Here is a 57,671-nt window from a genome sequence, read left to right as displayed (position 1 = left end):
GTGTTTGTCGTCGCGATGTTTTTAACGCCTCCCGATGTGCTATCGCAAACACTACTCGCCGTTCCGATGGCACTGCTGTTTGAATTGGGGTTATTGTTGGCCAGGCTGTACAGCAAAAAGCCCGTCGCAGAGGAAGAAAGCCATGAATAAAATCACATTTTTGCTGATCGGTGCAGTGATACTTACCGCTGTGCTTGGCATACAACCAGCTCAGGCCAAAGGTAAATTACCGCATAAATTGCAAGCATGTAGTCAGCAGCAACCCGACGACAAGCGCTTAGCCTGTTACGATCAACTGGCCGCTGACTATGCCAGTAAGCCACACCCGGTACGCTCTAAGCCGCCAGCAACGAATGCCAAGTCTTTTGGCCTGGAGCACAAACAGGACAGCGAACAGACAGTCAACGCAACTGTGGTGGAGGTGAGCAAATCCGCCAATGGATTACGCCGGTTTACGCTCGATAACCAGCAACGCTGGCAGCAGATCGGCACACAAGCCTTCTTTGCAAAAGAAGGGGACACAGTGACCATTCGTCGTGGCTCATTCAATTCTTTCATCATGCAAAAAGATGGCTCTAACCGCTCAATAAAAGTGAGAAGGGTAGATTAAATGGCGACCTTTATTGATGCTGGCGTCAACCTGACCAGTACACAATTTGATACCGATCGCACAGCCATCCTGACCCGGGCGGCGGATCAGGGCGTAGAATCTATGTTGCTGATTGGATGTGACTTACTCACCAGTGAGCAAAGTCTGGCGCTGGCACAAGAATATAACCAGTATGCGACCGCAGGTGTGCACCCTCATGATGCCAAAGACGTGCCGGACGATTTCATCGCCCAGTTGCGCCACCTGGCAGCCCAAGATCACGTGGTCGCTATTGGCGAGTGTGGGCTCGACTTCAATCGTGACTACTCACCGCGCCCGGTGCAGCAACTGATCTGCGGTGTGCAACTGGAGCTGGCTCAGACACTCGACATGCCGGTGTATCTGCATGAACGCGAGGCATTTGATACGCTCAGTGCCATGCTGGACGAATTTTCCCTGCGCGGTGTACTACATTGCTTTACTGGTGATAGGCACGCTTTGCGCCATTACCTAGATTATGGCCTGATGATTGGCCTGACTGGCTGGCTGTGCGATGAGCGCCGGGGTGAAACCTTACGGGAGTTAGTGCGTTATATTCCAGAAGATCGGATCCTGCTGGAGACGGATGCGCCCTTCTTACTTCCCAGAACACTCAAACCGAAACCGAAATCCCGCCGTAATGAGCCGGCTTACCTGCCAGAGATTGCACATCATGTTGCGGCGCTCAAAGGCATTTCCCTGACGCAACTGGCCCAGCAAACCACGGAGAATTTCAAAACCTTGTTCCAGATATCAGGGAACAATGCCTGATGGTGTGGCGCTGGCTGCTACTTTTGCTGTGCTTATCCGGTGCTGCTCAGGCACTGGAGGTATCTGCTGAATTTAAGCAACACCAGGCACTGTCCTATCAGTATGCTTTCAGCCAGGCGGACACCATTCAAACATTACTGGCCAGTGATCCACACTGGCAACCAGGTCAGCGCCAGCCGTTAAAACCGCCCGCAAATACCCAAGCCTGGATCCGCGTATCTTTGCACAACCCGGGCCCCATTGAGGTGCCCCTGCTACTGAGTATAGATAACAACTTACTGGATAAAATCACCGCCTACATCCGCCATGATGATGCCTCTTTTCTGACTCTGGCGTTGGGTGACGCGCTGCCACTAATGCAGCGCCCCATTAAACACGAAGCCCAGCTCATTCCGTTAGAGCTGCCGGCACAGAGTCACAGTCAGGTCTACTTGCAGCTCAGCCATCATGGTACGCTGAATGTCCCCTTGAGCCTCTGGCACCCAATAGAGTACCTCAAGTACAAGAGCAAGTTTAATCTGGTCTACGGGATACTGGCCGGATTTATACTGGCCATGATCGCCATTAACTTTACCCTGTATAGTTTTACTCGCCGGCGCTATTTTTTACATGGCACACTCATTATCGGCCTCTTCTGGCTGCTCATAGTGCACCTATATGGTTTTGGCTACCGTTATCTGTATGGTTCACACGTCTGGTTGCAGCAATATGGTCAAAGCCTGCTGGTGATGTTCTCCACACTGGCCCTGATCCCCATTCAACGCAGCAAAGCACTGCCCAACCTGCTGCCAATAAAATATGACCGCAAGCTCACGCAACTGCTGATACTGGGTCTGATCTTAACCTTACTAAGCCAGCTCCTGCCGCTGACACAAGCCACCTTTGCAGCCTATGGCATGGCACTCACACTCGTATTAGGATATATCGCCTGCACCCTGCGCAGCCGTTACCGTCGCACCACCAAAATCACGGCCCTACTGATCTACATTATTATGTTAATCACCCTCAGCTATCAGTTTGGTTTTGAATTGGGTTTATTTGGTGGCGCTCAATTGGACCGCCCGGTGACTTATATCTGTTACTTGATCCTGAGCCTCTATATCAGCTTTGTGCTGACTCGGCAGTTCATACTTGAACGTGAAAAGCACATCAAGACACAGCAACATAAGCTCGCCCGTACTCAGGCAGAAGACGCCCTGCTCAAAGAAAAACTGAAACTCCAGGAACAGGCACAGGAAGAGCTGGAAAACAGCATTGATGAACGCACTTTTGAACTTCAGGTGACGCTGAGAGAGCTGGAAGAGAAAAACCATGAGCTGGAAAAGCTCAACATGGAAGACCCCATGACCAAAGTAAAGAACCGTCGTTACTTTGATAAGCGTCTGATGATGGAAGTCCGCCGTTCACGTCGGGAACAAACGACGTTGAGTCTGATCATTCTGGATATTGATTTCTTCAAAAAAGTAAACGATAACTACGGTCATCTTGCCGGGGATCACACCATTTGTGCGTTCGCGCGGCTCATAGAGAAACACCTGAAAAGACCCCATGATGAAGTATTTCGCTATGGCGGTGAAGAATTTGTGATCCTGCTGCCCAACACCTCACAGGAGGGCGCGTTGGAGCTGGCCGAGCAGATCCGCCAGGCCACTGAAGCCCATGAGCTGAAAGTCGCCGGTCACCATATTAAATTTACCACCAGTGCCGGGGTTTACAGTGCCATCGCACAGAACACCAACAACCCCACACTATTTACCGATTTGGCTGATAAAGGCTTGTACATGGCCAAACAACAAGGCCGCAATCGGATCTGTATTTACCAACCTAAGCAGGAGACTTAACGTGGCTCAGTCAGGACTGGATCTTTTTCCCTATACGCGTATGCGCCGTATGCGCAAAGACGACTTTTCCCGCCGTATGATGTGTGAAAACACGCTCACGGTAAACGATCTGATCTATCCGGTGTTCGTCCTGGAAGGCAAGAACCGCAAAGAAGCGATCCCTTCTATGCCCGGCATTGAGCGTCTGTCGATCGACCTACTGGTAGAAGAAGCCAAAGAACTGGTGGCGCTGGGTGTACCGGCTGTCGCCATTTTCCCGGTTACCCCTGGCGACAAAAAATCCTTACATGCGGAAGAAGCTTATAATCCGGAAGGGCTGGCACAACGCACCGTACGCGCACTTAAGAGCGAGTGTCCGGAGCTGGGAGTGATCACCGATGTAGCACTGGACCCATTCACTACACATGGCCAGGACGGCATCATAGACGAAGCGGGTTACGTGATAAACGATATCACCACTGAGGTACTCGTCAAGCAGGCATTGTCTCATGCAGAGGCTGGTGCTGATATTGTCGCCCCCTCAGATATGATGGATGGTCGTATTGGTGCTATCCGTGATGCGCTCGAGGAAGTCGGACACATTCATACCCGCATCATGGCCTATTCTGCTAAGTATGCATCCAGCTATTACGGCCCGTTCCGCGATGCAGTTGGCTCAGCAGGCAACCTCAAAGGGGCGGATAAGAAGACCTATCAGATGGATCCGGCTAATTCTGATGAGGCGTTACGTGAAGTCGCATTAGACCTTCAGGAAGGTGCTGACATGGTGATGGTTAAGCCAGGCATGCCATATCTGGATGTGGTACGCCGAGTAAAAGACGAATTCGGTGTCCCAACATTTGCTTATCAGGTGAGTGGTGAATATGCCATGCACAAAGCGGCTATCGACAATGGCTGGCTGGCAGAAAAACCAACCATTATGGAGTCATTACTCGCTTTTAAACGTGCCGGTGCCGATGGCATTCTCACCTACTTTGCAAAGCAAGCCGCTATCTGGTTGAATGATAAATAAATAATAGGTAATTATTAAAAAAGGAGCAATAAATTGCTCCTTTTTTGCATTTTTACGATTAACATTGTGTCATTTTTGTGTAACATAGCCCCCGTAAGCTTATGTACCCATTTGGGTTTAAACTACACACGGGAAAAACCATGATAAAAACAAAATTCACTCCACTGGCACTTCTTGTGGCCGCAGCAACTGCCCCTGTGCAGGCTCAGGTCATCATGTCAGAGTACATTGAAGGTAGCTCGAACAATAAAGCAGTAGAGCTTTTCAATACTTCAGAAAACGCAATATCCCTGGACGGATATACGCTCAGCTATTATTCAAATGGCAACACAGATCCATCAAATACCATTGAGCTTAGCGGTGAAATCGCAGCAGGTGGTACTTATGTCATTGCAAACAGTAGCGCCGTTGATGCAGTACTAAGTGCTGCACAGCTAACAATAGGTGGCAGCTGGTACAATGGTGACGATGCGATTGTATTACGTAACGGTGATACGGTACTGGACAGCTTTGGCCAGGTTGGCTTTGACCCAGGCAGTAACTGGGAAAATAATGGTGTTGCAACAAAAGACAAAACACTACGTCGCAACCTGGAAGTGACAACCGGTCGCACAACCTTTGACGCGGCATTCGATCCAAGTGCCGAGTGGATACAGTTCGATAAAGATGATTTTTCTGGCCTAGGTAGCCATAGCGGCGATACCGGCGGTGGTGATGACGGTGGCGACGATGGTGACACGCCAGAGCCATTAGTGTGTGGAGAAGCCGCCACAGCCATTAATGCTATTCAGGGTAATGCAGACGAAAGCCCGCTTAAAGATCAAATTGTGACCATTGAAGCTGTGGTCACAGCAGACCTGCAAGAAGACAACCAGCTGAAAGGCTTCTTTGTTCAGTCACTGGCTAATGACATGGACGAAGACAGCATGACCTCAGAAGGTCTATTTGTATACTATAAAGATGTCGACGTAAACGTTGGTGACCAGGTACGTGTTAAGGGTACGGTTCAAGAGTTTTACAATGCCACTCAGCTGGGCAATGTCACTCAACTAGAAATCTGTGGCAGCGCAGAAGTTCAGGCGCAGGTGCTAACCCTGCCCGTCTCTGAGGTAAGCGACCTGGAGGCCGTAGAAGGCATGTTAGTTAACCTGTCCAATGACATGGTTGTGGCAGATACTTATAACTTAGGTCGTTATGGTGAAGTTGGCTTGGCAACAGAACGCCTTTACCAGGGTACACAATTAGCGATGCCTGGTGATGAAGCCAATGCACTGGAAGCAGAAAACAAGAAGAAGTTCCTGCTGATGGATGATGGTTCGACCGTTCAGAACCCAGAAGTGATCCCATATCCAAGTACCGGCCTGGATGCTTACAAAACCATCCGTCTGGGTGACACGGTGTCTAATGTGCAAGGGGTTATTGCTTACAGCTTTGGCCAATACCGCCTAAACCCAACCACAGCCCCGACTTTCAACAACACCAATGAACGTGCTGAAGCTCCAGAGCTTGAAGGTGAAGGTGATCTGCGTATCGCCAGCTTCAACGTCCTGAACTATTTCAATGGCGACGGCCAGGGTGCAGGATTCCCAACACCACGTGGTGCAGACACAGCAGAAGAGCTGGTCCGTCAGGAAGCAAAACTGGTATCCGCTATCACTGCGCTGGATGCCGATGTTATTGGTCTGATGGAGATCGAAAACGACGGATTTGGTGAGCACAGTGCCATTGCTGATTTAGTGAGAGCGATTAATGCTGAGTCTAGTTACACCTATGCATTTGTCGACTTCAACACCGACACGATTGGTGGTGACGATATCACAACAGGCATTATCTACCGCACCGACACAGTAGAAGAAGCGGGTACTGCTAGCTTCACAACTGCTGTGCCGTTTGATTACAGCAACCGTCCACCTACGGCGCAAAGCTTCCGTAAGCTGGACAATAATGAAGAGTTTACCGTTGCCGTTGCTCACCTCAAATCGAAAGGTTGTGGCAGCGCAGAAGGTGATAACGCTGATCAGGGCGATGGTCAGGGCTGTTGGAATGTCATCCGTACTGAAGGCGCAAACGCGTTCGCAGACTGGCTGGCGACCAACCCAACGGGTAACGACGATGAAGACGTTATCCTGGTAGGTGATATGAACGCCTATGCAATGGAAGACCCGATGCGTGCCTTCGCGGATAAAGGTCTGAGCAATGTTATGACTCATGTGGACGGTAACACACAGAGCTACTCTTATACCTTCTCAGGACGCCTGGGTAGCCTGGACCATGCCGTGGCATCACCTTCACTGCTAGCTAAGGTCACAGATGCAACAGACTGGCACATCAATGCTGATGAACCACGTATGCTGGATTACAACACTGAATATAGAACGGATGCACAAATTGCCGCGCTATACGCACCACATGCCTACCGTGCATCTGACCACGATCCAGTGATTGTAGAGATTAAAACAGAAGCCGCCGCGCCGCCCGTTGATCCACGCCCAGTGATTGCAGCTGGTCAAAGCTTCGACGTAGCAGAAAACACACCGATAAACACTGCTATTGGTATGCTTGAATTCTCAGATGCAGATGCTGACGAGACGCCGGTAGAGCGCTTTATTGTAACTGGTACAAACGTCATTTCGGTCAATGAATCTGGTCAGGTTGTTGTTGCCGGCGAACTGGATTATGAATTCGATAACCGAATCGAGTTCATGGTTCAGGCACAAGACAGTGCTGGTAACCTGTCAGAGCAAGTACAGGTTGTTGTCAACGTTAAAGATATCAAACAAGGTGATGACAATGACGGCGATGATGACTCAGGCAGCCTGGGCTGGTTAGCCCTGTTTGCGGCACCTCTGGCGCTGCTGCGTCGTCGCACAAAATAAATGTGAGTGTGATGGCTGAAGCATGTAAAAGTGCTTGAGCCATACCTGCATTAAAGAAGATATAAAAAAATGCGCCTTACGGCGCATTTTTATTTACTCTCAGTTTTTAAATCAATTCACTTGGTGAAGCGAAGTGAATTGATAGCTCATCAAGCCTTCACTTGATGTTTTCTCCCCGATATAGGTACCGACAGTACCTGAGCTGCTTTTTGCAGATCAGCATCATCAATAGACCAATAAGGAAAGGACAATCTTCGGTTGTTATGAAGGACAACCTTTAAACATTGCAATGGACCCAGCTTTTGTAGCTCCAGTGACGCTATTTCGTCTGCGTGCACATATCGTGTTTTCACCCATGTGCGATAACAAATTCCTGCTTTATCAATATGTACAAAGCGCTTGTCGGTCAGTGTCATCAGCACAATCAAAGCGACACCCGACAGGGATACAACCACCAGTGACGATGCTACGCCGTGAAGCGCCACCAAGTTCATCATCACATAACACAGCGAAATACCACACACTGTGGCTAAAATGGCAAACCAGCTGATATCCAAATCTATGGTTCTCATGAGTACCTCCCAATTTTACTCAATCACAAACAGAATCGACTGACTCTGGACACTAATGATAAAGTTGCAAAGTCCCTAAATCAAGTCCGTTTATGTGATTTTTAGCAATAGTTGGTCTACCCTGACTGGCGGGAAAAAGTGGCATGATTTTATTTATATTTTTGTTTCATAGGATGAATGAACTACCGAATTGTGCAACATAGCAGAAAATTCAGGCATTAAAAAAGGCCGCGAATGCGGCCTTTTTTCAGAAATCAGTCAACTAATTACTTAGCTGCTTTTTTCTCTTTCTCAGCTGCGATTACTGCGTCAGCAACGTTTGCCGGGCAAGGTGCATAGTGAGAGAATTCCATTGAGAACTGACCACGACCAGACGTGATAGTACGCAGGTGACCGATGTATCCGAACATTTCAGATAGCGGTACTTCACCTTTGATACGAACGCCAGTTGCGCCAGCTTCTTGGTCTTTGATCATACCACGACGGCGGTTAAGGTCACCGATTACGTCACCTACGTTGTCTTCTGGTGTGAACACGTCAACCTTCATCACAGGCTCAAGAAGTTGAGGACCTGCTTTAGGGATTGACTGACGGAATGCGCCTTTAGCTGCGATTTCGAAAGCGATAGCTGATGAGTCAACTGCGTGGAAACCACCGTCGAACAGCTCAACTTCAACGTCTAGTACTGGGAAGCCAGCTAGAACACCTTCGTCCATCATCATCTTGAAGCCTTTCTCAACTGCTGGCCAGAATTCCTTAGGAACGTTACCACCAACAACTGAAGATGAGAAAGTGTAGCCAGAGTTAGGCTCACCAGGCTTGATACGGTAGTCGATCTTACCGAATTGACCAGAACCACCAGACTGTTTCTTGTGCGTGTAGCTATCTTCAACTTCTTGCGTGATAGTTTCACGGTAAGCAACCTGAGGCTGACCAACAACAAGTTCAACACCGTAAGTACGCTTAAGGATGTCAACTTTGATGTCCAGGTGAAGTTCACCCATACCTTTAAGGATGGTTTCGCCTGAATCTTCGTCAGTTTCAACCTGGAATGAAGGATCTTCTGCAACCATCTTACCGATCGCGATACCCATCTTCTCGTTACCACCTTTATCTTTAGGTGCTACCGCGATAGAGATTACCGGCTCAGGGAAGATCATCGCTTCAAGTGTACATTCGTGCTTAGGATCACATAGTGTGTGACCAGTCTGAACGTTCTTCATACCAACAACCGCGATGATGTCACCCGCTTGTGCTTCAGTCAGTTCGTTACGCTCGTCTGCTTGCATCTCAACCATACGGCCGATACGCTCTGTTTTACCAGTTGCAGAGTTAAGTACTGTGTCACCTTTTTTCATGCGACCAGAGTAGATACGGATAAAGGTCAGGGCACCGAAACGGTCATCCATGATCTTAAACGCAAGCGCTTTAAGCGGCTGCTCAGCGTCAACAGTTGCAACTTCACCAGTAGGCTCACCAGTGTCTTTGTCTGTAAGCGGCTGAGGATCAACTTCTGTAGGTGCAGGTAGGTAGTCTACAACTGCATCTAGTACTAGTTGCATACCTTTGTTTTTGAATGCAGAACCACAGTAAGTTGGGAAGAAAGCAAGGTCACGTGTACCTTTACGGATACATGCTTTGATTTGCTCAAGAGAAGGCATTTCACCTTCCATGTATGCTTCCATCAGGTCGTCGTCTTGCTCAACCGCAGTTTCGATCAGCATTTCATGGTATTCTTCAACTTTGTCAACCATGTCTGCAGGAACGTCTTGGATCTCGTAGTTTTCAGGAAGACCAGTCTCATCCCAAACGTACGCTTTCTTCTCAAGTACGTCTACAACACCACAGAACTCGTCTTCGATACCGATAGGCAGCGTCATAACAAGTGGGTTAGCAGCAAGTACGTTTTGAACCTGATCTACTACGCGGTAGAAGTCAGCACCCATACGGTCAAGCTTGTTTACGAAGATACAACGTGCAACTTCTGATTCGTTCGCGTAACGCCAGTTAGTTTCTGACTGAGGCTCAACACCGCCAGATCCACAGAATACACCGATACCACCGTCAAGTACTTTCAGTGAACGATATACTTCAACTGTGAAGTCAACGTGTCCAGGAGTGTCGATAACGTTTAAGCGGTGGCCTTTCCACTCACAAGTTACCGCAGCTGACTGGATTGTAATACCACGCTCAGCTTCCTGCTCCATGAAGTCAGTTGTAGACTCACCGTCGTGTACTTCACCGGTTTTATGAATTTTACCAGTAAGCTTTAGTATACGCTCAGTGGTGGTAGTTTTACCCGCATCAACGTGCGCGAAAATACCAATGTTTCTGTACTTTGATAAATCTGCCATTGTTTTGCTCTATTTAAAGTAGAAAAATTATTCGGCGGGAGTATATCACCTCTTTAGGCGAACATCATCCTTCAAGTCGTCTAAAATGCAATCAATTTGAGAAAAAAGTGGTTTCCAATGGAATGTATTTTGCTTATATGGCTTTTATGCGTTCTAAAACACCGTCAGATAAAGGCTGTCCCCATTTTGTTCAATGACCAAAGTGTCATGAACAGGCCAAATAAGCGGTCATTTTAATGATCTAAATGACCACTTATTACTACTCAGACTTACCTAAAACAGGGGCTTTGACGATGATCTCGCCCCTGAGCATAACGCCTCCTTTAAGCCCGTTAAAACCAGATAAACAAACCCAGGATCAGCCCAACCCCCAATAAAGGCACTAAGACAGTCAACACTGCCAACGGCCAGTACGCATCCTGATGCTTCTCGCCACAGATCGCCCGCACTGTGGTCACGACATAACCATTGTGCGGCAAAGTGTCGAGCGCGCCTGAGCTGATCGCCACCACCCGGTGAAGCTGACTGGCATCCACGCCTAAGTCGAGATAATGTGGCGCCACCAATGGCAGGGCAATGGCCTGTCCACCCGATGCCGACCCTGTCAGTGCAGCAATCACGCTGACCGCAATCGCGGCGCCGAGCAGTTCGTTGCCGGGAATACTGGTCATCAGGGCAACGGCCTCATTAAAGGCCGGCGTGCCTTTGGCAACCGCACCAAAACCAACCACCGCAGCCGTGTTTCCGATCGCCACCAATGCCCCTGTGGTGCCTAAGTTCACCGCCTGAGATAAATTATGAAAGTGCTTGAAGTTAATCGCTAATATCGTCAGCACTCCACCCAGTAATGCGACGATCAGCGCGTTTTGCTGGAGTGTGCTATGCAGAGTAAATGACAAAATCAACACGACCAGCAAGGGCAATAAACCCGTGATCGGGTGCGGTAAGTTGCGCTGGATCTGTTCCGGGTCATTGTCCCGCGCGACAAAACATTCGCCATTGGCCACCGCCCGGCGGATCATCCAGCTTAAGAGTACATACCCTAATCCCGCCATAAAAATAGCTACCACGAGGCTTTCCTGCCAGGCAGCATAAGGCGAAGTCCCCAGATATTTGATTGGGATCCAGTTCTGAATTTCGGGCGACCCCGCAGAGGTCATGGTAAAGGTCACGGAACCAAATGCCAGCACCGCCGGGATAAAGCGTCGGGGTAAATTGGCATCCTTAAACAGACTGAGCGCCATCGGATAGACAGAAAAGGCCACAATAAACACGCTGACGCCGCCATAGGTCAATAAGGCACAGGCCAATACCACAGCTAACACCGCGTATTTCATGCCGATTTTGCCAATCACATAATGGGCAATGGCATCCGCAGCCCCGCTGTCTTCCATAAATTTGCCAAACAGGGAGCCCAGCAAGAACATTAAAAACCAGGCTTGCAAAAACCCGGCAAATCCGGCCATATAGAGAGACACAAAGGGTTGGCCTGCGGTGGCATTAAAAATAGCAATGTCACTGGTCAGGGCCACGATTAATGCGCACAGAGGCGCAGCGATAAACAAATTGACCCCTCGCAGGGTCAGGCCAATCAGTAACGCCAATGCGCCGATTAAGCCAAGTAAACTCAGCATACATGTCCTGTTGATTTTTTGTTATTTAAGGTTAGTTATACGGCAATTTGGCACTGGGATCGAGCACCCCAAGCAGATCCTCACTGAGGGGCATCACCGACTATCGAATAAGTATAAAGGGAGCACACTATGGCTAAAAAGATCACTTCTCTGGGAACACTCTTTGCTCTGGCGCTGACCACCAGTGCCTGTGCACAAGCGACGGAACGCGCAACCTGGCTGTGGAAAAAAGGCGGAGATCCGCTGGGGGCATCCGCCATGATCACCAGCCAGTCGACGCAGCAGACGCTGATCGATTTGCTGCAACAGCAACATATCACTGCCGTCTATGGCTCCTACGGACAATATACACAAACGCAGCCTCAGGCCGTCGCACAGTGGAACCAGGCACTGGCTGCGCATGGAATTCAGTCACATTACCTGATGGCGCAAAATACCTGGGTTTTCGCGCAAAATCACAGCAAAATGCTCAACAAATTACAAGCTCGTCTTATCGATTATCAGCGCAATGCTGCGCCTGATGCTGAATTTACTGCACTGCATCTGGATATTGAGCCTCATGCACTGGCTGAATGGAAGCAAGGCACACCCCAGTCTCGTCAGGCGTTGTTGTGGCAGCTCATTGATACATTCAGAGCCATCAGAGCTTTGCTGGATGATCAGGGTATGGCGCAATTAAAGCTGTATGCCGATATTCCCACCTGGTATGACAGCTCGGCTAAAATTGGCTGGGCCGATCAGGGGACGGCCTTTTTCGCAGCACTGGAGGAGGTGCTGGATGGGGTTTCGATCATGGCTTACGAGCGGGATAACAGCGCGTCCATTTTAAATGCCACTGTTGATGAACGGGCACTGGTCTCCCCCACGTTTTCGGTGAGACTCGGCGTAGATGTCAGCAATACCTGGCAGGATCCTGCCCATTTACACCGGGTCATTGGCGAACTGGAAGCCACGCAGCAGCGCGTCGATATTCACGATGCGACCGACTACTATTACTGGCTGCAAGCACACTAAGCACGCGTCTTTACTCACCCTGATGCTCGCATGTCAGTGTTACCCGCACGTGCGACGTCATGGTGTGTGCCTGCTCTTTGCAATGATAACCCTGTCTTTGAGTAAAGCGGTGCAGCTCCTGCTCATCATCGCGCTGATCCGCATCATTCCAGTTCGCCTCGTAGGTTACCGAAAATGACGTTGGGCTGAGCGTGGTAAACTGAAAGTTATCGTTCACCAAACAAAGGCCCGGTCGCGCCTCACGAGTGCAGGCCTGTATAGGGATCACCGAGCCGGATTCTGGGGTCGTAGAAACGATTAACAATTCAAAAATGTTCAGGTCAAATGAAGTCAACTCCTGAAATGTCACATCCGTTTCCAGCAGCATACGAGTTGTATTGAAACTCGGCCAGCACCCCTCAAGCACATTTTGACAGGGCAGAACATCCGCTTTGTCTGACACGCCGACCGCCTCTCGTGGCATCGCCCATTCCAGATCACGGACCATTTGCCGCACAAAGCGTGAGTCATCACATTGCTGATCCTTGCACTGTGCCCAAAAGCGAAGACGTATCATTTGCCCTGAATGTGGTACAGGCAATGTCTCCAGATAAATTGTGTGGCCCTGAGAGGCAAATGAAAATAACTGGGTGTTGATATCAAAAGAGTCCAGAGCATATGCAGGCAGGCTGAGTGCGGCTACTGCTGCAACTGGCAAAAAACAGGGGGTCATCATAAATTCCTTTTTGCAATTCAAGCAAACCCAGAATAACAACTTACTTGTTTACAGAATAGATACTCCCCATGCATAAATTCATAAAATAGCACCGTACTACAATACACAACACACCAAAAGCATAAATGAGAATTATTTTCAAAAAGCAATTGACAGGCACAGAGATCTAATTGATAATCACTCTCAACAAAGTGACTTGACGGTTCATTTTGTTACTCTAATTGTTTCTCGACCCTGAAACGCGTGTCGCGCACGATAACAGCATTGGTTGTTAATGAGTTACATTGACGCCCCTTGGTGTAACTCAACAACCACCTTCTATTTTACTTGCTACATTGCTCATATCGGTGACGGTAGATATGATCCCAAAAAGCCCTCCTCAGGGCTTTTTTCATTTCTGAACGAAGGCAGACTCCCTTTCGTATTCTCCCTGACAACTAAGTGCCAGCCACATCATCAAAAACGCCTGTGTAATGCCCAGCACAACATCAACGGATACAACTGCAGGAAGGAAGAGAAAAGCCAAATGAGAACTATTTTCAAAAATGCATTGACAGGCACAAAGATCTAATTGATAATCACTCTCAACAAAGCGAGATTGACGGCTCACTTTGTCGAAGTACGTAATTTGTTTCTCGACCCTGAAACACGTGATGCGCACGTAAACAGCACAGGTTGCAGGTGCTATGTATTAACGCCCCTTAATGCAGGATGCTTGCAACCAACTTACTATTTTACTTGCTACATTGCTCATATCGGTGACGGTAGATATGAACATAAAAAGCCCTGCTCGGGGCTTTTTTTATGCCTAAAATTTACTGCCTGATGATCCAATCACAAAAACGCAAATGAGAATTAATTTCAAATAGGTGTTGACTCCTGGAAAGATCTAATTGATAATCATTATCAACAAGGCGAGATTGACGGCTCAATTTGTTGATGTTTTAACTTGTTTTCGACCCAGAATAAGTACGTGTTGCTCACGCAAAAAAGCTTAGGTTGCAGGTGTAAAGTACCGACGCCCCTCGGTGTGGCTCACAGGCAACCAACTTACTATTTTACTTGCTACATTGCTCATATCGGTGACGGTAGATATGAAATCAAAAAGCCCTCCTCAGGGCTTTTTTTATATCCGGAATTTACCTGCCTAACACAGAAAAACCTAAATGAGAATTAATTTCAAACAGGTGTTGACACTGAGTTAAATCCAACTGATAATCATTATCAACAAAGCGAGATTGACGGCTCAATTTGTTGTAGTACTCAGTTTGTTTCTCGACTCAGAAGTACGTGTTGCTTACGCAAAAAGCTCTGGTTGCAGGTGAAAAACATTAACGCCCCTTGATGTGGCTCACAGGCAACCAACTCACATTTTACTTGCTACATTGCTCATATCGGTGACGGTAGATATGAAATCAAAAAGCCCTGCCCCGGGCTTTTTTTATACCTGATTTTTGCTTCAAGCCCACAGATTAACGACGGTTTTTACGTGCACGAGCGCGGCGCTGACGTTTTTCTTCTTCTTTGGCTGCTTTCTTCGCCTCTGCGGCCAAACGCAACTGGGCCACCATTTCTTCTTCCTCATCCCGCATTTGTGGTGTTTCCATGGTGATACGGCCAATGACGGCATCGCGCAGTTCGTTGATCAGGATCTCCGACATTTTGTGCGTATCGACCTGATTGCCACCGCGAATACAGCCACGCTTACGTCCGGCCATTTCAATAAAAGTCCAGTCGCACTCGGGCAGCTCGTCAATTTTATAGCGTGCCTGCAACAGTTGAGGGTAGGCCTGTAACAGATACTCAGCGGTATAACTGGCCACTTCCTCATAATTGATTGCAGTATCACGAATGGCGCCGGTGGCAGCCAGACGATATCCCGAGTTTTCGTTTTCTACTTTAGGCCACAACATGCCCGGGGTGTCATACAACATAATGCCGTCTTCCAGCTTAATACGCTGTTGGGCCTTAGTGACCGCCGGTTCGTTACCCGTTTTAGCCACAATTCGTCCGGCCAAAATGTTAATTAAGGTAGATTTACCGACATTGGGGATCCCCATAATCATGGCCTTTAGCTGCTTATCCTGACCCACTTTTTGCGGTGCCAGCTTCTTACACAAGGCATTGATCCGCTGTACCTCGTTGCCCTTGTCATGGCCAAATGCGAGGGTTTTGACGCCATCTTCGCGCTCAAAGTAGTCCATCCAGGCCTGAGTCTGCTCAGGGTCGGCCAGGTCAGCCTTGTTCAGAATTTTGATGACCGGCTTGTCGCCGCGCAACTGCGCCACCATGGGGTTTTCACTGCTGTAGGGTATACGGGCATCCAGCACTTCAATAATCACATCCATCTGCGGCATGATCTCTTTGATCTCATTGCGCGCCTTGTTCATATGTCCCGGAAACCACTGGATACCTGTTCTGCTCATCGTTTTCTACCTTATTAAATCTGGCTGTGTCAGACTGTAGACGCACAGAAAACATACTTTCTGCAACCCGGCCACGCGACACATGAATAACGCATAGTGTACTATAAACGTGGATATTGGGGGATCAAAGATACAGCAACAGGTTACACCAAACAGGGAGCATGTGTTTTGAAAGGAAACTGGGACAGTGCCGCGGTCAAAAGTGTCTTTTACACCGGCCTGCTGCTATTACTGGGTATTGCGGCCTTGATGTTTGGTGACTTCCCCGGTCCAATGGAAACGGTGCGCCTGTTTACCACCATCGCGCTCCTCTCATCATTTTACCTTGCTTTCTCTGTGATAGGCTGGCTCGCTATCGGGTTGCCGGTTCACTGGCTGTGTGGCCGCTATACCAATGGTCATCTTGTTTTCTACGCAACCCTGCCTGCTATACTGCTGATACTCTCGCTGACTTATAACGGACCCTGGTTACTGCCTGGCTGTGCGCTTTTGCAGGCGTGTCTGTTCCGTTACTACCTGCACCGTGGCTAGTGCAGATCAGCCTCACTTTCCCCGCACAAATTGTGTATTTACCGATATAATGTCGTTTTTGCTAAATTGGACAGGCAATGGCACTCAAATCAACTATTTTAAAGGCCAACCTCTCGCTCAGCGATATGGACCGTCATGTGTATCAGGACATCAGTGTCACGCTGGCACAACATCCATCAGAAAACGCCCAACGCGTGATGGTCAGGCTACTGGCGTTTGCACTGGAATATCAGGATGGACTCAGTTTCAGTAAAGGCTTATGTGTCGAAGATGAGCCGGATATCTGGCTAAAAAACTACAGTGACGAAATTGAGCTATGGCTCAGTGTTGGCTTACCGGAAGAAAAATGGCTGAAAAAAGCCAGCAATCGAGCCAAACAAGTGGTACTTTATACGTATGGTGAGAACAATCAGGGCCCATGGTGGCAAAAGAACCAAAACACCCTGCGCCAGTATAGCAACCTAAAAATCATCAGCCTGCCATATAGCGCCACCAGCGTGATGGCTGAAATGCTAACGCGTACAATGGCGTTAACCGTCACAGTGCAGGATGGCGAGATTTGGTTCAGTGATGAGCAACACAGCGTGCACCTGATCCCCGAAACACTACAAGGATAAGCTCACCCGGGTGCAAAAGAGGTAAAAACAATGGCAGTAACCAAAGTGGTCGTCTTACATGGATTGTATATGTCTGGATTTGTCATGCGCCCGCTGTGCGAGCGCCTGGAAAAACTTGGCTTTGACATCCTCAATCTCAGCTACAACACGCTGACACCCGACAGACACGCTATCTTTGAACAAATCGATGCTTTTGTTGCGGGCCATGATGCCGCGTTGGTCTGCCACTCTATGGGTGGTCTGGTGGCCCGGGATTACCTCACTCACAATTCGGCCGCCAGTGCGGCCATCAGCAAAGTAATCACCCTGGGGACACCACACAAAGGCAGCTATATCGCCAAACACATGCATGATCACGGCTTCGATATGCTGCTCAAAAACAGTGTCGAATACCTGCTCAGCCAACAGCAAAACTGGCCGTTTAAAGCCAAGCTCTATAGTATCGCCGGAGACTTGCCAATTGGTCTGATGCCGCTGTTGAAAAAAGGCAGCCGTTCCGATGGCACCGTGCTGCTGGACGAGACCAAATTGCAGGGCATGGCCGAGCACAAAATCTTTCGTCTCAGCCATACCACCTTAATTTATTCCCGGACGGTGCTAATTTCTTATTTAGAACAACTAAATAGCAAAATTTTTGCCTTGTTATCGACCCTATTTTCTCGCCTCAAAATAGACCACTTAATTAAGCAAATTGGTATAATCAATGATCGCCGTTGGCTGCAATTTTATAAGCCACCAATGCGATGATCCCCACAATCAGAGGAATGGGCGCAGCAATATATCCAAACGCATCTGAATTTGCATAGCTGGCACCTGCCAGGTGGCCAACCAGGCCCACAACAAAGGTCAACAGTGCTATCACCACGACAGCGATTTCGGATTTATGTTGAGAAGGGGTTTTACCTTGCATGATACGCTCCTTGGGTGCTGCACAGTATTTGTGCTCTGACACACCGAAATAATAACCTAACGGGATGGCTCAGATGCGCACTTAAATTACCCTGAAAAAATACACGCTCTGTGCCTGTTAAGTTCATTATGCGCCTCTGAATCGTGGAAATTTTGACCTGAATCAAAACGCTGCTGTAGCAAAAATACAACCCATTTTACGTTTGAGATAGATCAACTTAGCTGTCATTGTTGGGGCGCGGCGTGTCAAATTGGCAAACTTTAAGCATCCTTAACACCCGCGCTAAGCGCTTGCTGTACCTTCTTTTTTCTAACAAGGAGACACGCGTGTGGCAGCACTGTCTTCAATAATCTCGATACCGGCAATCGACTTTTCCCATTTGGCATCTGCCGCCTTTTTAGTCACACTAAGCATCAATCAGACGCATCATGTCGCGTCCTCTTTTTTAACCACAGTACAGGAGTAAACAATGAGCAACAGCATTGGATTAGACAGTCAGAAAAGTCAGGCACTGGTAGGCAGCCTCAATACCCTGTTAAGTAGTTACCAGATCCAATATATGAATGCCCGCAGTGTTCACTGGAACATCAAAGGCCGTAACTTCTTCGAGTTACACGTTAAGTTTGAAGAAATTTATAACCAGTTACTGCTTCAGGTCGATGAAATCGCAGAGCGTATCCTGACCATTGAAGGCACCCCTTTGCACGCCTTCAGCGATTATCTGGAGCACAGTCAAATCAGTGAAGCGAAAGGGATCAGTGATGGTCAGGAAGCGGTAAAACGCTTACTGGATGGCTTTACCACCTTGATTAAAATGCAGCGCAATATTCTGGAGCAGGCAGGTGATGCCAGCGATGAAGGCACCGCAGCAATGATGAGTGATTACATCAAAGAGCAGGAAAAACTGGTGTGGATGCTTAAAGCGTATCTTGCCTAACAGCCAATGATAAGTGGAGGGCACGCCCTCCATCTTAAACAAGGCGGCTCAGCTCAGCCAGGGCGTCGCATCACGATAATGCGGGTGCTGGACCAGGTAAGCGTCCGCATCCAGGTAAAATAACACTTTCACCGGCTGTGTCTGCCACAATTGTGTCAATAATTGGCGCGATACCGCATTCACCCCGATAAAATCAATTTCCTGATAACCGCGCTGGGCCACATCCGCAAAATACACCTGTAATGCAGCCAGACTGTCCGCGGTTGCCAGTTCACACTGGGTCAGATTAATCACCACACGCTGAAGCGCACCAGCAGTATAAGGCGCGATCTCAGTCAGCGCTTGTTGCTCAAACGCCCGTACTCCTTCACGATTAAATGCGCCAATCAGATTCACAAATATCACTGGCGGCACAATGTCGATCTGCCATTTTCCATGTGCTGCAAACATACCTTGCTCTCCAAACGTGTGTGTCAACATTGCGTGGTAAACCGGCTGGCAGATGCCAACCGGCGGTTGCACCAGTTAGTGCTCTAACAAGCCAATAAAGAAGGCCATTTCCAGAGCTTTTTCACGCAAACTCTTAAAGCGACCTGAAGCACCGCCGTGCCCGGCATCCATATCGGTTTTAAACAACAGTTGATTGTCATCAGTTTTTAACTCACGCAGCTTAGCCACCCACTTCATCGGCTCCCAATACTGCACCTGAGAATCATGCAGGCCAGTTGTTACCAGAATATTAGGATAGTCCCCTGCGCACAGGTTGTCATAGGGTGAGTAGGCTAAAATGGTGCGATAATCCGCCTCATCATTGGGGTTTCCCCACTCGTCATATTCATTGGTGGTCAGCGGGATGCTTTCGTCCAGCATGGTTGTCAATACATCCAAAAACGGCACATGGCATCCGATACCACGATAGAGCGCTGGCGCCTGATTCACCACGGCTCCCATCAGCAGGCCACCGGCACTGCCACCAGAGGCAAATACTTTATCCGCAGCACCGTACCCTTGTTCAACCAACGCCCGGGTTACATCTTCAAAGTCGTTAAAGCTGTTTTGTTTATGCGCTTTTTTACCTTGCTCATACCAGTGACGACCCAGCATTTCTGAACCACGAATATGCGCAATGGCATACACAAAACCACGGTTCAGCAGACTCAGCGTATTACTGGAGAAGTTCGGATCTATGGTGATCCCATAGGCACCATAGCCGTACTGCAACAAGGGGTTGGTACCATCTTTATTGAATTTGTCTTTGCGGTAGACCAGAGACACCGGCACCTCAACACCATCGCGCACAGGAATATGTAATCGCTCGGACGCATAGTGATCCGGGTTAAACTCACCCAATACACGTTGCTGCTTCTTCAGGGTCTTTTTGCCCCCTTCCAATGCAAAATCATAAATACTGCTTGGGGTAGTCAGGCTTGAATAATAGATCCGAACCACCTGAGCGTCGGGCTCAGGGTTATAGCCCAGGCCAGCGTAGAAGCAGGCATCATCAAATTTCAGCTGATAACTGTGCCCGGCATAATCGTGCACCACAAAGCGGATCTGGCCACGCTCGCGCTCTGTCACCACATAGTGGCTGTTGAACAACTCCATGCCCTCAAGCAGCACATGTTCTCGGTGTGCAATTAGCTCTTCCCACTGTTCCGGCTCTGCCAGCGTATCTTTGGTAGCACGCAACAGGCGAAAGTTTTTCGCTGCCCGGTTCGACACCAGGTAGTAATACTCGCCCAGCTTATCCAGCCCATATTCATGACCCGGCGTGCGTGCCAGCAAAGGCTCAAACTTACCCAGAGGCTCATCAGCCGACAACGCCAGAATGTCTGTGGTTTCCGTTGCCGCCAGATGAATGTAGATTTCGCTTTCATCTCGGCTCTTGCCCAGGCCCATATAGAACTGACGATCCTGTTCTTCATACACCAGCTGGTCGTCACTTTGCGGCGTACCCAGGACATGGCGGTAAACCTGATAACCCAGCAGGGTTTGCAAATCTTTACGGACATAAAACACGGTTTTACTGTCGTTGGCCCAGACCACTTCCCCTTCGGTTTCGGTCAGTACGTCACTCAGCATCTCGCCGCTTTGTAAGTCTTTAAAGCGCACAGTATAAATACGTCGGCCGTCCGTATCTTCACTGTAGGCCAGCAAATTGTCATTAGGGCTGACGGCAATATCACCCAGCTCAAAAAACTCGTAAGCCTGCGCCAGCTGATTGACATCCAGTAGTAACTGCTTGTCTGTCATGGCTTCATCGCTGCCACGATAATGACGCGAGTATTCATCGTCGCCTCTGACTTCGCTCATATACCAAAAACGCCCATCCTTAACCGGCACCGTGCTGTCATCTTTGACAATGCGACCTTTCATTTCTTCAAACAACTGGTCCTGTAGCCCTTTATGCGCCGCCATCATCGCCTCACAATAGGCGTTCTCAGCATGTAAATGGTCTAATATCTCGACGTCCTGACGTTTATCGTCACGCATCCAGTAGTAGTTGTCTGTCCTTTGATGTTGGTGATGTGTCATGGTGTGTGGCACTTTTTTAGCCACTGGCGGGGTCAGGGTTTTGGTCACTCACTTGTTCCTAATTTGTTAAAAACCGTTGTGATCCTAACATAGCAAATAAACGCCTGAGATGTCATTTAATTCACTGTGAGCCGCTGAGATTCTATCTGAAAACGAAAAAGGCCAGCGAATGCTGGCCTCTGAATAGTGAACGCGGCTTTATTTCATTACACAGACCATTTGCAACACCCTGCCCCCGCCTGTATCTGTATAAGCTGGGATACATTCGTACTCTAGATGGTGCAGATAGTCTCGAATATCCTTCTCCCGCTGCCAGTATTTTTCACTGTCGCCTCCACCAGAGCCATCACTCACGGGAACAGATACCGCGATCTTGCCACGGTTTAAGTCACGAATTGTCACATCGATCTGTTCTTCGCAATCTCCGGGGACTATCTTACATATTGAAAAGGGGATTTTCTGACCTCGCTTATTATAGGAGCTAAAGCGGTATGTCTTAAATTTACCATTCTCGTCTGCACTATCTGCCTTTAAAAAATCAGCCATAGCACCAATCGATTGTGAGCCTGTTGCCTGAGCCATTGAATGTAGGAACGTCTGCAAATAACTAGGGTGACTGGATTGTGGTTCTGGACGATATCCACCTCGCCTTTGAATATCATCATTGCCAGCTTTCAACTCTCCTTCAGAAGGTTCAATTCCCATTGGTATACACCCAGGTGTAACATCACAAGGATCAAAAGGTACATAAACATATTTATAGAATTTTTTGTATTTTAATGCTGCAACAAAATCATCCATCATTTGCATACTGAATGCATTTGAATGGCACCGAGTATGGTTGCGATCACATACAGTTGAAAAAATAATGCGCTCAAAGGGTGAGTATATATTATCTCTTTTGAGATCAACTTTGACCTCAATTCCCTGAGATTCAAAGTACAACCCTCTAAATTCCGGGTCCATCGGCATAGATGCCAATGCCGACAAAGATGAAAGCAAGGTCAGTAACGCCAGGCCAGACCTAAAAAATGTTGATTTCATAACTATCTCCTTATTTAAAACCAACGCAAATTTAACACCAAAAAAAACACCTATTCAACAATAATTAACCAAAATAGAAACACCCCCTGATTCACCACTGAGTTGCGCACATAGAAAAGGCCAGCGAATGCTGGCCTCTAAAGATTGTAACTCTGGCAGATAGTTAGCCTTGCGGCTGACTTGCCCTGCTGTTAGTAACACGACGTGCGGCTTTACCAAACGCACCGAATACCCCGCCAAATACCTTGCTGATATCAATTAAAATGATATACAGACACGGTACCAGCACTAAGGTGATTAAGGTCGCAAACAGCACCGCAAAGCCCAGTGATACCGCCATGGGGATCACAAACTTAGCCTGCAGGCTGGTCTCAAAGATGATGGGCATAACACCGGCAAAGGTCGTGATAGACGTCAGGGTAATTGCCCTGAAACGCGCACACCCGGCTTCAACCACGGCATCTTTCAGCTTCACGCCTTCTTTTCTGACCTGGTTCACATAATCGGTCATGACCAGCGAGTCATTGATCACAACCCCCGCCGCCGCAATCAGACCATAGGTCGACATCATGCTCATATCCAGACCAAAGAACCAGTGCCCCCAGATGGCACCGACCAGGCTGAACGGGATCACCGACATAATGATTAACGGCTGACCATAACTCTTCAGCGGCACCGCCAACAGAATATAGACAATAAACATACCAGCAATGAAGAACATCATTTGCTCATTGGCCTGTGCCTGATCTTCTTCGATATCACCGCCCAGTTCGGTCTTCACCTCAGGGAACTGTTCAAGCAGCTTAGGCAACAGGTTATCTTTGATGTTCTCAACCACCTGATTAGGTTCAATCACCTGCTCATCAATATTGCCGTAGATATACACAGTGCGGTAGCCATTTTCACGACGAATATAGCTCACACCCGGGCGCTCCACGAACTCAACCACATCGCCCAACATCACATCTTTGCCCTCAGGCGTTGTGATGACTGTATGCTTCAGTGATGAGAAAGCTTCCCTGTCCAGGCGCGGGTAACGCACCATCACTTTGATTTCTTCACCATCGCGGATCACGCGCTGCGCTTCACCACCATAGAAACTCATGCCTACCTGGTTAGCAATGTCTGACAGACTCAGGTTCAGGTCATATGCCACCTGCTTGAGCACCAGCTGCACTTCTTTACTTTCCGGGTCGATACTGGAACTCACATCAAACAGACCCTTTTCTTGTTGCAGCATAGAAATAAACTGGCGACCCGCAGCATTGAGCATATCGATGTCCGGACCATACAGCAGGTAACCAAATTCCCCTTGTCCTTGACCTTCATCGTTAACGTCATCAATCACGAGCAAAGACTTCACACCAGCAATGTCCGGCATGTTTTCACGCCAGCGGCGCGACAGCTCAAAGGCATCAAACGGACGGTCGTCTTCTTCTACCAATACCGCCAGCACGTTGCCTTCTGTGCGACCCTCATTCCAGACCATGATGTCTTTGATCATGCCCTGTCCATACTCCTGCTCGATCTCGTCTTCCACCTTCAACATCATGTTTTCGATGGTGGTCAGCGCTTCCAGCGTTTGCGAGTCCGAGGCGTTGTCGTTCAGGGTCAGTTTTACCATTGGGTAGTCGTGCGGTACTTTGGGCATCGCCACAAACCTGACCTGATTCGAGGTGATCAGTGATACGCTCAGTATTAGCATACCAACAAAGCCACACAGCACCGTCCAGCGCCACTGTACACAAGTTTCGATGAGGTTGCGGTAAGGCCCATTCACAAAGGCGAAGAAACGCGTATTGAACTTCGCACGCCAGCTGCCCTCACGCATCGGTGAAAACTTGGTATGGCCAATGTGTGCAGGCAGGATCCACTTAGACTCAATCAGACTGAAGGCCAGACACAGCATGACCACAACCGCAATCGATTTAAAGAATGCCGCTTCCGGGCCACTCGACAACACCATAGGGGCAAACACCGCCATGGTCGTCAACACCCCAAATGTGGCCGGAGTAGCGACCCGTTTCGCGCCAACAACCACGTTATTCACGCCAGGTCCTTTGCGCTCAATTTCGGTATAGGCGGCTTCACCGATGACAATGGCGTCATCCACCACGATCCCCAGCACCATGATAAAGGCAAACAGAGACACAATGTTCATGCTGATCCCAAATACCGGCATCATCATAATAGCGCCCAGGAAACACACAGGCAGACCCACCATAACCCAGAACGCGAGCTTAAAGCGTAAGAAAATGCTCAGCATAATGGCGACCAAAATCGCCCCCTGGAACATGTTCTTTTTCATCATGGCCAGACGGGCTTCAAGGTAGTAAGTCATGTCCACGAAGGCCGTTAACTCAACTCCTTCCGGTAGCGTTTCATTCTTCGCTTCAATGTAGGAATGGATCGTATTGGCGATCGGCACCATGTTTTGGTCATTGGTTGCTTTAACCGACAGGTAAGCCGCATTCACGCCGTTAAGTTGAAAGTAGAATTCGCCTTCAATAAAGGCGTCTTTAATGTCTGCAATATCCTGCAGCAGCACTTTAGCGCCATTTTCGCCCACTTTAACCGGGATACGGCGGAACTCGTTACCACGGTATTTCTGATTTTCGACCCGTACTGAGATCAGGCCTGAATTGGTGCGGATCTGACCGGCTGAGACATTGGTTGAATAACGACTGATCGCCATGGCCACTTCTTCCATCGACATGTTGTAACGGCGCAGCGCATCGGGGTCAACTTCAATGGCGATTTCATATTCCGGCATATTACGATCGACCAAAGAAATATTAGACAGCTGCAACAGCTCGTCTTCGACTTCTTTCGCCAACGGCTTCAGTTGTGTCAGAGGCAGATCAGCCACCAGAGCCATCTGTACAACATCCTGAGTAAACTCTATTTGTTGCACACGGATCGGTTCCATCGAGGCCGGGAAGGTTGCGATACCATCGACCCGGGATCGTACTTTGTCGGCGACGTCGGCCAGCTCTGCACTGGTGTCAATCTCCAGTTGTACACTACCGCCGTTACGGTAGGCACGATACACCGCCTTATCTATTTCCGTTACGTCCTTAAGTGCTTCTTCTACCTTTATCAGGATACTTTCTTCAATTTCCTGTGGCGAAGCGCCCGGGTAGGTCGCGTTAACCGAGATGAGATTAAGCTCAATACTCGGAAACATCTGGCGCTGGATCGTAAAGTAGCTGATGATCCCCATGATCAGGATAAATATCATCATCAGGTTCGCAGCGACCGGGTTATGGGCAAAGTAGGCTATCAGCCCCGTTTGCTTTGGTGTAGGTTGTTCACTCATTATCCGTCCCTGCCGTTATAGCTTTTCCAGGCCAGAGCCCTGTGCATTGGATTCGTCTGCACCCGCAACTTTCACCGCCATACCACGTTGTGGATACTCAGGTAAGGTGACAACCACCTTGTCGCTGTTGTTCAGTCCGGCACCCACCAGGAAGTATTCACCTTCCTCTCGGACCACCTGTACCTCACGAGGCTCAAGCTCAGCATTGTCATTGATCAACCAGACCGTCTGATTATTGACCAGCTCTTGCGGCAAACGATAAATTTGTTTGAGCGTTTTACCTAAAAAGCTCACCTGCACATAAGTACCAAACTTCACTTTCGGCTTGTCACTGTTCAGGCCATATGGATCTTCGATACGCACGACCAGATTGCTCATGCGTGTTTGCGTATCAACCGTGCCCAGGTCACGATGGATCTGCGCTTCGCGGGTAAAGCTGTTCACGCCTTTGTTAAACACAGTCGCTTTGGTACCACCCACGGTTTCAGGTAAAAACACTGAATCGAACCCAGCGATGGGGATCACCACTTCAGCCTGCTCAATGTTATTAAGCTGGGCAACGACACTGCCCGTTGACACAAACTGACCCAGGCCCACGTCACGAGACACAATCAAACCGTTGAATGGCGCAACCACATCACAATTATCCAGATCACGCTGAGCACGCATTAATGCAGCCTTAGCGGATTTAACCGCAGCCTTGGCACTCATCACCTGAGGTTTACGCAAAAACAGGTCGGTGTGTTTTTTGTTTGGAAAACGTTTGGCTTCATCTGCTGCCACGTCTGCTTGTGCCTGCTCTTCGATCAAGGCTGCTTCAGCACTGGCCAGCTGAGCTTCGGCCTGTAAAACCGCCGCTTCGTAATTGTCTTTTTCTATGCTGAGCAAAATATCGCCCTTCGCAACCACGCCGCCGGCCAAAAAGCTGGGATGCCAGTAAACGACTTCGCCAGCTACCTGAACAGACAACTGAGTTGTTTCAAGCGGTGTGACTTCACCATAGCTCTGAATAAGAACCTGATGATCCTGTGCCTGAACGGATTCGACCTGTACCACAGGACGTGTGTCCACGACCTGTTTATCTTCCTCACCCTTTGCGACCGCGTTGATGGCTGAAAAGCCTGCCACCCCAAGGCCCAACGCCACAACGGGAAAGATCCATTTTAGTGCTTGTGCTTTCATGACTTTACCTATTGATATTTTCCTACCGCCTATCTTACCAATATAGAGACGTTCAATAACGTGACATTTGTAAGAATCTGTTACTGATTTAGCAAAAATCTTTCAGCCGGCTTTTAGTATGGTAATAGTCCAGCAATAAAACCATTAAAAACATAAAGGTAACAGCCATTAAAAAGCTGATTACCAGGCCCAGCAACGCCGTTTTAAACACCCAGCACAGCACAGTAAGTAACAACAATGCCACAAAAGCAACTGGTAAGACCTGACAAAACCGTTTGATCAATTGCTCTTTTAGCAACGTGTCCGCCTTGGCACCCACCTGCCACTTGATGTGCCACACAGGTGCAGACAACAGCGCCAGGTAGCCCAACACCCCATATAAGCCTGCACCGACCAGCAGCAACATCAACAGACTCAGGGTGATACCCGTATAGGCACTGAGCCGGGCTGATTTACTCAGCGCAGCAGCACGCGCCGTCATACTGGTTAACTGAAATACACTTTGCGTAGTATCTTGTACGCGCAGCAGGGCATTCAGATCAGATTTTGCGAGCGACTGCCCCGGCTGCAGCCGGATAATCAGATTACTGACAAAAAAGTTGTGTGGCAGATACACTATGTCCGGCGTCCCCAGTGTCGGTGAATAAATATCTTCAACAATGGCTTGTAATCTGACCGGACGCTGATTACGAGAATACAAAGTGGTGCCGACATCTTGCAGCGTCAAACCTAGCTTACCTGCCAGACTTTGGTTAATAATCACCACCTCAGCTGGAGCATCCAGCGTCAGTTGTTCCGCACTAAACGCCTGACCTGCCAGCACACGTTGGCCAACGGTGGCAAAGTAACCCACGCCACTCCATTGCCCAAAAGCGGTCAGTTGCCGGGCACTGTCTGGCACTGTGCTGATTGGCTCGACCCACGACATTTCCAGAGGATCATTGGCAGCCAGACTGACCGCGGCTATCTGGGGCTGAGCCAGCAAGGTTGCAATATTGGCTTCACTGAGCTGACGTCGTGCCCGGGCTTTTTGTTCACCGCGCTCAAAGTCCAGTTGCTGCATCTGCACCTGAATTAAGCCCTTGTCATCAAACCCCTGTGCTTTACCTAATTGTGCACCGTAATGACTTAACAGCCAGATGCTAAAACACAGCACCACGATGCCTATCGTCAATTGTGCATTGATCAGTAATTGACTGAGCCAGCCCGGTAATTGCTTTACCTGACCTTTACCTGAGCCACTGAGTTGCTGCCTGAGCCCACGTAAGTCAACAAAGGTAAAGACACTGCGAGCAAACCCCCAGGCCAGTAATAACGCCACAAACCACATCCCCAGGTAAGCAGGCCAGGACAATTGCAGCCAGGTAATGCTGCCCAGAATATCCTCCCCCCAATATTGCACCAGCGCCATCAAGCCCGGTGCCAGCCCCGTTGCTACCAGAGCCGCCAGTGCAAACAGCGCAACGGCATGGCACAACACCTGACGAAACAATCGGGACTGACGCGCCCCCAGTGCCAGATGTAACGCCAGCTGAGACTGGCGGCTTTTAAAATCCAATAAATAAAGTGCAAACAAATTGCACAGGGTCACCACGATTACGCCCAATGCAGCGCCAACCAGCCATTGCCCCATATCCTGTAGCGCCCCTTTGAGTTTAGTGTCGAGCGGGCGCAGTGTCAGATGGAGGGTTGTTTCACCAAATCCATATTGCTGTGTCAATGCATTGATGCGGGCACTCAGCTGCATGGTTTCTGAATGTAATACCCTGGAGGCCTGAGGTAAGGTCCTGCCGACCAACAGTACATTATTACGGATCGCCATATCGGCAAACGGGGTCATGTCGGTCGCGGTGTGACTAAAAAAGGGTAAAAAGACATCACTATACTGTGCAGCCCGAAACAGCTCCGGCTCCCGGCTGTCCTCGGCCAGAATGCCCACCACCTGAAAACGCCGATCATCGAGCTGGATCACCTGCCCGCTGGCCTCCTGGCCCGGCAAATAACGGTGGGCAAAACGCGCACTGACAACGGCCTGAGCAGCACTTTGCGCTTGCTGCCCTTGTAAAGACGACGCAGCAAAATAATCGCCACTTTGCAGTGACATATTAAACAAGGAAAAATAACCGGGCTCGACCAGTGCCGTCGCAATTTTAGGCTGTTCGGGATGATCCACATACAACATATCCGTGTAATAAAGTGGTGTGGCCAGCTCGAATAACCCAGGCGTTTGATGCAAATGCCAGGCAGCGGGAACAGACAGCGATTCGCTGAGGGTCACTTCACCCTGCTCATTGCGCAACTCACCATCTACCCAGGCAAGCTGCTCTGGTGCGTCATAAGGCAATGGACCATGTGCCTGCCAGGCAATCACGCCGGCGACCAACAAGGCCGCCATGGCGCTGGACAACAACACAATAAAAAACACCGTCATACGCCAACGGGTATGCAACGCCTTCAGCGCGTCCTGAATATCTAACCACATTTTATAGCATTCCTTCAGGCAATCGCACTGCGTGCAGTGCGATGAGTGTGGCTGCCGCCAACAATTTCACCATCGAGAAGACGGATCTGCCTCGCTGCCATGTCGGCATACCTGGGGTCATGCGTCACCATACAAATGGTCGTCCCTTGTTGATGCAGCTGCGCGATCAATTGCATCACCGCGTCACCACTTTTAGAGTCGAGGTTACCTGTGGGTTCATCCACCAGTAAAATGCTGGGGTGTGCCACCAAGGCCCGGGCAATGGCAACCCGTTGCTGCTGCCCACCAGAGAGCTGATCTGGCTTGTGCCCGGCACGATGCGACAACCCTACCTTGTCGAGACAGCTTTGTACGCGACTGTGCACCTCTGCACGTGATAATCGGGTCTCGCTATAACGCAGCGGCAATGCCACATTATTAAATACCGACAACTCATCAATCAGATTAAAAGACTGGAAAATAAACCCGATGTGGCGGTTTCTTAATTCTGCTCGCTGATCGGCGGTCAGGCTGCCAACTTCAATCCCCTGAATAAGGTATTGCCCACTGCTAGCTTCATCCAGCAAGCCCATAATAGACAACAAAGTGGATTTACCACATCCGGACGGGCCAGAGATGGAAACAAACTCGCCTTGCTCTATGGTCAGGCTCACCTGACGCAAAGCATGTGTTTGCAGTGCTTCGGTTTCGAATACCTTGCTGATGTCCTGCATTGTTATTATCTGTGTCATACTATCCCCGCTGACAAACCGACACCCCATTGTGCCATAGTTGTCCTTTAAACCTTTAATTCAGTGCAACCTGCACGCCCTGTTGTGCCAGGTTACTCAAATCAGAAATAATCCAGCGTTGGTTTTTTTCGGCGCCCTGCTCTATCACCACATAGCGACCAGCCAGCGCGCCAAATTGCACCGTCTTCAACTCAGTGGTGCCGTCTTCACGCAGACGATACAACTGCACTGTCTGCTGTTCACGCACATTGGCCGGACGACGAATATATAAAGCCTGATCCAGCTCAGCCACGGTGATACTGGCGTCAATACTGAGCATAGGTCGGGCCGCTTTGGGAAGCGTCTGAGGGAGCGCAACTTCCACTTTCACGCTGTTTTCTGCCACCACAGGATCAATCCGCCCCACGGTGCCTGTGACCTGTTGCTCACGGATCCGCACGGTCACCGTCTGCCCCGGCAGCACTTTTTGCACCTGCGACTGCGGCACGCGCAGCTCAGCCAACAGCTGCGTCTGGCTGCCGATCAATGCGGTTTCGTCGCCCACTGTCAGGCGTTGGCCCACCGCCAGTGGCATACGCTCCAAAATACCCGCAACGGGGGCCGTGATAGTCAATGCAGCTAACCTAGCACGGCTGCGCGCCAGCTCCTGGCGCCGGATAACAATACGCTGCGATGCCAGCTGCTGCGCACTGGCATGGAGCTTTTTTAGCTGTTCCAGACGCTGTCGTGCGCTCTGCATTTGACGGACCAGATTGGCAACACGGGACTGAGTCTGAGCAAATGCCAGGTGTGAAATGATCCCTTTTTCAGCCAGCCCCTGCTCAGCCTGCTGCCGTAATTGGGCAGTTGCCAGATCTCCGGTTAATTTATCCAGTGCCGTTTGCTCACTAAGAAACTCCCGCTGCTGATTCAGTGTAAGCTGTTGCAGTGCCATCTCACTGCTTTGCAAAGCCTGTTGTGCCTGCGCAACCGCCAGTGACAGGTCCGGATTATCGAGCGTCGCAATGACCTCTCCGACGGATACAGACGCGCCTGCTTTAAGGTGGATCTGTTTCACCACCGCATCACTGTCGGCAGTGATCAAGTGTTGCTCCGCACTGCGCAGCACGCCAAAGCTGTCCACACCAATCAATAGAGGCCCATTTTCGACAGTTGCAATCAGCACTTCATGCCGTCCCAGCCGGGTGATCTGATCGCTGGGGCCAGCCAGCCAGACACTCACACCAAAAGCACAGGCGACCAGCCCCCACATCCAGCGACGCCAGCGCTTGGTGGGTTCAGGCGGTTTAATTACATCCATTCTCAGCTCCGTAAACATTATCTCTGTCACCCTCAGAGCCAGTTTCGTGCCAAACTTTTATAACTTAAAAATCATACAGTTAGATAAATCACACTGCCAATTTCGGCGAAAGCGGACGCGTTGTCCGGAATTGGAACGGGGGTAAAGAGGGTCATGACAGACGGCAAAAGCGGTTGCTTCATTTCGCTGCCACAGTCGGGCAAGAAAAAGGGGGAAGTCGCAGACTTCCCCCTTACTCGGGACGGATCCTATTACGGACCTCAAGTAATTAATATGTGCTTTGTAAAAGCACTGTCAGTGTTATTGCAAGTCGTACACGCTCTTACTGCGGTTGTTCAGCCAGGCTTCAAAGGTGTCTTCGTCAACCAGATCAGCAATACGACCTTTAAACTCACTGTAGCCTTTCTCATTGTAGAACTGCTTCAGTCTCAGCACTTCTTCGTGACGTGATGACATGCCACTGCCCGCTTTACGGACTGCGCGATCAAAGTAGCCTGATCTATGCTTGGCACTGCTCACGTAGCCACTGATATCACGGTCATTCCACTCGTTATAGATTAAGTCGTTACCACTGCCACCGGTACCTGACGGGATCTCATCACCGCGTACGAAGAGAATATCGCCGCCACCGCCGCCATACAGACCAATATCTGAGTGAGTCGAAATTGCCGCTAAGAAGTCTTTGCTGCCGCCGCCGCTGAGTTCACAATGGCCGCGTTCACAGACCAGAATGTCCTGACCACTACCACCCCAGGATTTGGCACGATTGCCCCATGAGCCGCCACCGGAATCGACAATAATATCAGCGCCTGAGTTGCCAGACAGGCGGTCTCTGTTACCATCATTACCAAAGATGATGTCTTCACCGTCACCACCTGAGATGTCATCGCCATCCCGGTTGCCGAACAGCACATCGTTACCGTTCTCGCCTTTGATGTCGTCTGCGCCGTCATTATTGTAGCCACTGATGCGCACGCGATGTACCACACCGTCGTGATCAGTCTCTATCTCAGAGCCACCGGCCACCCAGTCGTTACCATCGCCTGCGCGGATCTTGTCTTTACCGTCACCGCCAAAGATCAGGTCATTACCCCGACCCGTCTGGATGGTGTCATTACCATTGAGGCCATACACTGTCATATCACGACCCACACCGCTTGCCGCCAGGACATCGTTGCCATTCGATAGCTGCACCTCAACTTCTTCTACGGCGTTGCTGAAGGCACAGTGTTGATAGCCAGCTGAGTAAGCAAACACATATTCATCGTGCTCTTCAACAAACAGAGTCAGATTGCTGTCCAGCGCACGCAGTTTCCACACCCCATTGCTCAGCTCGCTGTCAAAGCTACCAGTCTGAATATGACAACGCTCATAGGCTGTCGTCAGGCTGGCTGGTACATCGCCCACTGGCGTACAGGTGTATTGCTCAATACCACTGATATTGCTCTGGATACTGCCAGTTGACCCTTCGGTCAGACAGTCCATGCCCGTGCCACCATCTACTTTCTCATAATCGCCATAAGTGTAAATGATGTCGTCGCCTTTACCGGCATACACGTAATCCACTTTATTACCGGTTAGGATGGTGTCATTACCATCACCGCCGTACACCAGTTGATGCCAGTTCAGCGCCGTACCGTCGTATTCTTCACCGCTATCGGCCAGGTTTACCTGAAAGCCGTTGTGGTTGCTCACATCAAAGGTTTCACAGCTGCCTGCGTAATACACAGTGACCAAGGCATCGTCCCCTTCGGCCGTCAGCTTTTCACCACTCACACTCGGTGACACCGACAGGTAATTCATGTACGGGTTTAAAGAGTTATCATCGGCAACGGCAATCTTTGCACGGTCCAGGCCTTCACAACTGGCCGGCGCATAGTTAGCACAACTGGTTGATTCAACATTTTCGAATCGGCTCTGGATCGTGCCTTCATCCCCTTCTTCAACACAGTCCGCACCGGCACCACCGTCCACGCGCTCATAGTCTCTAAAAGTATAGATCTGGTCATTACCGCCGTTTCCGTACACATAATCGACTTTATTGCCGGTGAGAATGGTGTCGTTCCCTTCACCACCATAAACCTGCTGATGAAAGTCCAGATTCGCACCATTGTAATATTCACCGCTGTCCGGCAGGTTCACGTGCAGCCCGTTATAGCTACTGCCGTTAAGCACTTCACAGCGGCCACCGTACGAGACCACAATCGAATTCTGGGTTCCCCTCACGGTCAGCGCGGTGTCAGCCAGCTTAGGGCTCAATGCCAGATAAACCATATATTGATTTTCAACATGCTCACCGATGTCTATCTGGGTCCGATCCAGGCCATTACAGTAGGCGCCTGGTGCAGCCAGCCGCGTGGCAAGCGCGTTGTTGGGCAGCAAGGTCAGCGAAAGTGCCGCTGCCAGGAGTGCCTTTTGATAAACCACCATGTTAGTCTCCATGAGTTAAGTAAAGATTTGCGCAAAGAAATCTTGATCATGGAATTTATAAGCCACAATTGTGCAATTACTATGGACTCAGACTGGGTAAAAAGGATGAGTTTCTCGAACCACAAAACTGGTCAGAGCACTGAAACAGATGACTTTTTTATCTCAACCAGGCTGTACTGCTCTTCTCCGAGTTGAATATAGCGCTGGCCCGCATGCAAAAAATGCGTCATTTACTCCCCATTTTATCCGCAAAATACGCTGTTGAAAAAACGTCATAAAGTAAATCATAACGTCATGGGTAACACCCGTTTACATATTCACAGGTACTGGCCATGAATCCATTCATAAAGTGCATCAGAGCCGGAGAGTAGCAACATCAATTAAAAACCCCTTACAACTCATGATTTTTACCTAAATCAATGTAACTAAAACAAACTTTTAGAGCGGAACCTAATTAGTAATCAGGTACAAAGCAGTACATTGATACTTTACATTTTTTAAACAGCTGTTAAATTACCCCCCGTATAATAATAAGAAACAAAATGTAACTTCACTGTTTTAATATTCATATACGGATGTACAATGAATTCACGTCAACGATTGAACTGGCTAAACAGCGCCCGAAGGGACATTCAGGCGTCACTGCGTAGTTTGCGAATACAACAAAAAATGTCGCAAGCCGAGCTGGCCAAGAAAATGTCCGTCCCGGTTGATCAGTCCACCATCTCCAATTGGGAAAGTGGTAAAACCATCATGGATCTGGAGCAATTGCTGGATATCCTGATGATCTTTGGTAAAGACTGGAAAAGCTTTTTTGGCTTTTTGGCCGATAACGCAGAAAAAAGAACAATTAAAAAGCCTCAACAGAAAGAACCACCTATGGAACCAAACGCAGAAGACAAGGGAGAAGACTGATGCATGTTGTTGAATACCCAGTCGTTATAGCTATTGTAGTGGGGCTAGTTCTTACTTGGAAACTTCACAACGCTAGATGGTTTTTCATCCTGCTCGGAATACTAACAACAGTTGATATAGTTTCAGATCCAATAGTCAAGCAATGGACTCGACACTACTATTTGTGGTGTATATTTCTAAACTTTTTTTATCTAATGGCCATACTGTCGAGGGGTGTAATTGCCGAGAAGCTACACCGTGCGACAAAGCTTAGATTTTTTGAATTGGCTAGAGAAAAGTATAACTTAACAATCCCAGAATGTGTTCTTTGTGTGCTTTCATTTGTTTCAATCCTATTAAATGTCTCAATTTGGATAGAAATCCAGCTTTATTACTATGATATTTTAAGCTATCCGTTCATATATTATCATTTGTGGACACCAGTACAGTACACCTTACATACTCTGGCTGTCTTGGCTCTAATCTCATACATTGTAAGTGTAAAAAAATCATACGGAGTACCTGTAAATGAAGAAAGTAGAACATAACTTGTTAAATAAAATAATGGGGGGTGCTGTCGTCGGCGGGGGAAGTACACCGAACTTGCCAAAAAGTGCTCCAATAGACCCTGTAAAGGTTAAAAACAAAACAACAACGAGCGATGGTTAGATTAGTGGCAGATTTGTTGATTACTGTAACAACATCAACTCAGGCGTTAAAATAAGCCTGTGCGCTTTTTGCTGCCCTGAATTATGAATTGATTCATAACAGGGGAATGCATCTAAGACAGCCCGGCGTGGCTCTTAAGTCACGCCAGCATCAACGCTCTGTAGCAATTACAGAGTAGCTTTTTAAGGCTTGTCATCACGCTGCTCCTGTATTCATTACGGGCGACCATTTACGGTGCCCAAAGAGCTGCAACCTTTTCAAATACGGGATAGCGGCTTAAACGCTTGCATGCGTATATTATCCAGCCACCCAAACCACAAACTCGTTGGCAGATCATTAGGATAGGTGTAGAGTCAAAGCACAATAATAACAAAAACCGCGACCAAGCGGATACGCACAATGCATGTCTAAGGAGTATGACAATGCCTGCTCGCCTGTGGCTATTAAGCCTGTTCACTGTGCTGCTGAGCGCCTGTGCCAGCCCACAAAAACGTCCCACAACACCGCCACCACGGCCGGACATGCCATTTAACCATGCCCTGTTTAACCCGGTGGCGGTACTCGATGAGCAATCAATTTTTACCCTGCCGGAACAAGAGCAACAAGCCTTTCTGACCTACTATCAAAAACATATTTTAGCGGGAATGCGCGGCGACCGGATCATTTTTGAATACCTGCACGATCAGCTGGAAGAGTTCCACTATCGGGGCGAAACCTACAGCGCCACAGAATCGTTACAATACGGTGGTGGCAACTGTATTTCACTCGCCGTACTGACTCAGGCCTATGCCTTTGTAGCAGGTATAGACACCCGATATCACAAAGTGGCCTCGGCCCCGGTATATCAGCAAGTCGCCGATACCATACTGATCTCGTCACACTTTAAAACCAAGTTGCTGGCACCTGAGCAGCAGGAACAAGAAGACTGGATCACACTGATACGCCCAGGCACCGTCATTGACTACTTCCCGGCGCAGGATGCCATATTTGTGGCGTCAGCCCGGTACAAAGATCTGGTCGCCAAGTTTTACGCTAACCTGGCCGTGAAAGCCATGCTGGCAGATGAGTTTGACCTCAGTGCCGCCCGAATTCTGCGCGCCCGCAGTTATGCTCCTGACGACCCGGAGCTGATCAATATCGCTGCCGTACTGCACCGTCGGGCCGGCGATCTGAAAGGCGCTGAAACCATTTATCAATATGCCGACCAACATCGCCTGATCAGCCATAATCTGCTGTCAAATTACCTGGTCTTAGCGAAAGAGCAACAGGCAACAGCGCTGGCTGCACGCCTTGAGCAACAGCTCGAAGATGATGCCAAAACCCCGTTCGACTTTTTGATGAATGCACGCAGTGCCATTGCCAAAGGCCAGCTAAAAAAAGCCTCCCGCCTGCTGGTTAACGTGGTAAAGGAAACCCCTTACCTGCCTGAACCGTATTTTGAGCTGGCCAAGATCAGTTACCTGCAGGGCGACCATGATACAGCCCGTCAGCTGCTTGAGCAGGCAATAGAGAAAACCTCAGATCCAGAAAAAAGCCGGGTGTTCACCGCCAAACACAGCATGTTGCAGTCACTCACAGAGCAATGACAGTGCCGATGAGCTGGCTGCGTACGCAGCCAGTGCGACTCCTCAACGCACAACGTCATGCCCAACTCTGAGTAAGGGTTTGCCCGCGATCAATTATTACCTCACCATTACAGCTGCTTGGCCCTGCATTAACGAACATGTAAAGTCTCCGTTAACATTAATGTCAGGCGTTCTGATCCCCAAGACGATTTGACGTAATTTCTTCTAAAACAAAGAAAGATCTTTGATATTTGCTGATTTTCTCTGAAAAACACACCTTTAGCCCGCAAAGCAGGAATAAAATACAGAGAAAACACTGTAAAAATAAAAATTTTTTACCCAAAACACGCATGAATACAGTACTTAAATGAGGAGTGATGATTTACTTTATTAATTTTTTGTTATCACTTTCTTTACAACAACTGATTTTGTGATTACCTTTGTACCTGTGCGAAATTTATTCAATAACTTTTTATTCTAAAAAATCATTCAACAACAAGTGAAAAGGAACAGCAATGAAACTAACCTATCTTGTCTCTGCGCTCGGCTTACTCTCAACCGCAGCACTGGCTCAAAACACTGCGCCACTGACAGAAGCACAAATGATGCAATACACCAGTAAGGCCAGCAAAGCCATCATTGGTGCCCGTGCCGATGCCAACATTTCGCTCGGTCAGGAGTTTGCGACACTCAGCAGCACAGGCAGCACAGTGATCACACGCACCATCACCCACCCTGATGCCAGCTACATCAAACTACACTTTAAAAATGTGAACCTGGCCAATGGCGGCAAACTGGTTGTGCGCTCAGCAGATGGCAGCGAACGCTACGAGTACACTGAAGCGAATATGCATGCAGCAACCGTGAACAGCAAACTGGGAGACGACGGCGTAACGAGCTTCTCAGCCATGTCTATCTCTGCTGAAACGGCAATCGTTGAATATACACCGGGTAGCGCGTCTGATTCGGGACAAATTTCAACTCAGGCAATCACGCCAGCAGTGATTGATTTCTACGACCATGGCACAGAAAACACGCCGATGATGGAAACCATGAACGCGTCAACCGACGTGGGCATTGAGTCAACGTGTGGTGTTAATGAGCGTCGTGACGTACAGTGCTGGGCAGGTTCAAACCCCACTGAATTTGAACGTTCACGTCCGGTTGCTCGCCTGCTGATGAACGGTAGCGGCCTGTGTACTGGCTGGCGTGTTGGCCCGGACAACCGCATGTTCACCAACGAGCACTGTGTGGGTTCTGCGTCTGAGCTGGCCAACACGGAAGTATGGTTCAACTACCAGCACACCAGCTGTAATGGTTCAAACCTTGAAACTGTAGTGAAAGTCACAGGTAAAGACTTCCTGTCTTCAGACTACACACTGGACTACACCCTGTTCACCATCAACGAGTTCAACAAAGCGGCGCCATTTGGCTACTTTGGTCTGGATGTTCGCGATGCGACACAAGGCGAGCGCATCTATATTCCACAGCACGGTTCAGGTAACCCGAAAGAGCTGGCCATTGAGTCAGATCAGAACAGCAGCGGCAACTGTGAAGCTGACGTCGTAACAGCCAATGGCCGCGGCACTGGCACAGACATGGGCTACTACTGTGACACCATTGGCGGTTCTTCTGGCTCACCGGTTCTGGCTGCATCAAGCAACAAGGTTATTGCACTGCACCACTTCGGTGGCTGTACTAACCAGGGTGTTAAAATCAGCAAAATCTGGCCTGAAGTATCGAGCCACTTCAATGGTATTCCGGATGGCGACAACAACAGCGATCCAATGCCAGTAGCCGACTTTACAGCCAACTGTACAGAACTGGCATGTAGCTTTGACGGCAGCGCGTCTAGCTCACCGAATGGCGCTATCTCTCAGTACGAGTGGAACTATGGTGACAACGCAACAGGCTTTGGCGCTTCTGTAAGCCACACTTATGCCGCTGGCGGTAACTACACAGTGTCACTAACTGTAACAGACAGCACAGGTGCAACTGCGACAACCTCGAAGCAAGTGCCTGTCTATGGCCCAGGTGGTGAAGATCAGCTGCAAAAAGGCGTAGCAAGAACTGGCCTGTCAGCTGCACGTGGCGAGATGACTTACTTCTACTTCGACGTGCCAGCGGGCGCTACCAACATCACCTTTGATATCTCAGGTGGCAGCGGTGATGCTGACTTGTACGTACGTAAAGATGCACAACCCACTACCAGCACTTATGATTGTCGTCCGTACCGTTGGGGTAACACCGAAAACTGTACACGCAACGATGGTGCAGGTCGTTACTGGGTCGGTATTCGTGCCTACAACGCTTACTCAGGTCTGAGCCTGGTTGCGGATTACCAGTAATACTGAATTAAACTTTTCTCCCTAAAAAGGCAGCACAGGCTGCCTTTTTATTTATCTGACCCTCACAACGCGTACCACAGCCCTAACCAGGCACGCAGTGAGTCCTCTGCCAGATCGCTTTCCACCCGGGCAACACCTAAATCAAAATGCAGATCGGTCATCCCGGCAGGCGCAAACCAGTTTGCCCATCCGAGCACTTGCTGACTCAGGTCAACTTGCCACTTCACCCCATAGCTTTTCGCGATCCGCTGACCATCAAGGCGGTGGTGTTTAATAAAGAGTCTGGGCTGACCCAGTGACCAGCTGGATGCCAGTTCATAGCCGTAATAATGCCGGCCGGTGGCAAACTGAAAAGGCAGCTCGGGGCTGAGCACCAGATCGCTGCGGGTGCGACCACTGAGAATATTATTATCAAACCCGCCCAGACGCAGCAACTGAGCGTCACGATACTGAGACTGCACACCCGCAAACCAGGGCCAGTCCCACACCTTGCCATATCCCTGCCAGTCATAACCGTGTCCCTGGCTGTCACCACTCAATATGGCTGCTTTAAGACGATAGCCCAGGGCAGAATCCTGTTGGTAGTATTGCCAGCCATGCTCCAGCCCGGTCCACTGCGTCGTCACGGCCTCACCGCCTTCATCATCATAGTGAGTAACCGCAGCAAAAGGCGCAACAGACAAGGTATCAAAGCGCCACTCATAACTCATACTGGTGCTCAGTCCTGTGCCATGCAACTTGACCAGCTGTGCCTCACCATGCTGGTGACGGCTGTCTAAGCGGTAGTTGCTCAGGTGGGCATCAAAACGCCAGTCTCCCCAGCGGTAGCGCAGCGCGGCAAAACTGCCATCCAGTACATTGTCGCTGCTCTGTGTCAGTCCCAGTTGCCAAGATAATTGCTGTAGCAGATCGCTGCCTTTGACGCCCACGCTCAGCAATTCACTGGCAGCAGTGCTGGCCTGCGCCGATAATGCCACAGACGCATTTTGCTTCAGCCACTGATAATCACTGTGGGTAATAGCGTGCTCCTCAGCGTCATAAATCTGTGCTTCAGGCAGTACTACGGCATCGGTTTTACCCAGCGGCACAGCAAAATCCTCACTGAGGGCAGTGACCGGCTGTTCCGTGATCTCACTATCCAGCGCATGCAATCGCGTGCCCTGCGGCGTAGATTGAGTATATAACAGCGGCTGATCCGCCCGGGGTACCAGTTGTTCAAAAACCGCTTGTCCGGCGGTGATCAGATACAGGCTGTTTTGCTTTATATCGTAACGATACACACCTAGCTGGCCATTCAGGCCCGCAATAAAGTAAAGCCCTTGTCCGTCTGCTTGCCAGCTGGGTGCTGTCAGGTACTGATACCCCTGCGGCATAGGGACACCGCGCACTGTGCCGGATTGCAAGTCTTGTATATACAATTGCCAGTTGCCGTTCAGCGCGGTTTTCAGGTAGGCCAGCTGACGTTTGTCAGGGGCAAGCTGCGGATAATCGTACACAGTGCCGAGGTTGCGCGCCGACAGTGGTGTGACGGTGTTGCTGCTGATCTCGACCCGCACCAATTCAGAAAATCCACTACGTACCTGCTCAGCAAACAGCGTATCTGCGTCCAGCAAAGTAAAACGGCGGATCCCCAGCGACTTCGTTAGTCGCGTCACCTCACCGCTGGGAATATGCCAGCGATACAAATCGTTGACCCGGTTGCCCCGCGTCTCATCAACGCGCGCGCGAGCAATAAAATACAGCGTTTCCTGATCCAGCCACTGCGGATATTGTATGCCTGCAAAATCACGCGCCGCCAGCTCAGCCACCTGCTCACGCTTAAACACGGCCGGGGGCTTATCCGCAATGTCTGTGGGGTCCGCAGCCAAAATGGCCTGTTGTGCTTTGTCGAAGGCTTGTTTGGCTTCAATATTGTCTTCGGTTTTATACACCCGGAGCCAGCGCTCTCCATCTCGGCTGCGCTCTGTCAACGCAATTTGCGAGCCATCCGGGGACAACACGGGATCGTTCGCCGCATAGTCAAACTCTTGCCATAATGGGCTGTTCAGCGTATCCAGGTCGCGCTCTTGAGTCATAGCAAGGTAGGTGTATTCCGCGATAAAGCGACGATACAGCTGTGGCGCACTTTGTCCGAATGCCCCTTCAAAGGCGCTGGCAAAGCTGCGCTTGTGTACGCCATGAACACGCGTCCAGACAGCATCCAGCGTCTCTTTCCCATGCTTGTCCTCGAGCCAGGCCAAAAACCTCACTCCCAGCAAATAAGCCATCGCACTGGAGCGGTAACTGCCATCCCCATTGCTCAGCGCCCCGTAAGACAACAAGGCCCCCTGACGGGCAAACGCACGCAGCAAGGCCTCGCTGTAATTATCATAAAGGCGGCCACGACCCGTCAACCGAGATTCCAACAAGGTGGCATACCCTTCTGCAACCCAGCGGGGTAATACCGCACTGGAAAGATCATAAATATCAAACCAGTCGCGCAGGTGCTGACGCCACACACTGCGGCTGGGTTGAGATAAATGGACCAGGTGGATGTATTCATGCAGGATCAATAGTTGCTGCCAGCCCGGGCTATTGGCAATCACAGAGTCTGACTGTGGCGGCGTGGTAAACAACGCCATCAGCGGGGTGCCAGTACTGGGTAATGCAAAGCCATTTGCCCCATTGATGGGATCAAACACCACCACATCGGCAATACTATCCAGGGCCCGACCCTGTTGCTGTAACACCAAATCTCTGACCAACTCCAGCTCAACGGCTGCGGATCGCGCCCATGCCTGCTGGGTCGGTGTATAGTGTACTCTGAAGTGCTCGGTATAAAGGGTTTGCCAGTCATTGGCGCGAGCCTGAGTGCTCACAACAAGCAGCAAATATGCAGCGCACAACGCAGCAAAAGAAGTTCTCATCAATTGCACAACCATGCTCATCCTCGATGAAGTGATCCAAAGTTGCGCTTAGTATGGCAAAAAATGTGCTTAAGAATCAGTAGGTATTTATCTTTTGAAACACTTTAACCCAATGCAGCTCAAGCATCGCTGTGCTGATCAAGCGAACTGACCATATGTAAAATGCCACCGGCGACGATAAATACCGCAAAAGCTGCAGACAAGCTCAACCCGGCGTACACTTTTGCCAGTGCCAGAATGCCCGCACTACTCCAGGCAAGCAACCCTCTGAGCCTGGCCGTCATCAAACGCGCTAGCCTCAGTTGGCTGACGCACGCAGCCGCGACAATAAATACGATTAAAGGGATTAAAACCAACATAGACCACTCCCGGATCAGGGTTTGCTGGCATGATAATACGACGGCAGCATAGGTTAAGATCAGTATGAGGGTTATTATACGCAAATGATAATTATTATCAACTAGGGAGTGTCATCTTAATAACCGCACCCACTCGCTCACCTCGCTGTTCGTTGCCAACATCAAACTGGCCCTCATGACATTCAATCACATGCTGGCTGAAGGTCAGCCCAATGCCCTGTCCCTCGGTTTTGGTGGAATAAAACGGCGTCAGCACATTGTCGAGATTGGCAAATCCGCCCCCTTCATCCGCCACCTCTATCACCACCGCCGGGCTGAGGTAATAGCTACGTATCAGTACCTGGTGGCCTGCTGGTGTGGCAGTCTGATTGGCTTCGATGGCATTTTTAACCAGGTTGATCAGGACCTGCTCAAGCAACTGCGGATCGCAATGACACTGCTGCGCCTGGCAATCCAGTGCTACACACTGTGCCGGGTGCTGTGATGCAAATAAATCCTGCACTGACGTAAACAACGGGTGGAGCTGCACCTGCTGAACCTGAGGCTCAATGGCTTTACTTATCTCGCCATAACGGGCAACAAAGTGCTGCAAATGCTGACAACGCTGCTCAATGACCCCCAGTGCTTGTCGCTCTCTGGCTGAGTTTGCACGCTCCGCCAGGCTTTGCGCCAATGAACTCACCGGGGTCAGCGAGTTACGTATTTCATGACTGATCACTCGGATCAGTTGCTGCCAGGCTGCCAGCTCTTTTTGCCTCAGCGCTTTGGTAATATCCAGCGCGACCAGTAAACTGTGGCGCTTGCCTTGCTCATAAAAATAGCTGCTGTGCAGCTGCCAGCGGGCTCCCTGTGTGTGACTGACAAACTGCCACCCCTGCTGCGTTTCTTCCAGCCCCAGAGACAGGGCTGTTGCCCCTTTATAATGCTGCCAAGGTTGTCTATACAAGGATTCAAAAGCTTGATTTGCATAGCTTAATCGTGATTCTTCTGTAAAAACCAGGATCGGGGTATTGAGCTTGTCGATCAGCTGATAAATAACAAAGATCTGTGAATTATAACGCGACTTTTGATGATGTAACTGCTCGCCCAGCGCTATCAACTGCTGCTCAAATGCCGCCACCTGCCCGGAACGAAAATGGGGCCGGATCTGTTGACTGAAATCCGCCTGTTGCATGGCCTCAAGCTGCCAGTGTGCGCGCGAAAAAATGCTCTCCAACTTTGCCAGACGCTGTATTTGCAGACGCCACAATAGTCCGCTGACGCCCCCCGCTATGAGCGTACTCTGCCACCATGGCATCGCCTGCTGCCACAATAAATATGACAACAGGGCCACGACGACTAAGCCCAGCATAGCAAGATGCACATGTAGCCCGCGCTCAAAGTTAGCTTTCATTGCGCAGCCCGTATTTGTCCAGTCGGCGGTATAAAGAGGACTTAGTCAGCCCAAGTGCCCGGGCTGCTTCACTGACTTGGCCCTGATGCAGTGCCAGGGTCTGTTCTATCAGGGTTTTCTCGACCTCCGCCAGCGTCCGGCCCGACGGATGTGCCCCCTCATTATACGACAGCTCGGGTTCAGGGCTGGACAGACGCAGCTGACAGTCCACAACACCGATCTGTGCCCCTTCACTGAGCAATAAAGCTCGCTCCATCACATGGCTAAGTTCACGAATGTTACCGGGCCAGCGGTAGGCCAGCAATGCAGCCTGTGCCTCACTATCCAGTGCCTTAGTGTCGAGATTGTAACGTGCCGCGTGGCGCGCAAGCAGATAATTGGCCAGTGGCACTATGTCATCCAACCGTGCACGCAATGGCGGAAGCTCAAAGGTAAAGGTATTGATGCGATACAACAGATCGCTGCGAAACTGCCCTGCGGCCACCGCTTTTTCCAGATCACTATTGGTGGCGCAGATCAGACGAATGTCGGCACGCTCTGTGCGACTGCTACCGACCCGCTCATATTCACCACTTTCCAGCACCCGAAGTAACTTGGCTTGTTGCGTCAGCGGAATGGTCGCAACCTCATCAAGGAACAAAGTCCCGCCATCAGCCAGTTCAAAACGCCCGCTGCGCTGCGATTTAGCATCAGTGAACGCCCCTTTGGTGTGCCCGAACATTTCACTCTCAAACAAACTCTCGGGAATGGCGCCCATATTCACACTGATCAAAGGGCCATCTCGGCGTGCCGACTGACTGTGTAGCGCATCAACGAGGTAACTTTTGCCACATCCACTTTCACCACACAGTAAAACGCTGGCGTCAGTGACTGCGATCCGCTCCAGCTTCCTGAATAAGGTTTTCATGGCCTCTGAGCGCCACGTATAAGCCGGTAACGTGACCTCAGTATCTGCCATCACACTTTGTTGTGTTTGTAGCGCGCTAAGCTTACTTTGCTTTCGGATCGCATCCAGCAATTGCTGGTTTTGCCAGGGTTTTTCGATAAAGTCTGCGGCGCCCAGGCGCATCGCCTCCACGGCCAGTGTCACACTCCCCCAGCCGGTCAAACAGATCACCGCCGGTGCACCATCTAACGACTTCAACCAGCTCAAAAATGCCAGTCCCTCATTGCCGGATGTGGTGTCGCGGGTAAAATTCATATCGAGCAGGATCAGCTCTATTTGCTTACAACTCAAAAACTGCTTAGCCACGTCTGGATGCTCTGCTTCAAACACCTCAAAACCATGATCTTCAAGCAAAAATGCCGCGCTTAAGCGCACCTCCGGATTGTCATCCACAATGAGTACTGCCATCGTATTCCCTGTCCGATTATTACTGCGTTCAGAATACGGGAAATTGACCGAGACGAAAAGCGTCCGACAGACGCTTGTGTCCATGCCGCAGGCACAGCGCTATGAGAAGTGACCTACTCACTGGCTAAGTAGCTTAGTAGTGCCCGTGTCGAGCACGGGATGACGGGGTGTAAAACAGTGAACAGTGCAGCGCGCTAAAGTGGTACCCAGGCAAACATGGCTTGGTGTAAAGCTACGAGTGGGCACACTTCCATATGGAAGGCACCCAGTTACCAAAGTGAACAGTGCCAGGATCTTTAAAACGGCTCACTTCACCTTGCGCAAAGGCCGCGCTAAAGCACGACTTTGCACGATAGCTGCGAAGCCTCGCTTCGGTCTATATTGAGGTACGAGTAGGCACTTCCATGTGGAGGGCATCAGGTTACCAAAGTGAACAGTGCCAGGATCTTTAAAACGGCTCATTTCACCTTGCGCAAAGGCCGCGCTAAAGCACGACTTTGCACGATAGCTGCGAAGCCTTGCTTCGGTCTATATTGAGGTACGAGTGGGCACACTTCCATGTGGAGGGCATCAGGTTCGGGCGTCCATGCCCTCACTTCAGTAAGCTGCGAAGCCGTGCTTCGGTCTTACTGAATCCAACTGATTTTGGTGGTTAGGGTGTGGGATTCACCCGGGGCCAGTGTCACTGCATCATCCATCACATTGGCCGCTTCCAGACACAACATAGTGTGGTATTCATCGTCGCGGAAGTTGCTCAGACGTTTGGACTTTTCTATCCAGGGGTTCCATAACACACAAGAACTTGAGTGTTCGCGGCCCACTTCAATTTTGCCATCTGGCGTTTCAATGATTTGTACTTCGGATGCCTGGGTGTAAACCATGTCGGTTTCGCGGCCAAAGGTGACCACTTCGTTCTGAACAAATGGGCCTTCACCAAACTCAATATAGTTTGCCCCTTGCAACCCATCCACACGGGTTTGGGTTATTGCTGGCGTTGGAAAATAGGTGTGCAGCGCCTGTGTCAGGGTAAACGTTTCACTGCCAGTATTGGTGTTGCAGAGTTTAACTTCAAGCCGGTCACTAAGTACAAACTCGACAGTCAAACTGGACTCAAAAGGCCAGAAAGTACGGTCAATAGAGATCATAGGCAAAGACAACACAATGCGAATTGCAGCATCGTCTTCTTCAACACGCTCTGCACGCCAAACCTGCTTACGCGCAAACCCATGCGCAGGCCAGTCTGGATTAGCATGCACGCCAAACCAAGGCCAACAAATGGGAATGCCACCACGAATAGATTGGCCCTCCAGGTAGGTTTCATCCTGGGATACCCATAACAGGTTTTTCTGACCTGTTGGAATGAACTCGGTGATCTGTGCACCTTGAAGATAAATTTTAGCCTGACACTGAGGTCCGTTAACGTCAAAATACTCCAGGCCGGACTCGGTACGTGCCAATTTTACTGAGGCAGAAAGTTCCATATAACACCTATTTTTAAACTAAACTGGCACTACCTTACCTAAATTGCCCGGGCGGTGTAAGAGGTACCCATCGAATATGAGTGATCTTCATCACATCCCTCGCTTATTACACCTTAAACTGGCCCACCAGGCGGGTCAGTTGTTCAGATAATCGCTGCATTTTATCGCCATTTTCGCTGGTGTTATTGGCCACATCGCTGACACTGTCGGCCGCATTTTTTATTTCAATCACATTACGGTTAATGTCTTCTGCAACGTGCTGCTGCTCCTCAGCTGCGGTGGCGATTTGTGTATTTAGATCACTGATGGTTTGAATCGACTGGGTGATTTCGCTGAACTGGCTTTGCGCAGAGTCGGTCAGTTCAACCGTTTTATCTGTGCGGGTCAAACTGCTGCGCATATCCAGCGACACCCCTTCTGTCATTTTTCTCAACTTGTCGAGCTGTGAGGCAATTTCTTCGGTTGATTCTGAGGTGCGTTGAGACAAAGCCCGGACTTCGTCGGCAACCACCGCAAACCCCCGACCATGCTCGCCGGCCCGGGCAGCCTCAATGGCTGCATTCAATGCCAGTAGGTTAGTTTGTTCAGCAATCCCACGGATCACACTGAGAATTGACATGATATTTTCACTTTCACTATCCAGCTGATTAATATCTGACGTTGCCCGCTTAATCACATCTGACAGCGCAACCACACTGTCTACTGCCTCCGACATCACCGACTGACCCAGCTCTGAAGCCTGCTGAGTTTGGGTGGCCAGCTCTGCGGCATTCGCACAACTGGATGCCACTTCGTTGGCCGTTGCCGCCATCTGATTAATGGCCGTTGCAGCCATTTCAAGGGCTTGTTGTTGCTGCGCAGTTGAACTGGTTAGTTCCTCCGACTCTGAGGCCGTAGCGCCGGCCGTTTGATTGAGCTGCTGAGCGCACGTATTAATATCTGTCACCAGCTGGGCAATCAAATTAAGAAAGCTGTTGAAGCTATCCGCCAATTTGCCGGTTTCATCTTTGCTGTCGACCTCCAAACGTTGCGTCAGATCGCCACCTCCCTGGGAGATGACGGTCAAGCCATCACTGACTTCCACAATCGGGCCAGATAACACATTCGCGATATAGTTAGCCAGTACCACAAACAAAGCCACCAGCACCACACTCAGGATCACCAGCGTCCAGGTCATGGCATTGGCCGCTGCCATCACTTCACTTTGTTCCACAAATGCAATGAACTTCCAGCCCAGCTTCTTCGACGTGTAGATACTGGCGAAGTAATCAGTATCATCAATCTGAATTTCATACAGCCCGGACTGATTACTGGCAAGGGTTTTATACAGACCGTTTTCGACTTGTTTAACATCTTTGAACCGATAGTCACTATGTTTGGCATCGACCAGAATTTTATCTGTGTCTTCCACCAGCATCAGATAGCCCGTTTCACCCAGTTTGACCTCCCGAATGATCTTAGTCAGGCCCTGTAATGAGACATCCATGCCCGTGACACCAATCTCCCGACCATTGGATCTGACGGAGCGCACGGTTGAAACAATCGCCATATCATCCGGTGCCCAATAATAAGCATCGGTCATTGCAGTTTGGCCATTGGCCGCTTGCCCGCTGCGATACCAGGGTCTGGGACGAGGGTCATAGTTTGCACTCACTTCACCCTGAGGCCACTGAATATAACCACCTTCAGTATTACCAAAGTAGATATAAGCAATCCCCGGATGGGTATCTCCAAAGCGCTCAAACAAATCATAAACGGCCTGCTCTGTCTCGCTGCCAGCACGGGAGTTAAGCGCAGTCGCGGTACTATTACCGGTATAAACCTGCACGTCGCTTTGTGCCCGGGTGAGCTTGGGGTTGGTCGCCAGGAACTCGACATTCTTCGCAATTTCATCGAAGAACATACCTATTCCATTATCGACCTGAAGGGCTTCCCGACCACTCATCTCCACGAACTTATCGAGCGCCAGTTGCCGCGTCTGGGACACAATCAGCACAGCGATAATTAAAATAGGCGAGACGATGGCAACGATAAAAGCCAGTCTGAGCTTTTGCGAAATAGTCATAGAGTGGATTCCTCACTGGATGGGTTGGCTGTGCCAACACACTAAAACGCACATACCATAGCGTTGCTGATCAAATTCACGTTATTGCTCAAAAATATAGTTTATAGTTGCGCAACTATCCAAAGGATCAGGGAAAATTCCTGGTGTTCATAGCGGATTTCTTGGAACATAAGAGTGAATGGTCTAGGCTATTGAGAGATAATTTATTCTCACTAACTCAACCATACGGGTATTCTCCCATGCTAAAACGCTCTCGACTCATGACGGCTCTTTGCGGCGCTATGATGTTGTCTTCTGGTCCCGCCATTGCCAGCGAAGATGAACTGGCACAGTTAAAGAAGCAACTTGAACTGCTTCAGCAAAAAGTGCATAAAATGGAACGCGAACAGGCACGCGAAAAAGCACAGGCCAAAGCCGATAAAAAAGCGCGCCAGGCCGACCCTGCCAAGCCCAGTATCAAAGTGGGCGGTGCTGTGCGGACTAACCTCAGCCACACGTCGTATGATGACGACAACAAAAATCGCGGCGGCGATTTTGACTTCGATATTTTTCGGCTTAACTTTTCCGGCAATGTGGGCGGTTTTGGCCTCAATGCCGAGATCCGCTTTTTCGACTACATGACCGCCGTTAAGTATGCCTATTTACATTATGACTTTGCCAAAGACTGGCAGGCACAGCTGGGCATGACCAAAGTGCCCTTTGGTAACTGGCCTTATAATTCTCACAATTACTTTTTTAACACCACTTATTATATTGGGTTAGAAGACGACCACGATATGGGTGTGTTGTTTAAACGCAAAATTGCCGACAACTGGCAGCTGGATCTGGGCTTTTTCAAAAATGATGAACTGGGCGGTGTCGACGGTTATGTAGAAGACCGCAGCGATCGCTATTCCTACGACATTGTTGGCTTTCGCAAAACCGGCGATGGCATCTATGATGACCCAACCCAGCCACTGGGCGAATACAACACCTTTGCCGGCCGCTATGCCTATCACTTCAAGCATAAAGGCGGTACCACCGAGCTGGGCGTCTCTGGTTTAAGTGGTGGCCTGCACGACGGGACCGAAAGAGCCGGTGATTACATGGCCTGGGCTATCCACTTCAACGGCAACTATGGCCCCTGGAACCTGCAATTACAGCACGGTGAGTACGAATACGATGTCGATACACCTGCCACACGTATGGCCGTCGGCGCGTATGCATTTTTTGATTCCATTGCTGCCGAGGCAACGATGAGCAATGCCAATATCGCATACAGCTTACCGGTACAATTTGGCCCAATCACAGGGCTGCAATTCTACAATGACTACGGCATTATCTACGATAAATCGGACGACAGCGAAGACACCTGGATGAACGTCACCGGTGTTTCTCTCTCTGCGGGTGCGTTCTTTAGCTACATAGATTATGTGCTTGCCAAAAACCAACCCTTCGTAGGTGGTTCCATTGCGGGTAACAGCGATGAAACTGAGCGCCGCTTTAATATAAACATAGGCTACTACTTCTAAGTGCCACCAGCAGCGGCGTTTCGGCCGCTGCTTAACGCTTCATAGTGCATAGATATCACACACCACCTCATCACCAACTTGGGTAAATATTACACACAGCGCGAAAATATTACAGCGACTATTCGTCTGTTTGTTTTTAGCTATAATGAACAAAGCAATACCAATTTGCTTAATTAAGTGTTCTATTTTGAGGCGAGAAAATATAGTCGATAACAAGGCAAAAATTTTGCTATTTAGTTCTTCTAAATGAGAAATTTTTAACGCTGTTGGCGTCATATTTGCTCCTTCAAATAGACCAGGTATTAAGTGAAATTGGTATAGGTCACACCGATGATCAACACACGGGATAATACCGGGAAGGACTGCGATGAAAAAACACGCACAAAAACTATTTAACCGTTGCTTCTGGTTACACCTTGCCGGGATCTTATGTGTGGCGCTGGGTTTTATTGGCATGGCGCTGCCCGTGATGCCAACCACGATTTTTTTTATTCTGGCACTGGCTTGCTTTACCCGCTCTAACCCCAAATTAGCCAACTGGCTGCTGGCTCATCCCAAATTTGGTCCCACCCTGGCTGCCTGGCAATCCCATCAAGTTGTGCCAGTCAAAGGCAAATGGGGCGCGGGTTTAGGGATGCTATTTGGCTTTGTGATCTTATGCATGACCACCGCGCCCTGGTTTGTACTGGTCGGCGTCGCGTTAACCGAGCTGATGGTCATGGCCTATCTGCTCAGCAAACCATCCGAGTTGCCCGCCAGCTAACATTTACCACTTTGACGGTGTATGTTTGGCTTCAGGTTTTCTGCGCAGCAACGTTTTGATTGTGGGTCGTACAGAGTATCAACATCACGGCACCGCACATAATCGCTACGTCAGCAATATTAAACACCCCCGTTCGCAATTCACCGATCCCCAGATTGAGAAAGTCGATCACCGCACCATTGTTAAGCACCCGATCAATCAGGTTACTCACACCGCCAGACAACACCAAAGACAAGCCAGTGATCTGGTTACGATTCAAGTCCTCACTTTTCAATGTGTATAGTAAAATCGCCACCAACAGCAAACCAATCACACCAATAAACAACACACTGCGCAATGGCGCTGGTAATTCACTCCCTAAACTCAAAAACACACCGCTATTTTCCCGGTAGCCAAGGCGCACCAGGTCATGCCAGTAGCTGGCCATCTGCCAACCATTTAAGTAGTCACTTGCAAACCACTTACTGAGCTGATCCAGGCACATACCTGCACCCGCTATCACAGATATCCAGTATACACGTTGTTTAGTTGTCATACGTTGTTGTCTTTATTTGTTGGCAGTATGCCACTATAAAACGCGCATTGTGACACCGGCATGACAGGTTGGATGAAATATACATTGTTTAGCAGATACCATACAGAAGATTACAATTGCCCCATGACATTCGCTCCATGCTGCCAATTGAGGCGATTTCAACTACACTCAGAACAGTGAGAAAATAAGGGGGCTGGTGTGCGCAATTTCGTGTTCGTGGCGTTCGTCTGGTGCCTGACATGTGCTTCTCCATTGCTAGCAAAACCCATTCTGCTGGGCAGTCATAGCGTATGGCCACCTTATGTACAGGACGATGATCGTGGTCTCAGCTATGATATCGTTGCCGCAGCCTTTGCTCGCAGTGGCGAAACCTTTGCGCTTGAAGTCGCGCCATTTAGCCGGGCAATGCGCCTGGCACAGAGCGGGAAAGTCGATGTGATCCCGGCACTTTGGTATACTCAGGCACGTGCACAGCAATTTTTCTTTAGCACCGCGTATTTGCACAATGAACTCATTTTTATCTCACTCGCCGCGCACGCCCTGCCTTTTTCTGGATTAAGATCTCTCAATGGCAAACGCGTGTGTATGATCCGTGGCTTTGCTTATCAAAACTTGGTTCGTGGGTATCCCGCTATCGGCGTGATCAGCCAGCTACATTTAAGCGAATGTCTGCAACAGCTGGCCCGGGGCCGGGTCGATGGTGTAATTGCTGATCGGTTTGCCGCGGCCTATGCAATCACCCACCATTTTCAACAAGAGATATTCACCGTACACACTCAGGTCATCGCATCATGGCCACTTCATATTGGAATCCTCAAAACACATCCCCGATCCCGTAAGCTTATCGGCCTGTTCAATCAGGGCCTCAGCGCCATCATCCAGGATGGCACCTATCAACATCTGCTCTCGCAATATCCACAGATCGGCCAGGAGCAAGGTATTAATCCTATCTCACATTAATCACAAACATGTCTTGTACCCGTAACTTAGAGTGAATTATTGAAAGCACTGTCTATAATTTAATCACGCTCTCTTGGTCCGTTGACTTAAAACTGATAGAGATTAACCTGTTAGGTCGTTATCAGTGACACCCTGGCGTGTTAGCGGTGTACGTATCAGTTCGCCGTTTTAAACGCTCCGGCATGGCATGCCTGGGTATGAAATAATGCTTACAAACAAAGTTGACTGGCAGTACCAGAGAATAATCGAACCTTGGGTGATCTGTTATGCAGCTATTACTTCATCGCGCGTTTATTCCGGTCGTTTTGCTGGTTGGACTGCACACTAGTGCAGCGCTGGCCGCAACGACACCGCTCACACAACTCCAATCAGCACTCGAGCAGGGACAATTTGAACAGGCTTATGCATTAGCGCAAGCACAATTCGAGACTGCCGCTGGCGATCCTGCCTTTGATTTTATGTACGCCAGAGCCGCACTCGAAACGGGTCATTATAATGAGGCTGTGTTTGCCCTTGAGCGGGTGCTCGCCGCCAAACCTAATCATCAACCCAGCTTGTACCTGCTAGGCCTGACCTACAACAAGCAAAAGAATTACCCGCAAGCTGCCAGTACACTCAGCTCGCTACTGAATACGCCACTCAGTGATGAGTTTAGACAACAGGTAACGCGTGCGCTGGATGCCATTGAAGACAACCTTGCCAGCCTGAAACAGGAATTAAAGCACCGGATTTCATTGGCGCTGGGCCACGACAGCAACGTCAACAGTGGTACCACAGATGACCGCATAGTGATTGGCGGCCTGCCCATTTTGCTCGATGAAACTAGCCGCGAAGCGTCGGATTCCTTCGCCCGTGCCAGTTATCGTTTTGATGGCCGTTGGCAACAAACTCAACATCAGGCATGGCGAGCCAATCTTCAGGTATCAGATCAACGGCACCAGGACAGCGATGAATTCGACCGAACTCAGCTCAGCGCTAACCTCAGCTACATTCAGGATATTGCGGCCTTTCAGCTGCATCTTGGTACCCAGCTGGGTGTTATGTCACTGGACTCTGCGACTTATCAGCAAGATGCAGGCGTGTTTGGTGCGCTGAGATACGCCATCAATGAACACTGGGCAGCGACCGTCAATATAAGCGCGTTTAATTTGAACAATGTCCGAGACAGTGCTCTTGACAGTCGCTTATATACTTCCGGATTGGCCCTCAGCCGGGCAACCCGAAACTGGCTATTACGCCTGAGTGCGGGATATACCTGGCAACCAGCACGAAACCCTGAAGGCGAGCATTATGCCCGTGACTACAGCCATTTTAGTGCCTCGATGGTGTATCGGTTCAATGATGCACATCGCCTAAATGCCAAAGTGCAATACCGGGATATTGAACACAGAGCAGCGCACCCTTTCTTTTTACAAGTGCGAGACGAAACACTGCATATTGCACACCTGGTCTGGCAATACCAGATAACACCAGCCTGGAGTCTGGAAACTAAGCTGGCTTACTACGACAAAGACAGCTCACTGCAACTGTACAGTTATGATCGTACTGAATGGTCCTTAGGAGTACATTATGATTTCTAATTTTCGCACCCGCTGGCAGCCACTCAGACACAGCACCCACCTGACTCTACTGTTATCCGGCTTGTTCTTTGCAACCGTCAGTCAGGCTGCCCCGGCGGGCAAAACCCTGATGTCCCGTGGCCAAGTAGTGGCAACAGCCAGTGACAGCGCCGAACAGCGCGCACTAAAACGTCGCAGCCCGGTTTTTGATGTCGATGTGGTTAATACCGGACAACAAAGTAATGCCCAGCTGCGTATGCAAGATGGTGCTTTAATCGCCTTAAAGGAAAACACCCAACTGATCATCAATGAATATAGCGGTTCCTCTGAAGAGGATGGCTCTGTTGTGATGGAATTAGTGACGGGCGGACTGCGCACCATTACAGGCAAAATAAAGGGCAACAAAGACAATTATCAGCTCCGCACCCCAGTCGGCAGTATCGGGATCCGAGGCACGCATTATGAAGTTGAATGGCAAGGAGATGCTCTACTGCTGGCCGTATGGGATGGCACCATTGAAGTCAGCGTCAACGAGGAGCCGTTGCTGCTCGGGCAAGAAGGTAACTTTTCCTTTGCCAGTGTCAGCCAAAGCGGTGAAGTAACGCCCCTACTTGCACCACCATCGCAACTGACCCGGCTCACGCCAACCAGCCAGGACGCTGCCAGCGGTAACGATCCAGATGAGCAAAACGATGACAGTAACACTGAGGATACCAGCGCTGAGCTAGCTGACTCTCCTGCTGAGGCAACAACACTGACTATTGCGCAAACCCCGGTAGCCACCCCTCCTACGGCCCAAGAGGCCTTTGAAGCCGCCTTGCCCGATGTCGGTCGGGATATCTCTGATAACGGCTTTATTACGGAAGAGAGCCTCGACACCGTCGGGATCGAGCCCCTTGAAGATCTACTTGCCGAGCGCACCGGGACGGCCCTATACACCACGCTTGAACGCACCGAGTTTAACTCTACTGCTGGCGCAGTCAGCAACATCCAAATGCAGATCAATGTCGACTTCGACAATGGCACAGTGCCGCAAGGCGTGCTGTCGTTTAACGACCAACAAGGCGAATGGTTTGCCGCCTTTAATGGCCTGATCGACGCCAATGGCATGACGCTGGGCGTCAACTTTGCCTCGCATGGGCAAAATCTGGCTGAAGGCACTATCGAAACCCAGTTCAGCGACGAGCTAAATAAGCTGCGTGGCAATTTTAATTTGAATGAAATTGATGAGCCTAGTGTTACCGCTTCTGGCTTGTTTATTTTGAGTCAACCTTAAGGGGGATGGGGGATGAAGCGCTCGCAATTACACCAACTGGGCATTCTGACACTGTTTTGTACCGGGCTTTTAACGGGTTGCTCAGGCGATGGTGACGACACAACAAACACAACACCCAACCAAAATACGACCACTGAACCACCTGCCCAGGATAACGGCGCCGATCAGCCAGATACACCATCAGGCCAGGTCAGTTTGATCCCTTTTGACTATCAGCCCAAGTTCGCAAACCGTACCCTAGCCGCGCGCCAGGTGGTCAACACACAGTTTGTAAACGGAACGGGCAACGTCCTGTTCCCCGATACACAGCGTACCTACCGGGGTAACCTAACCGTCTCGCTGGATGCTATCACCGATCCGGAAGGCGTAAGCCGGGTATTGCTCGGCTTTGACAATGCAGAACGGGCACAGGTTTTATGCGATGGCAATTGCAGCGATCCATTCGCGTTTACCGAAACGGGTATTAACCCGGCTAATTTTGCGCAGCAACCAGGTAGCCTGCAATTACAGGTCTGGGTAGAAGACAACGGCGGCAATCTGACCACAATAGCCACCCAACAAATTACCTGGTTACCACGTAGTATCGCGTTTAACAGCGCGCCACGTAGTGACGGGAGCGCGGCACTGGACTGGCAGCCACTGCCCAGTTTTTTGCGCTATAACGCCTATCTGGCCGAATCACCCATTGATGATGTGCGCAACATCACCACCTTGCCAGGTGGCCAGCGAGTCATCGCTTTAACCGACTCTACGCACACCTTCAGTGGATTAGATCCACAAAAACACTATTACACCCGCATCACTGGCATTGACGGCAGCGGTGAAAGTGCCTTCAGCGAGTCACGCATGCTAGCAGCCTCCAACCTGATCACCCCTGTCGCCGTTGCGGACAGCTTTAGTGGTGTTCAGTTTGAGTCACTCTCGGGTAACTTGCTTAACAACGACAATGCCAATGGCCTCGAACCACTGACCTTGGTCACCACAGCAGTGCGCGATCCACAAAACGGTACGCTGACTCTATTTGCCGACGGCCGTTTTACTTATGAACCCCGAGAGAGCTTCTTTGGCAGCGATGGATTTCGCTATCGTATCGTCAATAGCCAGGGCGTCACTGCTGAGGCCGAAGTCACCTTATTAATTGAGCGCGTTAATCAGGATCCGATCGCCTTTGACAATCACTATGCGCTGACACAAAACAGCGAGCTCACTGTCAGTGGCGCCGGGCTGCTGGTAAATGACATAGACTTCGATGGCGATGCACTCACGGTGAACACCACGCCCGTCACCGATGTACAAAATGGCACCCTGACACTCAATGCTGATGGAAGCTTTAACTATCAACCCAACTCTGATTTTATCGGCACAGACAGCTTTGAATACCAGGTGGAAGATGGCAATGGTGGCTCAAACACAGCCACTATCACACTGCTTATAGAAACCGAAGTCAGTAATTTTCCGCCCGTCGCAGTCAATGACAGTTATCAGACTAACGAGGATGAACAGCTGTTTGTTGACCTCCCTGGTGTACTGGAAAATGACAGTGATGCCGATGAAGATACGCTGACCTTATCGATAATAGAGCAACCCTTAATGGGCACACTGGAACTCAGTGACACAGGGAGTTTCCGCTATACCCCACAACAAAATAGCTATGGCCAAGACTATTTCGTCTATCAAATTGATGATGGCGCAGCCAGTGTGCAGGCTTTTGTGGTGATTGAAGTCAGCGAAGTCAATGACGCGCCTTTGGCCAACGATGACAGTGTTGAAGTCGCACAAGGGCAGCCAGTCAGCATTGCGGTGGCAGCCAATGACCAGGATATTGATGGCAGTCTGAACCCAACCAGCCTGATGCTGATCGAAGGGCCCAGTCATGGTGATGTGAGCCTGAATGCAAACCGCACCCAGTTCATTTATCAGAGTGAACCGAGCTACCGGGGTAGCGACAGTTTTACCTACCAAATTCAAGATGACAGAGGGGCAACGTCCAATGTGGCTCATGTCTTTATCGAAGTCACAGGCAACAACCAGCCACCGATTGCTGTGAATGACAGCGCCACTACGACCCAAGATGTAGCGGTTGCCATAGACGTACTGGCCAACGACAGCGACAGTGACGGCAGCCTGAATTACAACAGCCTCACAGTGGTCAGCGCCCCGGCTAACGGCAGC

General features: G+C 49.8%; 43 protein-coding genes and 1 pseudogene (1 of these 44 running past the window's edge). 21 read left to right on the top strand and 23 right to left on the bottom strand.

Going from position 1 to position 57,671, the window contains the following annotated elements; all coding sequences use genetic code 11:
• The 6 genes from tatC to MHN31_RS21770 form a co-directional block, all read left to right on the top strand.
• Positions 1 to 150: the final stretch of a twin-arginine translocase subunit TatC gene (tatC, locus tag MHN31_RS21795; RefSeq protein ID WP_125560955.1), read on the top strand. Its footprint begins 597 nt before the window's first position; 150 of the gene's 747 nt are visible here — the last part of the coding sequence; its start codon lies beyond the left edge, outside the window; its stop codon occupies positions 148 to 150.
• A complete protein-coding gene (locus MHN31_RS21790) occupies positions 143 to 610 on the top strand; it encodes a hypothetical protein (protein ID WP_239445314.1) in 468 nt (155 codons plus the stop codon). The genes tatC and MHN31_RS21790 overlap by 8 nt, the downstream gene beginning before the upstream one ends.
• Positions 611 to 1,399: a TatD family hydrolase gene (locus MHN31_RS21785; RefSeq protein ID WP_125560959.1), complete on the top strand. Its 789-nt coding sequence runs from the start codon at positions 611 to 613 to the stop codon at positions 1,397 to 1,399.
• Positions 1,399 to 3,240: a diguanylate cyclase gene (locus MHN31_RS21780; RefSeq protein ID WP_239445313.1), complete on the top strand. Its 1,842-nt coding sequence runs from the start codon at positions 1,399 to 1,401 to the stop codon at positions 3,238 to 3,240. The genes MHN31_RS21785 and MHN31_RS21780 overlap by 1 nt, the downstream gene beginning before the upstream one ends.
• A gap of 1 nt (position 3,241) precedes the next feature.
• The gene (hemB, locus tag MHN31_RS21775) at positions 3,242 to 4,252 is read left to right on the top strand and encodes a porphobilinogen synthase (protein ID WP_125560963.1); all 1,011 of its coding nucleotides are present in this window, start codon (positions 3,242 to 3,244) and stop codon (positions 4,250 to 4,252) included.
• Between the two features lie 140 nt (positions 4,253 to 4,392).
• Positions 4,393 to 7,128 (top strand): ExeM/NucH family extracellular endonuclease, encoded by a 2,736-nt coding sequence (locus tag MHN31_RS21770; RefSeq protein WP_239445312.1) that lies wholly within the window; start codon positions 4,393 to 4,395, stop codon positions 7,126 to 7,128.
• A 149-nt stretch (positions 7,129 to 7,277) separates the two neighbouring features.
• On the opposite strand, the gene MHN31_RS21765 is transcribed toward MHN31_RS21770, so the two are convergent.
• The 3 genes from MHN31_RS21765 to MHN31_RS21755 form a co-directional block, all read right to left on the bottom strand.
• The gene (locus MHN31_RS21765; RefSeq protein WP_125560967.1) at positions 7,278 to 7,700 is read right to left on the bottom strand and encodes a hypothetical protein; all 423 of its coding nucleotides are present in this window, start codon (positions 7,698 to 7,700) and stop codon (positions 7,278 to 7,280) included.
• Between the two features lie 266 nt (positions 7,701 to 7,966).
• Positions 7,967 to 10,054, bottom strand: coding sequence for an elongation factor G (gene fusA, locus MHN31_RS21760; protein WP_049863889.1), 2,088 nt, complete (start codon positions 10,052 to 10,054; stop codon positions 7,967 to 7,969).
• A 332-nt stretch (positions 10,055 to 10,386) separates the two neighbouring features.
• Positions 10,387 to 11,688 carry a GntP family permease gene (locus MHN31_RS21755; protein ID WP_194868053.1) on the bottom strand — a complete coding sequence of 434 codons (1,302 nt, stop codon included), beginning with the start codon at positions 11,686 to 11,688 and terminating at the stop codon, positions 10,387 to 10,389.
• Positions 11,689 to 11,817: 129 nt separating this feature from the next.
• Between MHN31_RS21755 and MHN31_RS21750 the strand changes: the two genes are divergently transcribed.
• Positions 11,818 to 12,702 (top strand): hypothetical protein, encoded by an 885-nt coding sequence (locus tag MHN31_RS21750; RefSeq protein ID WP_194868054.1) that lies wholly within the window; start codon positions 11,818 to 11,820, stop codon positions 12,700 to 12,702.
• A 10-nt stretch (positions 12,703 to 12,712) separates the two neighbouring features.
• Here MHN31_RS21750 and MHN31_RS21745 read toward each other — a convergent pair whose 3' ends face one another.
• Entirely contained in the window at positions 12,713 to 13,414 is a 702-nt protein-coding gene (locus MHN31_RS21745; RefSeq protein WP_239445311.1) for a hypothetical protein, read from the bottom strand.
• A 1,475-nt stretch (positions 13,415 to 14,889) separates the two neighbouring features.
• Positions 14,890 to 15,843 carry a ribosome biogenesis GTPase YlqF gene (gene ylqF, locus MHN31_RS21740; protein WP_058796685.1) on the bottom strand — a complete coding sequence of 318 codons (954 nt, stop codon included), beginning with the start codon at positions 15,841 to 15,843 and terminating at the stop codon, positions 14,890 to 14,892.
• 168 nt (positions 15,844 to 16,011) lie between these two features.
• On the opposite strand from ylqF, the gene MHN31_RS21735 reads away from it, so the two are divergent.
• From MHN31_RS21735 to MHN31_RS21725, 3 genes and pseudogenes are all read left to right on the top strand, one after another.
• Positions 16,012 to 16,374: a hypothetical protein gene (locus MHN31_RS21735; RefSeq protein ID WP_239445310.1), complete on the top strand. Its 363-nt coding sequence runs from the start codon at positions 16,012 to 16,014 to the stop codon at positions 16,372 to 16,374.
• Positions 16,375 to 16,451: 77 nt separating this feature from the next.
• Complete coding sequence (locus tag MHN31_RS21730; RefSeq protein ID WP_010384996.1) at positions 16,452 to 16,991, top strand: YaeQ family protein; 540 nt, start codon at positions 16,452 to 16,454, stop codon at positions 16,989 to 16,991.
• Positions 16,992 to 17,021: 30 nt separating this feature from the next.
• Positions 17,022 to 17,615 (top strand): annotated as a pseudogene (locus MHN31_RS21725) (alpha/beta hydrolase); the annotation flags it as partial.
• 76 nt (positions 17,616 to 17,691) lie between these two features.
• On the opposite strand, the gene MHN31_RS21720 reads toward MHN31_RS21725, so the two are convergent.
• Complete coding sequence (locus MHN31_RS21720; protein WP_010384994.1) at positions 17,692 to 17,901, bottom strand: hypothetical protein; 210 nt, start codon at positions 17,899 to 17,901, stop codon at positions 17,692 to 17,694.
• Positions 17,902 to 18,370: 469 nt separating this feature from the next.
• On the opposite strand from MHN31_RS21720, the gene MHN31_RS21715 reads away from it, so the two are divergent.
• Positions 18,371 to 18,838 (top strand): Dps family protein, encoded by a 468-nt coding sequence (locus tag MHN31_RS21715; RefSeq protein WP_125560981.1) that lies wholly within the window; start codon positions 18,371 to 18,373, stop codon positions 18,836 to 18,838.
• A gap of 48 nt (positions 18,839 to 18,886) precedes the next feature.
• Here MHN31_RS21715 and MHN31_RS21710 read toward each other — a convergent pair whose 3' ends face one another.
• The 9 genes from MHN31_RS21710 to MHN31_RS21670 form a co-directional block, all read right to left on the bottom strand.
• Entirely contained in the window at positions 18,887 to 19,288 is a 402-nt protein-coding gene (locus tag MHN31_RS21710) for a hypothetical protein (RefSeq protein ID WP_194868057.1), read from the bottom strand.
• A 75-nt stretch (positions 19,289 to 19,363) separates the two neighbouring features.
• Positions 19,364 to 21,421: a S9 family peptidase gene (locus tag MHN31_RS21705; protein ID WP_343224712.1), complete on the bottom strand. Its 2,058-nt coding sequence runs from the start codon at positions 21,419 to 21,421 to the stop codon at positions 19,364 to 19,366.
• Between the two features lie 150 nt (positions 21,422 to 21,571).
• Positions 21,572 to 22,417 (bottom strand): hypothetical protein, encoded by an 846-nt coding sequence (locus tag MHN31_RS21700; protein ID WP_239445309.1) that lies wholly within the window; start codon positions 22,415 to 22,417, stop codon positions 21,572 to 21,574.
• Between the two features lie 163 nt (positions 22,418 to 22,580).
• A complete protein-coding gene (locus MHN31_RS21695) occupies positions 22,581 to 25,736 on the bottom strand; it encodes an efflux RND transporter permease subunit (RefSeq protein WP_239445308.1) in 3,156 nt (1,051 codons plus the stop codon).
• A gap of 15 nt (positions 25,737 to 25,751) precedes the next feature.
• Entirely contained in the window at positions 25,752 to 26,918 is a 1,167-nt protein-coding gene (locus MHN31_RS21690; protein WP_239445307.1) for an efflux RND transporter periplasmic adaptor subunit, read from the bottom strand.
• Between the two features lie 88 nt (positions 26,919 to 27,006).
• The gene (locus tag MHN31_RS21685) at positions 27,007 to 29,400 is read right to left on the bottom strand and encodes an ABC transporter permease (protein ID WP_239445306.1); all 2,394 of its coding nucleotides are present in this window, start codon (positions 29,398 to 29,400) and stop codon (positions 27,007 to 27,009) included.
• Positions 29,401 to 29,414: 14 nt separating this feature from the next.
• Entirely contained in the window at positions 29,415 to 30,131 is a 717-nt protein-coding gene (locus tag MHN31_RS21680) for an ABC transporter ATP-binding protein (protein ID WP_239445305.1), read from the bottom strand.
• A 55-nt stretch (positions 30,132 to 30,186) separates the two neighbouring features.
• Positions 30,187 to 31,431 (bottom strand): HlyD family efflux transporter periplasmic adaptor subunit, encoded by a 1,245-nt coding sequence (locus tag MHN31_RS21675; protein ID WP_239445304.1) that lies wholly within the window; start codon positions 31,429 to 31,431, stop codon positions 30,187 to 30,189.
• A 300-nt stretch (positions 31,432 to 31,731) separates the two neighbouring features.
• Positions 31,732 to 33,861, bottom strand: coding sequence for a calcium-binding protein (locus MHN31_RS21670; protein WP_239445303.1), 2,130 nt, complete (start codon positions 33,859 to 33,861; stop codon positions 31,732 to 31,734).
• Positions 33,862 to 34,443: 582 nt separating this feature from the next.
• Between MHN31_RS21670 and MHN31_RS21665 the strand changes: the two genes are divergently transcribed.
• From MHN31_RS21665 to MHN31_RS21650, 4 genes are all read left to right on the top strand, one after another.
• A complete protein-coding gene (locus MHN31_RS21665; protein ID WP_239445302.1) occupies positions 34,444 to 34,776 on the top strand; it encodes a helix-turn-helix transcriptional regulator in 333 nt (110 codons plus the stop codon).
• Positions 34,777 to 35,283: 507 nt separating this feature from the next.
• Entirely contained in the window at positions 35,284 to 35,424 is a 141-nt protein-coding gene (locus tag MHN31_RS21660) for a hypothetical protein (RefSeq protein WP_194868064.1), read from the top strand.
• A 422-nt stretch (positions 35,425 to 35,846) separates the two neighbouring features.
• Positions 35,847 to 37,010 (top strand): tetratricopeptide repeat protein, encoded by a 1,164-nt coding sequence (locus MHN31_RS21655; protein WP_239445301.1) that lies wholly within the window; start codon positions 35,847 to 35,849, stop codon positions 37,008 to 37,010.
• A 494-nt stretch (positions 37,011 to 37,504) separates the two neighbouring features.
• Positions 37,505 to 39,337 carry a PKD domain-containing protein gene (locus MHN31_RS21650; RefSeq protein WP_239445300.1) on the top strand — a complete coding sequence of 611 codons (1,833 nt, stop codon included), beginning with the start codon at positions 37,505 to 37,507 and terminating at the stop codon, positions 39,335 to 39,337.
• A 62-nt stretch (positions 39,338 to 39,399) separates the two neighbouring features.
• Here the strand turns inward: MHN31_RS21650 and MHN31_RS21645 are convergent, their stop codons facing one another.
• The 6 genes from MHN31_RS21645 to MHN31_RS21620 all read right to left on the bottom strand — a co-directional run bounded on the left by MHN31_RS21645 (position 39,400) and on the right by MHN31_RS21620 (position 48,895).
• Positions 39,400 to 42,252, bottom strand: coding sequence for a hypothetical protein (locus MHN31_RS21645; protein WP_239445299.1), 2,853 nt, complete (start codon positions 42,250 to 42,252; stop codon positions 39,400 to 39,402).
• 110 nt (positions 42,253 to 42,362) lie between these two features.
• Positions 42,363 to 42,602: a hypothetical protein gene (locus MHN31_RS21640; RefSeq protein WP_125561007.1), complete on the bottom strand. Its 240-nt coding sequence runs from the start codon at positions 42,600 to 42,602 to the stop codon at positions 42,363 to 42,365.
• A gap of 97 nt (positions 42,603 to 42,699) precedes the next feature.
• Complete coding sequence (locus tag MHN31_RS21635; protein ID WP_239445298.1) at positions 42,700 to 43,995, bottom strand: ATP-binding protein; 1,296 nt, start codon at positions 43,993 to 43,995, stop codon at positions 42,700 to 42,702.
• Complete coding sequence (locus MHN31_RS21630; RefSeq protein ID WP_239445297.1) at positions 43,985 to 45,349, bottom strand: sigma-54 dependent transcriptional regulator; 1,365 nt, start codon at positions 45,347 to 45,349, stop codon at positions 43,985 to 43,987. Before MHN31_RS21630 ends, MHN31_RS21635 begins: the two co-directional genes overlap by 11 nt.
• Positions 45,350 to 45,975: 626 nt before the next feature.
• A complete protein-coding gene (locus MHN31_RS21625; protein WP_239445296.1) occupies positions 45,976 to 46,830 on the bottom strand; it encodes a D-hexose-6-phosphate mutarotase in 855 nt (284 codons plus the stop codon).
• A 106-nt stretch (positions 46,831 to 46,936) separates the two neighbouring features.
• Positions 46,937 to 48,895, bottom strand: coding sequence for a methyl-accepting chemotaxis protein (locus MHN31_RS21620; protein WP_239445295.1), 1,959 nt, complete (start codon positions 48,893 to 48,895; stop codon positions 46,937 to 46,939).
• Between the two features lie 260 nt (positions 48,896 to 49,155).
• Here MHN31_RS21620 and MHN31_RS21615 point away from each other — a divergent pair, with 260 nt between their 5' ends.
• Positions 49,156 to 50,406: a porin gene (locus MHN31_RS21615; RefSeq protein WP_239445322.1), complete on the top strand. Its 1,251-nt coding sequence runs from the start codon at positions 49,156 to 49,158 to the stop codon at positions 50,404 to 50,406.
• Positions 50,407 to 50,445: 39 nt separating this feature from the next.
• Here the strand turns inward: MHN31_RS21615 and MHN31_RS21610 are convergent, their stop codons facing one another.
• A complete protein-coding gene (locus MHN31_RS21610; RefSeq protein WP_239445294.1) occupies positions 50,446 to 50,682 on the bottom strand; it encodes a hypothetical protein in 237 nt (78 codons plus the stop codon).
• A gap of 91 nt (positions 50,683 to 50,773) precedes the next feature.
• Here MHN31_RS21610 and MHN31_RS21605 point away from each other — a divergent pair, with 91 nt between their 5' ends.
• Complete coding sequence (locus MHN31_RS21605) at positions 50,774 to 51,169, top strand: YbaN family protein (protein WP_010384960.1); 396 nt, start codon at positions 50,774 to 50,776, stop codon at positions 51,167 to 51,169.
• Positions 51,170 to 51,200: 31 nt separating this feature from the next.
• On the opposite strand, the gene lspA is transcribed toward MHN31_RS21605, so the two are convergent.
• Entirely contained in the window at positions 51,201 to 51,704 is a 504-nt protein-coding gene (gene lspA / locus MHN31_RS21600; protein WP_125561021.1) for a signal peptidase II, read from the bottom strand.
• Between the two features lie 198 nt (positions 51,705 to 51,902).
• Between lspA and MHN31_RS21595 the strand changes: the two genes are divergently transcribed.
• From MHN31_RS21595 to MHN31_RS21580, 4 genes are all read left to right on the top strand, one after another.
• Positions 51,903 to 52,664, top strand: coding sequence for a transporter substrate-binding domain-containing protein (locus tag MHN31_RS21595; RefSeq protein ID WP_239445293.1), 762 nt, complete (start codon positions 51,903 to 51,905; stop codon positions 52,662 to 52,664).
• Positions 52,665 to 52,930: 266 nt separating this feature from the next.
• Complete coding sequence (locus MHN31_RS21590; RefSeq protein ID WP_125561025.1) at positions 52,931 to 54,244, top strand: tetratricopeptide repeat protein; 1,314 nt, start codon at positions 52,931 to 52,933, stop codon at positions 54,242 to 54,244.
• Positions 54,234 to 55,499 (top strand): FecR domain-containing protein, encoded by a 1,266-nt coding sequence (locus MHN31_RS21585; protein ID WP_239445292.1) that lies wholly within the window; start codon positions 54,234 to 54,236, stop codon positions 55,497 to 55,499. The genes MHN31_RS21590 and MHN31_RS21585 overlap by 11 nt, the downstream gene beginning before the upstream one ends.
• Before the next feature lie 12 nt (positions 55,500 to 55,511).
• A partial coding sequence (locus tag MHN31_RS21580) for an Ig-like domain-containing protein (protein ID WP_239445291.1) occupies positions 55,512 to 57,671 on the top strand: 2,160 nt, incomplete at its 3' end.

The organism is Pseudoalteromonas sp. McH1-42 (genome assembly GCF_022347845.1).
GTDB lineage: Bacteria > Pseudomonadota > Gammaproteobacteria > Enterobacterales > Alteromonadaceae > Pseudoalteromonas > Pseudoalteromonas rubra_D.
Note: the sequence above shows the minus strand (reverse complement) of the source record. Positions and strands in the feature narration are given on the sequence as shown.

What these genes read in the sequence shown, in the direction of transcription:
- MHN31_RS21585 (WP_239445292.1), top strand. Translation starts at nt 54,234, where the DNA reads ATGATTTCTAATTTTCGCACCCGCTGGCAGCCACTCAGACACAGCACC.
- MHN31_RS21780 (WP_239445313.1), top strand. Translation starts at nt 1,399, where the DNA reads ATGGTGTGGCGCTGGCTGCTACTTTTGCTGTGCTTATCCGGTGCTGCT.
- fusA (WP_049863889.1), bottom strand. Translation starts at nt 10,054, where the DNA reads ATGGCAGATTTATCAAAGTACAGAAACATTGGTATTTTCGCGCACGTT.
- MHN31_RS21665 (WP_239445302.1), top strand. Translation starts at nt 34,444, where the DNA reads ATGAATTCACGTCAACGATTGAACTGGCTAAACAGCGCCCGAAGGGAC.
- MHN31_RS21690 (WP_239445307.1), bottom strand. Translation starts at nt 26,918, where the DNA reads ATGAAAGCACAAGCACTAAAATGGATCTTTCCCGTTGTGGCGTTGGGC.
- MHN31_RS21745 (WP_239445311.1), bottom strand. Translation starts at nt 13,414, where the DNA reads ATGACCCCCTGTTTTTTGCCAGTTGCAGCAGTAGCCGCACTCAGCCTG.
- MHN31_RS21715 (WP_125560981.1), top strand. Translation starts at nt 18,371, where the DNA reads ATGAGCAACAGCATTGGATTAGACAGTCAGAAAAGTCAGGCACTGGTA.
- ylqF (WP_058796685.1), bottom strand. Translation starts at nt 15,843, where the DNA reads ATGAGCAGAACAGGTATCCAGTGGTTTCCGGGACATATGAACAAGGCG.
- MHN31_RS21730 (WP_010384996.1), top strand. Translation starts at nt 16,452, where the DNA reads ATGGCACTCAAATCAACTATTTTAAAGGCCAACCTCTCGCTCAGCGAT.
- MHN31_RS21675 (WP_239445304.1), bottom strand. Translation starts at nt 31,431, where the DNA reads ATGGATGTAATTAAACCGCCTGAACCCACCAAGCGCTGGCGTCGCTGG.
- MHN31_RS21770 (WP_239445312.1), top strand. Translation starts at nt 4,393, where the DNA reads ATGATAAAAACAAAATTCACTCCACTGGCACTTCTTGTGGCCGCAGCA.
- MHN31_RS21670 (WP_239445303.1), bottom strand. Translation starts at nt 33,861, where the DNA reads ATGGTGGTTTATCAAAAGGCACTCCTGGCAGCGGCACTTTCGCTGACC.
- MHN31_RS21750 (WP_194868054.1), top strand. Translation starts at nt 11,818, where the DNA reads ATGGCTAAAAAGATCACTTCTCTGGGAACACTCTTTGCTCTGGCGCTG.
- MHN31_RS21695 (WP_239445308.1), bottom strand. Translation starts at nt 25,736, where the DNA reads ATGAGTGAACAACCTACACCAAAGCAAACGGGGCTGATAGCCTACTTT.
- MHN31_RS21790 (WP_239445314.1), top strand. Translation starts at nt 143, where the DNA reads ATGAATAAAATCACATTTTTGCTGATCGGTGCAGTGATACTTACCGCT.
- MHN31_RS21765 (WP_125560967.1), bottom strand. Translation starts at nt 7,700, where the DNA reads ATGAGAACCATAGATTTGGATATCAGCTGGTTTGCCATTTTAGCCACA.
- MHN31_RS21685 (WP_239445306.1), bottom strand. Translation starts at nt 29,400, where the DNA reads ATGTGGTTAGATATTCAGGACGCGCTGAAGGCGTTGCATACCCGTTGG.
- MHN31_RS21680 (WP_239445305.1), bottom strand. Translation starts at nt 30,131, where the DNA reads ATGACACAGATAATAACAATGCAGGACATCAGCAAGGTATTCGAAACC.
- MHN31_RS21640 (WP_125561007.1), bottom strand. Translation starts at nt 42,602, where the DNA reads ATGTTGGTTTTAATCCCTTTAATCGTATTTATTGTCGCGGCTGCGTGC.
- MHN31_RS21625 (WP_239445296.1), bottom strand. Translation starts at nt 46,830, where the DNA reads ATGGAACTTTCTGCCTCAGTAAAATTGGCACGTACCGAGTCCGGCCTG.
- MHN31_RS21755 (WP_194868053.1), bottom strand. Translation starts at nt 11,688, where the DNA reads ATGCTGAGTTTACTTGGCTTAATCGGCGCATTGGCGTTACTGATTGGC.
- MHN31_RS21635 (WP_239445298.1), bottom strand. Translation starts at nt 43,995, where the DNA reads ATGAAAGCTAACTTTGAGCGCGGGCTACATGTGCATCTTGCTATGCTG.
- MHN31_RS21710 (WP_194868057.1), bottom strand. Translation starts at nt 19,288, where the DNA reads ATGTTTGCAGCACATGGAAAATGGCAGATCGACATTGTGCCGCCAGTG.
- MHN31_RS21655 (WP_239445301.1), top strand. Translation starts at nt 35,847, where the DNA reads ATGCCTGCTCGCCTGTGGCTATTAAGCCTGTTCACTGTGCTGCTGAGC.
- MHN31_RS21610 (WP_239445294.1), bottom strand. Translation starts at nt 50,682, where the DNA reads ATGACGCCAACAGCGTTAAAAATTTCTCATTTAGAAGAACTAAATAGC.
- MHN31_RS21700 (WP_239445309.1), bottom strand. Translation starts at nt 22,417, where the DNA reads ATGAAATCAACATTTTTTAGGTCTGGCCTGGCGTTACTGACCTTGCTT.
- MHN31_RS21615 (WP_239445322.1), top strand. Translation starts at nt 49,156, where the DNA reads ATGACGGCTCTTTGCGGCGCTATGATGTTGTCTTCTGGTCCCGCCATT.
- MHN31_RS21630 (WP_239445297.1), bottom strand. Translation starts at nt 45,349, where the DNA reads ATGGCAGTACTCATTGTGGATGACAATCCGGAGGTGCGCTTAAGCGCG.
- MHN31_RS21590 (WP_125561025.1), top strand. Translation starts at nt 52,931, where the DNA reads ATGCAGCTATTACTTCATCGCGCGTTTATTCCGGTCGTTTTGCTGGTT.
- MHN31_RS21650 (WP_239445300.1), top strand. Translation starts at nt 37,505, where the DNA reads ATGAAACTAACCTATCTTGTCTCTGCGCTCGGCTTACTCTCAACCGCA.
- MHN31_RS21620 (WP_239445295.1), bottom strand. Translation starts at nt 48,895, where the DNA reads ATGACTATTTCGCAAAAGCTCAGACTGGCTTTTATCGTTGCCATCGTC.
- MHN31_RS21605 (WP_010384960.1), top strand. Translation starts at nt 50,774, where the DNA reads ATGAAAAAACACGCACAAAAACTATTTAACCGTTGCTTCTGGTTACAC.
- lspA (WP_125561021.1), bottom strand. Translation starts at nt 51,704, where the DNA reads ATGACAACTAAACAACGTGTATACTGGATATCTGTGATAGCGGGTGCA.
- MHN31_RS21785 (WP_125560959.1), top strand. Translation starts at nt 611, where the DNA reads ATGGCGACCTTTATTGATGCTGGCGTCAACCTGACCAGTACACAATTT.
- MHN31_RS21720 (WP_010384994.1), bottom strand. Translation starts at nt 17,901, where the DNA reads ATGCAAGGTAAAACCCCTTCTCAACATAAATCCGAAATCGCTGTCGTG.
- MHN31_RS21660 (WP_194868064.1), top strand. Translation starts at nt 35,284, where the DNA reads ATGAAGAAAGTAGAACATAACTTGTTAAATAAAATAATGGGGGGTGCT.